The sequence below is a fragment of the Pseudomonas sp. FGI182 genome (genome assembly GCF_000511325.1).
Classification (GTDB): Bacteria; Pseudomonadota; Gammaproteobacteria; order Pseudomonadales; family Pseudomonadaceae; genus Aquipseudomonas; species Aquipseudomonas putida_Z.
Genome location: NZ_CP007012.1, coordinates 648,761 through 690,000 on the forward strand (window position 1 = coordinate 648,761; position 41,240 = coordinate 690,000).

The 41,240-nt window shown below is 64.6% G+C and carries 35 protein-coding genes, 1 rRNA gene and 1 pseudogene (2 of these 37 running past the window's edge); 15 read left to right on the forward strand and 22 right to left on the reverse strand.

The window, feature by feature from the left end; translation table 11 throughout:
* The 4 genes from C163_RS02895 to C163_RS02910 all read left to right on the forward strand — a co-directional run.
* Window positions 1–193 carry the 3' portion of an NUDIX hydrolase gene (locus C163_RS02895; protein WP_025337566.1) on the forward strand. Its footprint begins 344 nt before the window's first position, so only the last 193 of its 537 coding nucleotides appear in the window; its start codon lies off the left edge, out of view; the stop codon is at window positions 191–193.
* A gap of 297 nt (window positions 194–490) precedes the next feature.
* Entirely contained in the window at window positions 491–862 is a 372-nt protein-coding gene (locus C163_RS02900; RefSeq protein WP_003257057.1) for a translation initiation factor Sui1, read from the forward strand.
* Between the two features lie 152 nt (window positions 863–1,014).
* The gene (gene speA, locus C163_RS02905; RefSeq protein WP_025337567.1) at window positions 1,015–2,928 is read left to right on the forward strand and encodes an arginine decarboxylase; all 1,914 of its coding nucleotides are present in this window, start codon (window positions 1,015–1,017) and stop codon (window positions 2,926–2,928) included.
* Between the two features lie 280 nt (window positions 2,929–3,208).
* Window positions 3,209–3,664, forward strand: a complete 456-nt coding sequence (locus C163_RS02910; RefSeq protein ID WP_025337568.1) for a transposase — start codon at window positions 3,209–3,211, stop codon at window positions 3,662–3,664.
* 81 nt (window positions 3,665–3,745) lie between these two features.
* On the opposite strand, the gene C163_RS02915 is transcribed toward C163_RS02910, so the two are convergent.
* Window positions 3,746–5,083, reverse strand: coding sequence for an MATE family efflux transporter (locus tag C163_RS02915; protein ID WP_025337569.1), 1,338 nt, complete (start codon window positions 5,081–5,083; stop codon window positions 3,746–3,748).
* 249 nt (window positions 5,084–5,332) lie between these two features.
* On the opposite strand from C163_RS02915, the gene C163_RS02920 reads away from it, so the two are divergent.
* Window positions 5,333–10,234, forward strand: a complete 4,902-nt coding sequence (locus tag C163_RS02920; protein WP_025337570.1) for an alpha-2-macroglobulin — start codon at window positions 5,333–5,335, stop codon at window positions 10,232–10,234.
* Between the two features lie 164 nt (window positions 10,235–10,398).
* Here the strand turns inward: C163_RS02920 and C163_RS02925 are convergent, their stop codons facing one another.
* Complete coding sequence (locus tag C163_RS02925) at window positions 10,399–10,692, reverse strand: hypothetical protein (protein WP_025337571.1); 294 nt, start codon at window positions 10,690–10,692, stop codon at window positions 10,399–10,401.
* Window positions 10,693–10,769: 77 nt separating this feature from the next.
* Here C163_RS02925 and pbpC point away from each other — a divergent pair, with 77 nt between their 5' ends.
* Window positions 10,770–13,124 carry a peptidoglycan glycosyltransferase PbpC gene (gene pbpC, locus C163_RS02930; RefSeq protein WP_025337572.1) on the forward strand — a complete coding sequence of 785 codons (2,355 nt, stop codon included), beginning with the start codon at window positions 10,770–10,772 and terminating at the stop codon, window positions 13,122–13,124.
* A gap of 225 nt (window positions 13,125–13,349) precedes the next feature.
* Window positions 13,350–15,014, forward strand: a complete 1,665-nt coding sequence (locus C163_RS02935; RefSeq protein WP_025337573.1) for a ShlB/FhaC/HecB family hemolysin secretion/activation protein — start codon at window positions 13,350–13,352, stop codon at window positions 15,012–15,014.
* 135 nt (window positions 15,015–15,149) lie between these two features.
* Here the strand turns inward: C163_RS02935 and C163_RS02940 are convergent, their stop codons facing one another.
* The 8 genes from C163_RS02940 to C163_RS02975 all read right to left on the reverse strand — a co-directional run bounded on the left by C163_RS02940 (window position 15,150) and on the right by C163_RS02975 (window position 21,507).
* Window positions 15,150–15,926, reverse strand: a complete 777-nt coding sequence (locus C163_RS02940; protein ID WP_025337574.1) for a response regulator transcription factor — start codon at window positions 15,924–15,926, stop codon at window positions 15,150–15,152.
* A gap of 120 nt (window positions 15,927–16,046) precedes the next feature.
* Window positions 16,047–16,517: a prepilin peptidase gene (locus C163_RS02945; RefSeq protein ID WP_025337575.1), complete on the reverse strand. Its 471-nt coding sequence runs from the start codon at window positions 16,515–16,517 to the stop codon at window positions 16,047–16,049.
* Between the two features lie 295 nt (window positions 16,518–16,812).
* Complete coding sequence (locus tag C163_RS02950; RefSeq protein ID WP_025337576.1) at window positions 16,813–17,382, reverse strand: DUF4136 domain-containing protein; 570 nt, start codon at window positions 17,380–17,382, stop codon at window positions 16,813–16,815.
* Window positions 17,383–17,401: 19 nt separating this feature from the next.
* Complete coding sequence (locus C163_RS02955; RefSeq protein WP_025337577.1) at window positions 17,402–18,037, reverse strand: DUF4136 domain-containing protein; 636 nt, start codon at window positions 18,035–18,037, stop codon at window positions 17,402–17,404.
* A 21-nt stretch (window positions 18,038–18,058) separates the two neighbouring features.
* Complete coding sequence (locus C163_RS02960; RefSeq protein ID WP_015268825.1) at window positions 18,059–18,808, reverse strand: methyltransferase domain-containing protein; 750 nt, start codon at window positions 18,806–18,808, stop codon at window positions 18,059–18,061.
* The gene (locus C163_RS02965; protein ID WP_013970728.1) at window positions 18,805–19,110 is read right to left on the reverse strand and encodes a MazG-like family protein; all 306 of its coding nucleotides are present in this window, start codon (window positions 19,108–19,110) and stop codon (window positions 18,805–18,807) included. Before C163_RS02965 ends, C163_RS02960 begins: the two co-directional genes overlap by 4 nt.
* Window positions 19,111–19,300: 190 nt before the next feature.
* Window positions 19,301–20,152, reverse strand: a complete 852-nt coding sequence (locus C163_RS02970; RefSeq protein ID WP_025337578.1) for a MaoC/PaaZ C-terminal domain-containing protein — start codon at window positions 20,150–20,152, stop codon at window positions 19,301–19,303.
* A gap of 2 nt (window positions 20,153–20,154) precedes the next feature.
* Window positions 20,155–21,507, reverse strand: coding sequence for a 3-oxoacyl-ACP reductase (locus C163_RS02975; RefSeq protein ID WP_025337579.1), 1,353 nt, complete (start codon window positions 21,505–21,507; stop codon window positions 20,155–20,157).
* 118 nt (window positions 21,508–21,625) lie between these two features.
* On the opposite strand from C163_RS02975, the gene C163_RS02980 reads away from it, so the two are divergent.
* Window positions 21,626–22,903: an acetyl-CoA C-acetyltransferase gene (locus C163_RS02980; protein WP_025337580.1), complete on the forward strand. Its 1,278-nt coding sequence runs from the start codon at window positions 21,626–21,628 to the stop codon at window positions 22,901–22,903.
* Between the two features lie 195 nt (window positions 22,904–23,098).
* Window positions 23,099–23,878, forward strand: a complete 780-nt coding sequence (locus tag C163_RS02985; RefSeq protein WP_025337581.1) for a helix-turn-helix transcriptional regulator — start codon at window positions 23,099–23,101, stop codon at window positions 23,876–23,878.
* 126 nt (window positions 23,879–24,004) lie between these two features.
* Here the strand turns inward: C163_RS02985 and C163_RS27620 are convergent, their stop codons facing one another.
* The 5 genes and pseudogenes from C163_RS27620 to C163_RS03005 form a co-directional block, all read right to left on the reverse strand.
* Window positions 24,005–24,772, reverse strand: a complete 768-nt coding sequence (locus tag C163_RS27620) for a methyl-accepting chemotaxis protein (RefSeq protein ID WP_371033815.1) — start codon at window positions 24,770–24,772, stop codon at window positions 24,005–24,007.
* Window positions 24,773–24,862: 90 nt separating this feature from the next.
* Window positions 24,863–25,948 (reverse strand): annotated as a pseudogene (locus tag C163_RS27625) (cache domain-containing protein); the annotation flags it as partial.
* A gap of 168 nt (window positions 25,949–26,116) precedes the next feature.
* On the reverse strand, window positions 26,117–26,527 hold the full coding sequence (gene cueR / locus C163_RS02995) for a Cu(I)-responsive transcriptional regulator (RefSeq protein ID WP_025337583.1): 411 nt from the start codon (window positions 26,525–26,527) through the stop codon (window positions 26,117–26,119).
* Window positions 26,524–28,923 carry a heavy metal translocating P-type ATPase gene (locus tag C163_RS03000; RefSeq protein ID WP_025337584.1) on the reverse strand — a complete coding sequence of 800 codons (2,400 nt, stop codon included), beginning with the start codon at window positions 28,921–28,923 and terminating at the stop codon, window positions 26,524–26,526. Before C163_RS03000 ends, cueR begins: the two co-directional genes overlap by 4 nt.
* 52 nt (window positions 28,924–28,975) lie before the next feature.
* The gene (locus tag C163_RS03005; protein WP_025337585.1) at window positions 28,976–29,362 is read right to left on the reverse strand and encodes a hypothetical protein; all 387 of its coding nucleotides are present in this window, start codon (window positions 29,360–29,362) and stop codon (window positions 28,976–28,978) included.
* A 145-nt stretch (window positions 29,363–29,507) separates the two neighbouring features.
* Here C163_RS03005 and C163_RS03010 point away from each other — a divergent pair, with 145 nt between their 5' ends.
* Together C163_RS03010 and C163_RS03015 are read left to right on the forward strand one after the other, a co-directional pair.
* Window positions 29,508–29,705 carry a heavy-metal-associated domain-containing protein gene (locus tag C163_RS03010; RefSeq protein WP_015268835.1) on the forward strand — a complete coding sequence of 66 codons (198 nt, stop codon included), beginning with the start codon at window positions 29,508–29,510 and terminating at the stop codon, window positions 29,703–29,705.
* A 234-nt stretch (window positions 29,706–29,939) separates the two neighbouring features.
* Complete coding sequence (locus C163_RS03015; RefSeq protein ID WP_025337586.1) at window positions 29,940–31,121, forward strand: multidrug effflux MFS transporter; 1,182 nt, start codon at window positions 29,940–29,942, stop codon at window positions 31,119–31,121.
* Here C163_RS03015 and C163_RS27440 read toward each other — a convergent pair.
* The gene (locus C163_RS27440) at window positions 31,072–31,269 is read right to left on the reverse strand and encodes a hypothetical protein (RefSeq protein ID WP_081742221.1); all 198 of its coding nucleotides are present in this window, start codon (window positions 31,267–31,269) and stop codon (window positions 31,072–31,074) included. The genes C163_RS03015 and C163_RS27440 overlap by 50 nt on opposite strands.
* Before the next feature lie 486 nt (window positions 31,270–31,755).
* Here C163_RS27440 and C163_RS03020 point away from each other — a divergent pair, with 486 nt between their 5' ends.
* Entirely contained in the window at window positions 31,756–32,469 is a 714-nt protein-coding gene (locus tag C163_RS03020) for a helix-turn-helix transcriptional regulator (protein ID WP_013970739.1), read from the forward strand.
* 21 nt (window positions 32,470–32,490) lie between these two features.
* Here C163_RS03020 and C163_RS03025 read toward each other — a convergent pair whose 3' ends face one another.
* The 5 genes from C163_RS03025 to C163_RS03045 form a co-directional block, all read right to left on the reverse strand.
* On the reverse strand, window positions 32,491–33,438 hold the full coding sequence (locus C163_RS03025; protein ID WP_025337587.1) for an adenosine deaminase: 948 nt from the start codon (window positions 33,436–33,438) through the stop codon (window positions 32,491–32,493).
* A gap of 86 nt (window positions 33,439–33,524) precedes the next feature.
* Window positions 33,525–34,211 (reverse strand): SDR family oxidoreductase, encoded by a 687-nt coding sequence (locus C163_RS03030; RefSeq protein ID WP_025337588.1) that lies wholly within the window; start codon window positions 34,209–34,211, stop codon window positions 33,525–33,527.
* 369 nt (window positions 34,212–34,580) lie between these two features.
* A complete protein-coding gene (locus C163_RS03035; protein WP_016484768.1) occupies window positions 34,581–35,165 on the reverse strand; it encodes a YigZ family protein in 585 nt (194 codons plus the stop codon).
* Between the two features lie 9 nt (window positions 35,166–35,174).
* Window positions 35,175–35,837 (reverse strand): TetR/AcrR family transcriptional regulator, encoded by a 663-nt coding sequence (locus C163_RS03040; protein ID WP_003257076.1) that lies wholly within the window; start codon window positions 35,835–35,837, stop codon window positions 35,175–35,177.
* Between the two features lie 90 nt (window positions 35,838–35,927).
* A complete protein-coding gene (locus C163_RS03045) occupies window positions 35,928–36,845 on the reverse strand; it encodes a LysR family transcriptional regulator (protein WP_025337589.1) in 918 nt (305 codons plus the stop codon).
* A gap of 118 nt (window positions 36,846–36,963) precedes the next feature.
* Here C163_RS03045 and C163_RS03050 point away from each other — a divergent pair, with 118 nt between their 5' ends.
* Together C163_RS03050 and C163_RS03055 are read left to right on the forward strand one after the other, a co-directional pair.
* Window positions 36,964–38,310: an aspartate aminotransferase family protein gene (locus tag C163_RS03050; RefSeq protein WP_025337590.1), complete on the forward strand. Its 1,347-nt coding sequence runs from the start codon at window positions 36,964–36,966 to the stop codon at window positions 38,308–38,310.
* A 73-nt stretch (window positions 38,311–38,383) separates the two neighbouring features.
* Entirely contained in the window at window positions 38,384–39,877 is a 1,494-nt protein-coding gene (locus tag C163_RS03055) for a CoA-acylating methylmalonate-semialdehyde dehydrogenase (RefSeq protein WP_023662877.1), read from the forward strand.
* A gap of 140 nt (window positions 39,878–40,017) precedes the next feature.
* On the opposite strand, the gene C163_RS27000 is transcribed toward C163_RS03055, so the two are convergent.
* On the reverse strand, window positions 40,018–40,482 hold the full coding sequence (locus C163_RS27000; protein ID WP_155951602.1) for a hypothetical protein: 465 nt from the start codon (window positions 40,480–40,482) through the stop codon (window positions 40,018–40,020).
* 362 nt (window positions 40,483–40,844) lie between these two features.
* Here C163_RS27000 and C163_RS03060 point away from each other — a divergent pair.
* A 16S ribosomal RNA gene (locus tag C163_RS03060) occupies window positions 40,845–41,240 on the forward strand; it runs 1,143 nt beyond the window's last position.

The following is a 41,240-nucleotide window of genomic DNA, read 5'->3' on the forward strand; positions in this document are numbered from 1 at the left end:
TGACCAGCCGGATAACCACTTGTGGTGTGCGGTGTATTCGGCGGTGTCGGATGCGCCGTTGCGGTTACAGCCGGAAGAGGTGATCGAGGCACGCTTCATTGGCCTGGAGCAGGCTGAGCAAGAAAGCCTGACCAAGCCGTATTGCCCGGACTCGTTGGCGGCGTTGCAGCGCTATAAAGCCAGCCTGGGATAGTTGTCTTGGCAGTGCCGGCCCTTTCGCGGGCACGCCCGCTCCCACAGGGACAGTGCAGTGTTCTAGAGCGGCGCCGTACCTGTGGGAGCGGGCGTGCCCGCGAATAGTCGCAAAACATTCGCAAAATGCCGCATTCCAGTACTTAGCAACAGCCGGATTTATCGTTACACTGCGCGCCCTTTTCGGGCTGCCGCAGGTCTTGCGGCAGTAGCGCCGCCCCTGCCAGAGTGGGGCTTCGCGGTCGGGCTCAACCCCCTGGGGCCGACCAGTTTTTGTCCTCAGCACAGAGGAACAAAAGTGGCCAAGAAAGCTTCTTCCTTCGCCGCCCTTGGCGGTCTCGTTTACTCCACCGACACCGGTCGGCACTGCCCCGACTGTAGCCAGCCGGTGGATGCCTGTACCTGCAAGCAGCAGGTCATCCCCGAAGGCGATGGCATTGCCCGTGTGCGCCGCGAAAGCAAGGGCCGCGGCGGCAAGACCGTGACCACCGTCACCGGCGTGCCGCTGCCGCTCGATCAGCTCAAGGAGCTGGCCTCTACCCTCAAGCGCCGCTGCGGTACCGGTGGCGCTCTGAAGGATGGGGTCATCGAAATCCAGGGCGACCATGTCGAACTGCTGATCGGTGAGCTGACCAAGCAGGGCTTCAAGGCGAAAAAGTCCGGCGGCTGATGCGGCCACGCGATTTTTTGCCCAGTGCTTTCTAAACTCGTTGCCGTGACCAGGGTCTACCCCAGGGCACGGACGAATCGTCATTTTTGGCTTTTACACTGCGCCCGCCTCCTTGCGGGGCAGTGTCTTCGACTTATCTATAGGGGACTTGAATGTCCGTACGACGCACACGCAAAGACGATGGTAGCCAATGGACCGTGGCCGACAGCCGCAGTGTTTATGGTATCCGCCATTGGGGCGCTGGTTATTTCGCCATCAATGAGGCCGGGCGCGTCGAAGTACGCCCCAACGGCCCCAAAAGCGCACCGATCGACCTGTTCGAACAGGTCGACGAATTGCGCCAGAGCGGCCTGTCGCTGCCATTGCTGGTGCGCTTCCCCGACATTCTGCAGGACCGCGTACGCCAGCTGACCGGCGCCTTCGATGCCAACATCGCGCGCCTGGAATACCAGAGCAAGTACACCGCGCTGTACCCGATCAAGGTCAACCAGCAGGAAGCGGTGGTGGAAAACATCATCGCCACGCAGAACGTCTCCATTGGCCTGGAAGCCGGCTCCAAGCCCGAGCTGCTGGCAGTGCTGGCGTTGGCGCCGAAGGGCGGCACCATCGTCTGCAACGGCTACAAGGACCGCGAGTTCATCCGCCTGGCGCTGATGGGCCAGAAGCTCGGCCACAACGTGTTCATCGTCATCGAGAAAGAGTCGGAAGTGGCCTTGGTGATCGATGAGGCTGCCGAGCTCAAGGTCAAGCCGCAGGTCGGCCTGCGCGTGCGCCTGTCGTCGCTGGCCTCGAGCAAGTGGGCCGACACCGGTGGCGAGAAGTCCAAGTTCGGCTTGTCCGCCGCCCAGCTGATCTCGGTGGTGCAGCGCTTCCGCGATGCCGGCCTGGACCAGGGTATCCGCCTGCTGCACTTCCACATGGGTTCGCAGATCGCCAACCTGGCCGACTACCAGCACGGCTTCAAGGAAGCCATCCGTTACTACGGTGAGCTGCGTGCGCTGGGCCTGCCAGTCGACCATATCGACGTTGGCGGTGGTTTGGGCGTGGACTACGACGGTACCCACTCGCGCAATGCCAGCTCGATCAACTACGACATGGACGACTACGCCGGCGTGGTGGTGGGCATGCTCAAGGAGTTCTGTGACGCGCAGGGCTTGCCGCACCCGCACATCTTCTCCGAGAGCGGCCGTTCGCTGACCGCGCACCACGCCATGCTGGTGATCCAGGTGACCGACGTCGAGAAGCACAACGACGACGTGCCGACCATCGAGAACAAGGAAGCCCTGCCCGAGACGGTGCAGTGGCTGGTCGACCTGCTCGGCCCGACCGACATCGAGATGGTGACCGAGACCTACTGGCGCGCCACCCACTACATGGGTGACGTGGCTGCGCAGTATGCCGATGGCAAGATCAGCCTGGCCGAGAAGGCCCTGGCCGAGCAGTGCTACTTTGCCGTGTGCCGCCGCCTGCACAACTCGCTGAAAGCCCGCCAGCGCTCGCACCGCCAGGTGCTGGACGAGCTGAACGACAAGCTGGCCGACAAGTACATCTGCAACTTCTCGGTGTTCCAGAGCCTGCCGGACACCTGGGCCATCGGCCAGGTACTGCCGATCATCCCGCTGCACCGCCTGGACGAAGAGCCGATGCGCCGTGCCGTGCTGCAGGACCTGACCTGCGACTCCGACGGCAAGATCAACCAGTACGTCGACGAGCAGAGTATCGAGACCAGCATGCCGGTGCATGCGGTGAAGGAGGGCGAGGACTACCTTCTGGGTGTGTTCCTGGTCGGTGCCTACCAGGAAATCCTCGGTGACATGCACAACCTGTTCGGTGACACCGACTCGGTGAACATCTACCAGAACGCCGACGGTAGCGTGTACCACGCCGGTATCGAGACCCACGACACCATCGAAGACATGCTGCGCTATGTGCACCTGTCGCCGGAGGAGTTGATGACGCACTACCGTGACAAGGTGGCCAGCGCCAAGATCACTGCGCGGGAGCGGACCCAGTTCCTGGATGCGTTGCGCCTTGGTCTGACCCGGTCTTCGTACCTGTCGTCGTGATCCTCGGGGGCCGCTTTGCGGCCCATCGCGACACAAGGCCGCTCCTACAGGGGACCGCGAAACCACATGGAATTGCGGTATCACGGGAAATCGCGAAACCACATGTTGCGGTATCGCGGAAAATCGCGAAACCACATTGGGGCGCGAGCTGTTGTAGGAGCGGCCTTGTGTCGCGATCTGAGGGCGCAGCCCTCACCGCGTCATACTCGGTAATGATCCACCGGCGGTGCCTTTGATCGCCACGCCTATCCTGTGAATGCAATGTTCAAAGGAAGTCGACATGGATCGTCACGGCAACCATCGCTTGCGCCAAGGGCGCTTTTCAGAGCCAGGCCGGCTCTATCTGCTAACCACCATCACACGCCATCGCCTCCCCTTATTCGAGAACCTCTGGTTTGCGCGTTCGGCCATTCAGCAATTGCGGCTGAGTGATCGAGAGGGGAGTTGCCGTTCGCTAGCCTGGGTCTTGATGCCGGACCATTTGCATTGGCTTATCGAGCTCGGCCCGACCAGCCTGGGTAAACTCATGTGTGCCTTCAAGTCGCGAAGCAGTTGCGCGCTCTACCGTACAGGTGCCGAGCGACATCACATCTGGCAACCCGGCTTTTACGACCGGGCGCTGCGCAAGGAGGAGGATGTAAAGGCCGCTGCCCGCTACATCATCGCCAATCCCATTCGGGCTGGCCTGGTGCGGCGGGCTGGTGATTATCCACATTGGGATTGTGTGTGGCTGTGAATCCGCAGGTGATCGCGATACCAGGCCGTCTCCATGTAGGAGCGGCTTTGCGTCGCGATGGGCCGCAAAGCGGCCCCGGCATTACTGAATCCACTCACCTTTTTCCTGCAACCGCCACCCCACCCACCCCAACGTCACCGCCCGCAACCCCATGAACCCGAGAAACGCCAACCACAACCCATGGTTGCCAAACCCACCCATGAGCACTCCCAAGGGCAGCGCAATCAGCACCGACAGCAACATCGCATTGCGCATCTCCCGCGCCCGGGTCGCACCAATGAACAGCCCATCCAGCAAGTAACTCCACACCGCAATCAACGGCAGCAATGCCAGGTACGGCAGGTACGGATAGGCCGCTTCCCGCACACTCTCGATGTCGGTCTGCAAATCGATGAACACGTGCCCTCCCAGCAGGAATAACCCGGCAAACCCCAGGCTGGTGATCAGCGACCAGCCACAGGCCACCACCAGCGAGCGGCGCAATTTGTCGCGGTCGCGGGCGCCAATGGCATGGCCGCACAGGGCCTCCACCGCATGCGCCAACCCGTCGAGCGCATAGGCAGTCAGCAGCAGGCCGTTGAGCAGCAGGGCATTGGCCGCCACGGTAGCTTCGCCCAGGCGAGCGCCCTGCACGGTTATCAGCAGGAACACCAGTTGCAGCGCCAGGCTGCGCAGGAAGATGTCGCGGTTCACCGCCAGCAGCGGCCGCCAGGCCTGCCAGCGCTTGAGCGCCGCCCACACGATCTGCCCCGGGTAGGCGCGCAGGGCCGGGCGGGTCAGGGCCAGGCCGAGCAGGGCGGCGCTCCACTCGGCAATCACCGATGCCCGCGCCGAACCCAGCACGCCCCAGCCCAGGCCAAGCACGAACCACAGGTTCAAGGCGATGTTCAGCAGGTTGGTGGTCAGCAGGATGGCCAGCGGCGCCCGCGCGTTCTGGGTGCCGAGGAACCAGCCGACCAGGGCGTAGCTGGCCAGTGCCGCGGGCAGGCCGAGCAGGCGGGTATGGAAGAAGTCTTCGGTGGCTTGCTGCAGGGCCGCACTAGGTTGCATCGCCTGCAGCGCCAGCTGGCTGAAGGGCAGAGCCAGCAGGCCGATCAGCAGGGCGAAGCCGACCGCCAGCAGCAGCCCTTGTACCAGCACCTGGCGCAGCGCTGCACCGTCGCCACGGCCGGCGGCCTGGGCGGCGAAGCCGGTGGAGCCCATGCGCAGGAAGCCCATCAGGCCGACCATGAAGGTGAACAGCGTGGCGCCCACGGCTACGGCACCCAACTGGTGGGCGTGGGGGAGGTGGCCGATGACCGTGCTGTCGACCAGGGCTACCAGCGGCACGGAGATGTTGGACAGGATCATCGGCGCGGCCAGGGCCCAGACCTTGTGGTGGGTGGGGCGGTGCTGCCAGTCGGTGGTCAGTGAGGTCATCGGGTGTCCTGGGGAATCCTGGGGCTGCTGCGCAGCCCTTTCGCGACACAAGGCCGCTCCTACAGGAACCGCAAGGCCTTCCAGGTTGCCGCGGTCCCTGTAGGAGCGGCCTTGTGTCGCGAAAGGGGCGCAAAGCGCCCCCGCTTTTCTAAATTGCCAGCAGTGTACCGGCCATGCAGCCAATTCGCGCGACCATAGTTGCGCTATAGTTGCTGCCCTCACGTACACGCTGCCTAAGAGTTCTACTCCATGTTCAACAAAGGATTGTTGCTGGCCTGCGCGCTGGCTTTGCTCAGTGCCTGTGACTCTTCGACGCCGGACAAGCCGGCGCCATCCGAAAAGCCGGCGGCCACAGCGCCCGCCGCCACCCCGGCACCCCAACGCGAAGACCCGGCCGTACTCGCCAAACGCTACGAGGGCCGCGAGCTGACGGTGCTGGATGTTTCCGAAGTGCAGCTCGATGGCGCCGCGACGCTGTCGATCAGCTTCTCCGCGCCGCTGGATGCCAAGCAGGACTTCGCCAGCAAAGTGCACCTGGTCGACACCGTCAAAGGCAAGCTCGACGGCGCCTGGGAACTCTCCGACAACCAGATGGAGCTGCGCCTGCGCCACCTGGAGCCGCAGCGCAAGCTGGTGCTGACCGTCGACAAGGGCCTGCTGGCGGTCAATGGCAAGCAACTGGACAGCGAGTCGATCAGCCGCCTGGAAACCCGCGACATGCAGCCGACCATCGGCTTCGCCAGCCGCGGTTCGCTGCTGCCCACGCGCCTGGCCGAGGGCCTGCCGGTGATCGCCCTCAACGTCGACAAGGTCGATGTCGAGTTCTTCCGCGTGAAGCCGGACATGCTCTCGACCTTCCTGGTCAACTGGGGGCGCAACAGCAGCCTGTACTACTACCAGTCCAAGGAAACCCTGGACATGGCCGAGCTGGTCTACAGCGGCCGCTTCGACCTCAACCCCGCACGCAACACCCGCGAGACCGTGCTGCTGCCGATCGCCGGCATCAAGCCGCTGCAGGAGCCAGGCGTGTACCTGGCGGTGATGCGAGCCTCGGGCACCTACGACTACTCGCAACCAGCGACCCTGTTCACCCTCAGCGACATCGGTGTGTCCGCGCATCGCTACCGCGACCGCCTCGATGTGTTCGCCCAGGCCCTGGAAGGTGGCAAGGCGATGAACGGCGTCAACCTGGAAATCCATGACGACAAGGGCAAGCTGCTGGCCCAGGCCAGCACCGATAGCGATGGCCACGCCCAGCTGCCGATCACGCCCAAGGCCGACACCCTGATCGCCACCCAGGGTGTGCACACCACCCTGCTGCGCTTGAGCAGCGCGGCGCTGGACCTGGCCGAGTTCGACATCACCGGCCCGCAGGCCAACCCGCTGCAGTTCTTCATCTTCGGCCCGCGTGACCTGTATCGCCCCGGTGAAACGGTGTTGCTCAACGGCCTGCTGCGCGACCAGGACGGCAAGCCGGTCAAGGCGCAGCCAGTGAGCGTGGAAGTGCGTCGCCCGGATGAGCAGGTCAGCCGCAAGTTCGTCTGGGAAGCCGACGGCAATGGCCTGTACCAGTACCAGCTGCAGCTGGCCAGCGAGGCCCCGACCGGCCGCTGGCAACTGCTGCTCGACCTGGGCGGCGGGCGCAAGCAGGTGTATGAATTCCTCGTCGAAGACTTCCTGCCCGAGCGCCTGGCGCTGGAACTCAAGGGCAGCAGCAAACCGTTGTCTCCGGATCAGGATGCGCGCATCCAGGTCAATGGCCGTTACCTCTACGGCGCCCCGGCTGCCGGCAACCGCCTGAGCGGCCAGGCCTATGTTCGCCCGCTGCGCGAGGCGGTACCGGCGCTGCCTGGCTACCAGTTCGGCTCGGTCACCGAAACCGAGCTGAACCAGGACCTGGAGCTGGACGAAGTCACCCTCGACCAGGCCGGCAAGGCCGTGGTCGATATCGAAAGCCGCTGGGCCGAAGCCCGCTCGCCGCTGCAACTGACCGTGCAGGCCAGCCTGCAGGAGTCCGGTGGCCGGCCGATCACCCGGCGCCTGGAACAACCCATCTGGCCGGCCGAGCGCCTGCCAGGCCTGCGTGGCCTGTTCGACGGCGAGGAGACCGACAGTGACGGGCCGGTGGAGTTCGAGTTCCTGGTGGCCGACCGCAACGGCAAGAAGCTGGCGGCCAACGACCTCAAGGTGCGGCTGGTACGCGAGCGCCGCGACTACTACTGGAACTACTCGCAGAGCGATGGCTGGAGCTACGCCTACAACGAGAAATTCCTGACCCAGAGCGAAGAGACCGTCAGCGTCAAGGCCGGCTCCACCGCCAAGCTGAGCTTCCAGGTGGAATGGGGCCCCTACCGTGTCGAGGTGGAGGATCCGGAGACGGGCCTGGTGTCCAGCGCGCGCTTCTGGGCCGGCTACCGCGCCCAGGACAACGCCGAAGGCGGCGCGGTGCGACCGGACCAGGTCAAGCTGGCACTGGACAAACCGGCCTACGCCGACGGCGCTACCGCCAAGGTCACCGTCACCCCACCCGCAGCCGGCAGTGGCTACCTGATGATCGAGTCCAGCGATGGCCCGTTGTGGTGGCAGGAGATCGACGTGCCCGCCGAGGGCAAGACGTTCGATGTGCAGCTGGACAAGCAGTGGGCCCGCCACGACCTGTACATCAGCGCGCTGGTGATTCGCCCGGGTGAGCGCAAGGCCAATGCCACGCCGAAACGCGCGGTGGGCGTGCTGCACCTGCCGCTGAACCGCGCCGAGCGCAAGCTGGCGGTGAGCCTGCAGGCGCCGGAGAAAATGCGCCCGAAACAGCCGCTGACCGTGAAGGTCAAGGCTGCAAATGCCGATGGCAGCGTGCCTGAACAGGTGCATGTGCTGTTGTCGGCGGTGGACGTGGGCATTCTCAACATCACCGACTTCAAGACCCCCGACCCGTTCGCCAGCCTGTTCGGGCGCAAGGCTTACGGTGCTGACCAGCTGGATATCTACGGCCAGTTGATCGAAGCCGGCCAGGGTCGCCTGGCCAGCCTGGCATTTGGTGGTGACGCGGCGATGGCCAAGGGTGGCAAGCGCCCCAACACCACGGTGACCATCGTCGCCCAGCAGAGCCTGCCGGTGACCCTGGACGACAAGGGCGAGGGCCAGGCCACGGTCGATATCCCCGACTTCAATGGCGAACTGCGACTGATGGCCCAGGCCTGGACCGAGGAACAGTTCGGCATGGCCGAAGGCAAGACCGTGGTCGCCGCGCCGCTGATCGCCGAGCTCTCGGCACCGCGGTTCCTGGCCGGTGGCGACCGCACCAGCCTGGCGCTGGACCTGGCCAACCTGTCGGGCCGTGCCCAGCAGCTGAACGTTGAAATCAGCACCGAAGGGCAGCTGAGCCTGGCGGCCAACGCCGTGCAGAACGTTGCCCTGGCTGAAGGCCAGCGCTCGACGCTGATGATCCCGGTACAGGCCCAGGGTGGCCTGGGGCAGGGCAAGGTGCATGTGCGGGTCACTGGCCTGCAACTGCCGAACGAGCCGACCGGCGCGTTCGAACGCGAGTGGACGCTGGGCGTGCGCCCGGCCTACCCGGCGATGCTCAAGCACTACCGCGTGGCCTTGAAGGACCAGCCATGGACTCTGCCTGAAGCAGACCTGGCCGCCTTCGAACCCGCCGGGCTTGAAGCCAGCCTGGCCTTGTCGAGCCGGCCACCGCTGAACCTGGCCGAGCAGATCCGTGCCCTCGAAGCCTACCCCTACGGTTGCCTGGAGCAGACCACCAGCGGCCTGTACCCGTCGCTGTATGCCGATGCCGACAGCCTCAAGCGCCTGGGTATCAAGGGCGAGCCTGCCGATGTGCGCAAGCGCAAGATCGAGATGGGTATCGAGCACCTGCTGGGCATGCAGCGCTACAACGGCAGCTTCGGCCTGTGGAGCTCGGACAGCGAAGAAGAATACTGGCTGACCGCCTATGTCACCGACTTCCTGCTGCGCGCCCGTGACCAAGGCTATGGTGTGCCGGCCGAAGCGCTGAAGAAGGCCAGCGAGCGCCTGCTGCGCTACCTGCAGGAGCGCAACCTGATCGAAGTCGACTACAGCGAGAACGCCGAACACACCCGCTTCGCTGTGCAGGCCTATGCGGCATTGGTGCTGTCGCGCAGCCAGCAGGCGCCGCTGGGTGCCCTGCGTGGCCTGTTCGAACGCCGCGCCGACGCCCGCTCTGGCCTGCCACTGGTGCAACTGGCGGTGGCGCTGGACAAGATGGGCGACAAGCCGCGTGCCGAGCAGGCCCTGCAGGCAGGGCTGGGCATCAGTCGCGGTAAAGGCTGGATGGCCGACTATGGTAGCGCCCTGCGCGACCAGGCATTGATCCTGGCGCTGCTGCAGGAAAGCAACCTGGCCAGCCGCCAGGTCGACCAGCGCCTGTTCGCCCTGTCGGATGAACTGGCGGCCAACCGCTGGCTGTCGACCCAGGAGCGCAATGCGCTGTTCCTGGCCGGCCGAGGCCTGCTGGGCAAGCCGGAAGGCCAGTGGCAGGCGCGCCTGGACAGCGCGGGCGAAGTGCGCGAGTTCAACAATGCCGAGGCCGGCATGAAGCTCGAAGGCCCGTTGCTGGCTTCGCCATTGAGTGTGCAGAACCAAGGCAGCGAAACGCTGTACCAGCAACTGACCTTGTCGGGTTACCCACGCCAGGCGCCTGCGGCCGGTGGCAACGGCATGCAGATCCGCCGTGAGTACCTGGGCATGAATGGCCAGCCGTTGGACCTGCACAACCTGCGCAGCGGCGACCTGGTGCTGGTGCACCTGGCGCTCAAGGCTGAAGACCGGGTGCCGGATGCGCTGGTGGTGGACTTGCTGCCGGCAGGCCTGGAGCTGGAAAACCAGAACCTGGCGCAGAGTGCCGCCAGCCTGGACAACGCCAGCAGTGCGGTGAAGGAATGGCGCGAGTCGATGCAGAACGCCAGCGTGGTGCACCAGGAGTATCGCGATGACCGTTACGTCGCTGCGCTCAAGCTGGACAGCTACGGCACCACCCACCTGCTGTACCTGGCTCGGGCAGTGACCCCGGGCACCTACCGCGTGCCGCCGCCGCAGGTCGAATCGATGTACCGGCCAAACCTGCAGGCCGTGGGGGATGGGCAAGGGGAGATGACCGTAAAAGCCCGCTAAGGCGACGCGGTCTGTTGTAGGAGCGGCCTTGTGTCGCGATTGGGCCGCAAAGCGGCCCCAAAGCCTGAGCACGCGGAGCAAAAGGTCGACCGCGTCGCCAGCTTTTGCGGCCGCTGCGCGCCCGATCGCGACACAAGGCCGCTCCTACAGGAACGGTGCCGTACTTAGTGAATCACCCAGCTCATCACCCACAACCCCAACAGCAGCCAGATGATCCCGAGGATGATCGAGGCGCGCATGAACGCGCGGATTGCCGAGTACAGCAGCACCAGCCCGATGATCAGGGCGAGGATGCTGAGCAGCGAGGTCTCCATGCCCAAGGTGCGCGCCAGGCCATCGATGAAATTGCCACCGGCACTGGCCAGCAGGTTGAACAGCCCGCTCAATGCGTCGACGATGAAGCGGATCAACGACCCCAGCGCCTGGCCCAGCCACTCGAAAAAACCTTCTACATGCATAGTTGCTTCCTGATGAACGAATCGGCGATGTTGCCGTTCCCAAGCCTTTGGCCATCACCTGGCCAGGTCGGTTCCCGATGCCAAGCTTAACGCGGCCGCGTACCCGTGCGGGCAGGCTGTTGCGCGCCACGGTGATCGGCATGCTGGTGCTGTTCGGCCTGTTGTGGCTGGCCGACCGCCTCTGGCCGCTGCCCATGCCCGGCGACGACCTGGCCCGCGTGGTGCTGGCCGAGGACGGCACGCCGTTGTGGCGCTTTGCCGATGCCGATGGCGTTTGGCGCTACCCGGTCAGCCCCGACGAGGTTTCGCCGCTGTATCTGCAGGCGCTGCTGACCTACGAGGACCGCTGGTTCTACAGCCACCCCGGGGTCAACCCGTTGGCCCTGGCCCGCGCTGCCTGGCTGAACCTGCGTGGCGGGCGTGTGGTGTCGGGCGGTAGCACGCTGTCGATGCAGGTCGCGCGCCTGCTCGACCCGCATGAACGCACCCTGGCCGGCAAACTGCGCCAGCTGTGGCGCACGGCGCAGCTGGAGTGGCATTTGTCCAAGCGCGAAATCCTGCAGATCTACCTGGACCGCGCGCCTTTCGGCGGCACCCTGCAGGGCGTGGCGGCCGCCAGCTGGGCATACCTGGGCAAGTCACCCATGCACCTGACCCCGGCCGAAGCGGCGCTGCTGGCCGTGCTGCCCCAGGCGCCCAGCCGCCTGCGCCCGGACCGCCACCCTGAGCGTGCCCAGCGCGCCCGGGACAAGGTGCTGCAACGCCTGGCCGAATACCAGGTGTGGCCGGCCCAGCAAATCCGTGAGGCTGCCGAAGAACCGCTGCTGCTGGCGCCACGTCAGGAACCGGCCCTGGCGCCGCTGCTGGCCCGGCGCCTGAACAGCACCGACAGCCCGCCGCTGATCCGCACCACGCTCGACGCCGCACTGCAGCGGCGCCTCGAAGACCTGCTGCTGGGCTGGCGCGCACGGCTGCCGGAGCGCACCTCCGCCGCCATCCTGGTGGTCGATGCGCAAACCATGGCGGTGCGCGCCTACCTGGGCTCCATCGACCTGGCCGACGAGCGCCGCTTTGGGCATGTCGACATGGTGCGTTCGTTGCGCTCGCCGGGCTCCACCCTCAAGCCGTTTCTCTACGGCATGGCGCTGGATGATGGCCTGATCCATTCCGAGTCGTTGCTGCAGGATGTGCCGCGACGCTATGGCGACTATCGCCCCGGCAACTTCTCCATGGGCTTCAGCGGGCCGGTGTCGGCCAGTTCGGCGCTGGCGCTGTCGCTCAACCTGCCGGCGGTGCAGCTGCTGGAGGCCTACGGCCCGAAACGCTTTGCCGCGCAACTGCGCATGGCGGGCATGCCGCTGATACTGCCGCCCCTGGCCGAGCCCAACCTGTCGTTGATCCTGGGTGGCGCGGGCAGCCGCCTGGAGGACCTGGTGGGTGGCTACGCGGCTTTGGCGCGGGGTGGCAACAGTGCGCGGGTGCGCCTGCAACCGCAGGATCCGTTGCTGGAACGGCGCCTGCTGTCACCAGGGGCTGCGTGGATCATCCGGCGCATCCTCAGCGGCCAGGCGCGCCCCGACCGCGACCCGCATGCCGAGCTGGTGCAACGCCCGCAGCTGGCCTGGAAAACCGGCACCAGCTACGGCTTTCGCGATGCCTGGTCGATCGGCGTGGGCCCGCGCTACCTGATCGGCGTATGGATCGGCCGCCCCGACGGCACACCGGTACCCGGCCAATTCGGGCTTGCTTCGGCGGCGCCGCTGATGCTGCAGGTGCATGACCTGCTGAGCAACCGTGACAGCCAGCGTGGCATCGGCGTGCCGGTGGAGCGGGTGCCTGCCAATGTTGGCGTGGCGGCGATCTGTTGGCCGCTGGGCCAGCCGATGAACAAACAGGATCGCAACTGCCGGCGTCAGCGTTTCGCCTGGACCCTGGACGGCACTACGCCGCCAACCCTGCAGGCCGCCGACCAGCCACTCGGCCTGGGCCTGCGCGAAAGCGTATGGGTCAACGACCAGGGGCTGCGCGTCGATGGCAGTTGCCCGGGCGCCAAGGCCCGCGACATCGCCCTATGGCCCGCCCCGCTGGAGCCTTGGCTGCCACGTGTGGAGCGGCGTGCGGCGCGCTTGCCGACCATCGACCCGGCCTGCCCCCCGCAGGTGCCGGCCAGCGCGCCACCGCTTTCGATCGTGGGCGTGCGCCCGGGAGACAACCTGCGCCGCCCGGCCACCAGCAGCGAACCGTTGCAACTGTATGTGTCGGCGCTGGGCGGCGGCGGGCGGCGCTGGTGGTTCCTCAACGGCCAGCCATTGGGCGAAACCCAGGGCCAGGACAGCCTGCTGGTGCGCTTCCAACAGGTAGGCCAGGCGGAAATCAGCGCGCTGGATGAAAGCGGCGAGACGGCGCGCGTGGCGTTCCAGGTCAGCGAGTAGCCGTTCGACGAGGGCCGAGGCAGCACCTACGCTTGCAGGTAACGGGTGTGACCGGCTGGCGCCCCTGATGCCTGTCAGTCAAGCAATTTGGGGCCGCTTTGCGGCCCTTCGCGGGCACGCCCGCTCCCACAGGTTTGGTGCTGGGTTCAGGAAAGCGCGATCTCGGTGGGAGCGGGCGCGCCCGCGAAGGGCTGCAACGCAGCCCCAGGGAACATGGAGCGCCCTATGCGTCCTCTGGCCGTGCCCCTGTTGTTGCTGCCTTGGGCGCTTGCGGCCCATGCCGAACCTTTGCCGGGTTTTCTCGACAGCCATGAGTACGAACGTCGCCTGCCCGGCGCCAACCTGCCAATAGACGCCTACCGCCCGGTCAGCGCTCACCTGCAGCTGGCCGGGGCGGATGGCGACAGCCCCGCGTGGGCGCCTGCGGATACCCCGCTGGTGCTGCATAAAGTGCGCTTCGAAGGCGGCACGGTGTTCCCCTTGAGCGACCTGCGCGAACACTACCAACCGCTGATCGGGCACCAGACCACGTTGGGCGAGCTGCAGCAGTACACCGCGCGCCTGACCCAGCGCTATCGGCAGGAAGGCTACCTGTTGTCGTACGCCTACCTGCCGCCGCAGGAGGTGGCCGATGGCCGGGTCAATGTGGTGCTGGTCGAAGGCTATATCCGTGATTACCGCGTGGACGGCGATATTGGCCCGGCCAGCGCCTATCTGCACCAGCTGCTGGAGCGGCTTGCCACCGAGCGCCCGCTGACCCGGGAAACGCTGGAGCGCTACCTGGGCCTGGCCGAGCGCCTGCCGGGGGTGACGGTAGAGCCGCAGCTGGCTGTGGCGCAAACCGCTGATGGTGCTGCGCGGTTGACCGTGCATGCGCAGCGCAAGCCTTTCAGCGCTGCTGTTACCGTTGCTGATGGCAACCGCGACGATGCGCAGGCGCTGCTGACGGCAACCAGCCACGCCCAGACTCGCTTTGCCGAACAGATCGAGGCCAGCCTGTTACTGCCGCCGGGGGATGACCAGGTGCATTACCAGCGCCTGGCCTACAGCCAGTACCTGGACGCGGGCGGCAGCCAGCTGCTGCTGTCGGCTTCGCGCTACCGCAGCGAGCCCGGCACGCGGATTCGTCTGAACGATGGCCGTGACATCACCCGCAAGCGCGACAGCGATCGCTATGCGATCGGCCTGCGCCAGCCGGTGATCGTCAGGCCGGATGAATGGATGGTGGTGCAAGGGCAGGTGTATTCGGTCAGTGAGCACTTCGAGGACCGGGTGGATGGGTTGCCATCGGCACGGGACTACGACACCTACGTGCGTGCGCTGTCATTCGAGGGCGACTGGCGCAAGGTGGAAGAGGGCCGTTTGCGTATCGTCAGCGCCGGGGTCTATCAGGGCCTGGATTACCTGGGGGCGCGCAGCGATGCCGATTACGATCTGGATTTTCTGCGGTTTCGGCTTTCCGGTTTGCAGAGCGACACGTTGCTCGGTAACTGGCAGGGGGTGGTTTCCGGGGCGTTGTACTGGAGTGATGACCGCTTGCCCGACAGCGAGCGTGCGGGGTTTGGCGGGCAGAGTTTCGGCCGTGGCTACCCGCGCGACCAGGCGGACGGGGACAAGGGCTGGGGTGTGGCTTACGAGGTGAATTACAGCATGCACGCCAACTGGCTGGCGTTGGTGCAGCCCTATGCGGTGGTGGATACGGCGCAGGCCTGGCATAACCGGGGGCCTGTGGAAGATGCCCACCTGGCTTCGGCGGCGCTTGGTGTGCGGTTGGGCGATGGGCGCTTGTTCAATGTGGCGCTGGAGCTGGCCAAGCCTTTGGCGGATGTGGCATTGGACAGCCTGGACCGCGGGCCTCGGCTGACTTTGACGCTTGGCGTTCAAATGTAAGGGCGCGCGCTGCGCCCCAATCGCGACACAAGGCCGCTCCCACAAGTCCACCGCCATCCTGAAGGTTGTGAAGTCCCTGTAGGAGCGGCCTTGTGTCGCGATTGGGCTGCGAAGCAGCCCCCGGGAATCAATTACTCAATGGGTAGTAAACCGCTGATGCACCGGCGACGAGCTGGGTGTCAGTGCCAGGGCCAGCTGGGTGCGGTTGTGCATGTGGGTCAGGCGCAGCACCTGCGACACATACAGCTTCACGGTGTTCTCGGTAATGCCCAGCTCACAGGCGATCTGGTAGTTGGTCTTGCCCTTGCTCACCAGGCGGGCCACCTCCAGTTGGCGCGGCGACAGCTTCTCGAACGCCGCTGGCAGCTCGCTTTCACCTTCTTCCACATCCGTGGCACGCCGATGAGTACCTTGGCCCCGGGCTTTTTCCAAATCCTGGTAAAGCTCGTCAATCGACTCGGCCAGATCCTGCAGGCGTTGATTCAATCCGCCAAGGTCGCGGAAGTTACGCTGGCGTTCCAGCAACGCCTCTTCCTGCCGACGAATGCCTTCCAGCAGTTCATCGAGGTCCACCGGCTTCTGGTAGTAATCGGCAAAGCCTTCGCGCAGCGCCCGGATCACGTCCTGTTTCTCGGCACGCCCGGTCAACATGATGGCTTCGAACATGAGCTGGCTACCGTCGATCTGCTTCAGGGCGCGCATCAGTTCGATGCCGTCCCGTTCCGGCATGTGCAGGTCACAGATGAGCAGGCCGATGGCCGGGTCTGCCATATAACGCTCGATGGCTTCGTCAGTTGAATGGGCTGGTACGCAGACATAGCCCTTGGTCTCGAGGAATTCACAAAGTTGTTCGACAATGACCGGCTGGTCATCCACTACCAAAACCTTCAGTTCAGTCACTTGTCTGGACACGATCCACTCCCTGTTCGTATGCGGCCCTGCTCCCGGGGCCAGACGCTCTGGCAGCTTAAAAGTAGTCGCACCAAGCGTATATGTACAAGATTTGTACAAGGCATCGGACCACAGGCAAGCTCATTGGATCCATACAGCTGTCAAAAGAAAGCCGGCCAGCACATAGGGGACGAACGCCTGCTTGTCACCCATTTCCTCGGTCAGGGCCTGCAAACGCTTTTTCACCTTGGGGTTGAGCAAGGTCCACAGGCGCCGGCGGGTGAGCAGCCACAGCAGCACGCTGACACCGGCGCCGATGAAGGTGCCAAGCACGTATTGCGGGCTGGTGGCCAGGGCCAGTGCGCCCATCAGCTTGACGTCATCGGCGCCGAAACGGCCGAGCATGTAACCGGGCAGCGTCAGCAGCATGACGATGGCCAGCGCCCAGCCTGCATCGCTGGCATCGGCACCGATCCAGCTGTGGCCGGTGGCGAACAGCCAGGCCAGGGCGCAGGTAGCCACGCCAAGGGTGAGCATGTTGGATATCTGGCGTTGACGCACGTCCTGTTCGGAGCACAAGGCAAGCCACAGCAGGAGAACAATGCTTTGCATTGGCAGGTCGCCCTTCCCAAATGTTGAACACATCTACCCGGTCAGTCAGGTTTCCTTAAGTGAAGATAGACGGGAACCTGCGGACGAGTGGGGCGGGAAAGGCAAAAAGGCGTGGTCGGGATGGATTTTGTCGTAGCTGGCACAGGTACTTGCCGTTGAAATACTTGCGCGACCCCTGTGGGAGCGGGCGAGCCCGCGAACACGGGCGAAGCCCGTGCCATCCACCGCGGTGCCTGCTTCGCGGGCATGCCCGCTCCCACAGGTCCGCGGCGCCCATGGAGTTTGTGTTTGAGTGTTACTTCCTGCTCCCCGGCGGGTAGTTGGCCAACACCTTGGTCACGGTGTTCTGGATCGCGCTGTTGCGTTCCTCGGGGCTTGGCGGGTAGTTGTTCATGATCTGCTCGGCACTGCCGCGCCACACCAGCTTGCTGTCACGCCCATCGAAGAGGTCGATCTGGATGGTGGCGACCTTGTAGTCGACGCTGCGGGTTTCGTTGTACATCGGCCCACCCCAATAGCCGCCCCAGTAGCCCCCCCAGCCACCGCCGTAGTTGGTGGTGATCTGTTGCTGGCGCTGCTCGACGATCAGGTACGCGCGCACTGTCAGGTCTGGCCGCGCGCCACTTTGCACCGGTCGCAGGCCGCGCTGGTCGAGTTGGTTTGCGACTGCCTGGCGAATGCGCTGCTCGGTCAGGTCGCTCTTGATTCGTGGGTCGTCCGGGCGGTACTGCAGGCCCGGTTCCTGCCATGCCCAACTGCGGTAAGCGGCAAAGTCACGGCTGGCATCGAAATCCTGCTGGACGTTATTGCTGGAGCAGGCGGCGAGCAATAACGCGAATGACAGTAGAACGAGACGGCGCAACATGATGGTTCTCCGTTGGATATCAACTGGGAGGATAGCCGTTGAGCGCCTTGTGCACAGAATCGCGCAGGGCGCTTTCGCGTTCACGCGGCGAGTCCTTGTCGCTGCCGCTTTCGGCGCTGGCACTCCATACCGGCTGGCCGCTGCGGGCGTCGTACAGGTCGATACGCACCACCATCACCTGCACCTCGTAGGTGCGCACGATGGGCACGCTGGCATAGCCACCATAGCCATGGCGGTAGCCGCCATAACCGACACCACCGTAGGGGTACGGGCCGTAGTAAGGGTCATAGGCATCGTAGTCACGTACCTGGCGCAAGCGCTTTTCCAGGCGTATGTCGGCGCTGACCAGCAAGTCGCCGGGGCCGCCCCGGGCGGGACGCAGGCCATGCTGGTCCAGCGCGCCGCTGACGGCATCGGCCAGTTGCCCCGGGTCGGTATCGACCGAGCCACTGGGCAACTGGCCGTCGCGCCAACTCCAGCTACGGTAGTGCCCGTAATCTCGGGCCGGTGTCGGGTAGGCACTGGCATCGAAGGTGCTGGCCGCCTGGGCAGGCGCCGGTGGTAACGGGCGGCTGCTGGCCACATAGGGGTTGCTGCCCTGGCAGCCAGCCAGGGCAAGCGGCAGCACGGCCAGGCACAACAGACGGTACGGCATGTATTCCTCCCGGCGGGCAGGTCAGCGGGGGCGGCAGACCCAGTGCAGGTAGCGGCCGAGCCCGGCGAAGCTGGGGTGTCGACGGTAGGCCAGTTCCATTTCCAGCAGGTCGAGCAGCTCGGCCTTGCCTTGGAATTCCTTGGGCATGTAGTCGTGGAACACCCGCACGCCACTTTCGCTTTCAACCTGCCACATAGGATCAAGTTGCGCCCTGAGTTCGCGTGGATCAAGCGGTTTTTGCGGGGTCAGGCTCTGCTTTTCACCTTCCAGCCGGTTGCTGCGCAACTTGCGGAAATGGCCCTTGAGCAGGTTGCGATAGACCAGGGCGTCGCGGTTGTAGAAGGCCAGCGACAGCCACCCGGAAGGGGCCGTGAGCTGGTGCAGCACCGGCAGGATGCTTTCGGGCTCGGCCAGCCATTCGAGTACGGCGTGGCATAGCACCAGGTCGTAGGGTTCGGTCAGCTGGCCGAGCAGGTCTTGCCAGGGGGCCTGGATGAAGGTGGCCGGTTGGCCGGCTTCGGCAAAGCGCGCCCGTGCGCCGTCGAGCATCGGCGCGGCGGGTTCGGCCAGGGTCAGCTGGTGGCCGCGCTGGGCCAGCCACAAGGCCATGTGACCCAACCCGGCACCAATGTCGAGGATGCGCAGCGGGCGGTCGGGCAGTGCTTCGGCCAGGTCGGCCTGCAGCACGGCCAGGCGGATGGCGCCCTTGGCGCCGCCGTAGATCTTCTCGGCAAAGCGGGTGGCCAGCTCATCGAAATGACGGTCGTTCATCGGGCGAAGCGCCTCTCGCTGTCGGCCAGCTTGGCTCGCACCACCTGGTCCATGTCCAGGCCCAGTTCGCTGCACAGCAGCAACAGGTACAGCACCACATCGCCGATTTCCTGGCCGGCATGGGCCAGCTTGTCGGCTGGCAGCTGGCGCGATTGGTCTTCGCTCAGCCACTGGAAGATTTCCACCAGCTCGGCCATTTCGACGCTGGCGGCCATGGCCAGGTTCTTCGGGCTGTGGAAGCCACGCCAGTCGTTGTTGTCGCGGATCTGGTGCAGGCGTTGGGTGAGTTCTTGCAGGTTCATCGGGGGTCTCCTAATGCTGCATAGCTTCTGCGCAGGCCCGATGCAAAGCAAGCGTATACCGCCAAGACAGATATGGTCCCTGTAGGAGCGGCCTTGTGTCGCGATGGGGCGCGAAGCGGCCCCAAATTATCAGCTTCGCCGCTGGCATCGCCGGGGCCGCTTTGCGGCCCATCGCGACACAAGGCCGCTCCTACAGGGGGGCCCAGCGCCCGACCATATGCAGAACCCCTCCATGCCCATCCAGCCGCAGCTCTCCCGCAGCCCCCGCCTCACTGGCACCGAGCACCACCTCCGACGGTAACCGCACCGGTTTGCGGAAATCCACCTCGAAGGCATAGCCACTGTGCGGCAGGTGCCCGCGCAGTGCCGCCAGGGCCATGGCCTTGCTCCACATGCCATGGGCAATGGCCGCGGGGAAGCCGAACAGCCGCGCACTGGCTGCGCTGAGGTGGATCGGGTTGTAGTCCCCACAGACCTTGGCATAACGCCGGCCGATATCGCTGTCGGCGTACCAGCGGGTCGCCTCTGGCAACGCTTGCGGTTCGTCCTCGGCAGGCTCACCTGCCTCGCTTTCCAGCTTCAGCCCGCGCACCAGCATGCGGCTGGTCTCGCGCCAGAGCAGGCCGATGCCGTCTTCGGCTTCGGTGACCAGGTCGAAGGTGCCGCCCTTGGCATGCGCTTGCAGATTGCCTGCATGCACCGCAAAGCGCAGCCCTTCGATACCGCCCAGTGGGCGCAGCACCTCGATGCGGTTGTGCAGGTGCACCAGGCCAAGCAGCGGGAAGGGGAAGTTTGGCGCGGTCATCAACTGCAACTGCAGCGTGAACGCCATGACATGTGGATAAGTACCCGGCAGGCGGCCATCGTCGGTAAAGTGGCACAACCGTCGATAGGCGGCCAGGTTGCCCGGCTGGACGCGGATGAAGCAGCGCAGGCCGTCGTCCGGCAGCTGGTCGCCGCTGATGCTGCGCTTGCCGGCCGCGCGCAGGTACAGGCTGGCGCGCGAAGCCGGGCTGTGCAGGTCGTGCCAGTGTCGGCTCATGTTCAGGCCCCCATCAAGGCCTGGCCGCATACCCGCAGCACCTGGCCGTTGACTGCACCGGAGCCCGGCTGGCTGAGCCAGGCGATGGCTTCGGCGACATCCTGCGGGCGGCCGCCCTGGCCAAGCGAACTCAAGCGTCGCCCGGCCTCGCGCAGGCCCATGGGCATGGCGGCGGTCATGTGGGTTTCGATGAAACCGGGTGCCACGGCATTGATGCTGCCGCCGCGCTCGGCGAGCCGGGGCGCCCACGCCTGGGCCAGGCCGATCAGCCCGGCCTTGCTCGCGGCATAGTTGGCCTGCCCGCGGTTGCCGGCAATGCCGCTGACCGAGGCCAGCAGGGTGATGCGCGCGTTTTCACCCAGGGCGCCGTTGTCGTACAGCGCCTGGGTCAGCACCTGCGGTGCCTTGAGGTTGACCGCCAGCACCGCGTCCCAGTATTCCGGGGTCATGTTGGCCAGGGTCTTGTCGCGGGTGATACCGGCGTTGTGCACCACGATGTCGATGCCGTCGGGCAGGGCAGCAAGCAGTTGCGTTGCCGCGTCGCCGGCGCAGATGTCCAGGGGCAGCGCCTTGCCGCCCAGGCGCGCGGCCAGGGCGTCGAGGTCCTGGCTGGCTTGCGGCACATCCAGCAGCAGTACGTCGGCACCGTCCCGGGCCAGGGTTTCGGCAATGGCGGCACCGATGCCGCGCGCGGCACCGGTTACCAGGGCGCGGCGCCCAGCCAGCGGCCGGGTCCAGTCCTCGACCTGGCTGGCGCAGGCATGCAGGCGCAGCACCTGGCCGGAGATGAAGGCGCTTTTGGGCGAGAGGAAGAAGCGCAGGGCACCTTCCAGCTGGTCTTCCGCGCCGGGGCCGACATACAGCAACTGCGCGGTCGCACCGTTGCGCAGCTCCTTGGCCAGCGAGCGGCTGAAGCCTTCCAGGGCCCGTTGGGCAATGCTGGCCAACGGGTCGTCGAGGCTTTCTGGCGCGCGGCCCAGCACCACCACATGGGCGCACGGCGCCAGGCTGCGCAGCAGTGGCTGGAAAAATTCGCGCAACTGCTTCAACGCGTCGCTGTCGGACAGATGACTGGCATCGAATACCACGGCCTTGATCTTCGGCCCCAGGCCAGCCACCCACGCTTCGGCCTGGAGGTTGTCGGTATTGAAGCTGTAAAGCGTGTCGGTCAGGCGCGGGGCAATGGCTTCGACCTGGCTCGCCAGTGGCCCGCCACCCAGTACCAGGGCACCTTCGACCGGGCGCAGGCGGCCGGCCTGCCAGCGCTCCAGCGGCGCCGGGCGTGGCAGGCCAAGGGCATCCACAAGACGGCGGCCGAGGTTGGAGTTGGCAAAGCCGAGGTAGCGATCGCTCATGAGTGGGTCTCCCGGAAGGCAAGCTTGAAAGTGTGGACCAACTTTGTGGCAAGGTCGTTCGAATGCGGTAAAAACACCTAGGCTGTACGGATCAAATTGTTTCAGGAGGAACAAGCGCATGCGTTCACTTCGCCGGGTCGCGATCCTGGGCGGCAACCGAATTCCCTTCGCCCGTTCCAATGGCGCCTACGCCACGGCCAGCAACCAGGCGATGCTCACCGTCGCCCTCGAAGGGCTGATCGAACGCTACCGCTTGCATGGGTTGCGCATGGGGGAAGTGGTGGCCGGCGCGGTGCTCAAGCACTCGCGTGACATGAACCTGACCCGTGAGTGCGTGCTGGGCTCGCGGCTGCCGCCGCAGACGCCGGCCTACGACATCCAGCAAGCCTGCGGCACCGGGCTGGAGGCAGCGCTGCTGGTGGCCAACAAGATTGCCCTGGGGCAGATCGACTGCGGCATTGCCGGCGGCGTGGACACCACCTCCGATGCGCCGATTGCGGTAAACGAAGGCCTGCGCCACATCTTGCTGCAGGCCAACCGCGGCAAAAGCCTGGGCGTGCGGCTAAAGCCATTCCTCAAGCTGCGCCCTCACCACCTGAAACCCGAATTGCCGCGCAACGGCGAGCCGCGCACCGGGTTGTCGATGGGGGAGCATTGCGAACGCATGGCCCAGGCCTGGCGCATTGGCCGTGCCGAACAGGACGAGCTGGCGCTGCTCAGCCACCAGGCGCTGGCTGCCGCGTACGCCGAAGGTTGGCAGGATGACCTGCTGACGCCGTTTTTGTCGTTGACCCGTGATAACAACCTGCGCCCCGACCTGACCCTGGAGCAACTGGCCAGGCTCAAGCCGGCCTTCGATCGCAGCGGGCAGGGCACGCTGACGGCGGGCAATTCCACACCGCTGACCGATGGTGCTTCGCTGGTGTTGCTGGGCAGCGAGGAATGGGCCGAGCAGCAGGGGCTGTCGGTGCTGGCCTATCTGGTCGATGGCGAAACCGCTGCGGTGGATTTCGTCACTGGTCGCGAAGGCTTGCTGATGGCGCCGGTGTATGCGGTGCCGCGGCTGCTGGCGCGCAATGGCCTGACGCTGCAGGACTTTGACTATTACGAGATTCACGAAGCCTTTGCTGCCCAGGTGCTGTGCACGCTCAAGGCCTGGGAAGATGCCGATTATTGCCGTGAGCGGTTGGGGCTGGATGCGCCGCTTGGGGCGATCGACCGCAGCAAGCTCAACGTCAAGGGCAGTTCGCTGGCGGCCGGGCACCCGTTTGCCGCGACCGGGGGGCGGATATTGGCCAACCTGGCCAAGTTGCTGGCGAGGGCGGGGAAGGGGCGGGGGTTGATTTCGATCTGTGCGGCGGGTGGGCAGGGGGTGACCGTCATCGTCGAGCGCTGAAGCCACGCCTTGTGGGAGCGGCCTTGCGTCGCGAAAGGGGCGCGAAGCGGCCCCGGGGTTTCAGCGTCACAGCAAAAATTGTTGGGGCCGCTTTGCGGCCCTTTCGCGACACAAGGCCGCTCCCACAGAGACCGCGCCTGACTTGACCACGAATCAGCTGTTAGGCTTGTCTGGTCAGAACTACAAGAAACCGCCATGCCGATCATCGGACACCCCCGCGCCATCCCGGCGCTGGACCACCTGCCCAGGCCACTCTATGCCCGTGCCGAAAGCCTCGGCGCCGGCTCCTGGACCACCCGCCACCAGCACGACTGGGTGCAGTTCTCCTACGCCATCAGCGGCGTTCTCGGGGTGTATACCCACGAAGGCAGCTACTTCGCCCCGCCCCAATGGGGCGTGTGGATACCAGCCGATGCCGAACACGAAGTGGTCACTTCTATGCAGGCCGAAATGCGCAGCCTTTACGTGCGCCGGGATGCCTGCCCGTGGGCTCCGGAGCAATGCCGGGTACTGGAAGTGACCCCGCTGGCGCGCGAACTGATCAAGCAGTTCTGCCTGTTCCCGGCCGACTACCCGGAGGGTGACAGCGCCGAGGCGCGGCTGGTGGCAGTGCTGCTCGACCAGTTGCGCATGCTGCCCGAGGTCGGTTTTTCGCTGCCACTGCCACGGCACCCGGGGTTGCTGGCGCTGTGCAATGGTCTGATCGCTGCACCGGACCAGTCGCAGACCTTGCAGCAGTGGGCGCGAGAGCTGGGGTGCTCGGAGAAGACGCTGATGCGGCTGTTCCAGCGGGAGACGGGCTTGAGTTTTCGCAACTGGCGGCAGCGTATGCGGCTGTTGTCATCGCTGGCGCTGCTGGAGGCGGGGGAGAGTGTGACCGAGGCGGCGTTGGGGTGTGGGTATGACTCCACCTCGGCTTACATTGCGGCGTTCAAGCAATTGTTCGGCGCGACGCCGGGGGAATTGAGGCTTTAGTGATTGGTCGCCTGTGCCGGCCTCTTCGCGGGCGCGCCCGCTCCCACAGGATCCCACTGCACTCAGGACCTGTGCAGTACCTGTGGGAGCGGGTTCACCCGCGAAGAGGCCGGCGCAGGCAACACATCAGGTACGGAACCTGCGCACCAGCGCATCCAGCTCATTGGACAACCCGGCCAGGCTCTCCGAATCCATCCGCGCCGCCTGGGCCAGTTCGGCCACCAGTTGCGCATCGCCGTGAATCTGGCTGATGTGCCGGTTGATGTCCTCGGCCACCTGGTGCTGCTCTTCGGCCGCCGTGGCAATCTGGGTGTTCATGTCGCGGATCACATCCACCGACTCGCGGATCTGCCCGAAGCTGTCACGGGCCAGGCCGATGCGGCTCACCGACTGCTGCGAAACCTCCAGGCTGGCGTGCATCTGTGCGGCCACTTCGGCAGTGCGGCTGGCCAGGTTGCCCAGCAGGCCGTCGATCTCGGCGGTGGAGTCGGCAGTGCGCTTGGCCAGCGCCCGCACCTCGTCGGCAACCACGGCAAAGCCACGGCCCTGCTCGCCGGCACGGGCCGCTTCGATGGCGGCGTTGAGCGCCAGCAGGTTGGTCTGTTCGGCAATCGAGCGGATGGTGCCGAGGATCGACTGGATGGCGTTGCTGTCACGCTCCAGCTGCTGGATCGACTGCGCCGACTGCTCGATCTCCTGGCTCAGGCGGTCGACGCTATGTACCGCGGCATCGATCTGCTGCTGGCCTTCGCGGGCCTGTTGCTGGCCACTGTCGGCCGACTGCGCCGCCTGGCTGCAGGAACGTGCCACTTCGTTGGCAGTGGCGACCATTTCGTGGAAGGCGGTAGAGACCATGTCCACCGCTTCGCGCTGGCGGCCTGCGGCTTCGGCCATGTCGCTGGAGACGCGGGTCGAGCTGCTGGAGGTGCTGAGGATCTTGCTGGCGGCAGCACCGATGTGCTGGATCAGGCTGCGAATGGCACCGAGGAACTGGTTGAACCAGCTGGCCAGTTGCGCGGTTTCGTCGCGGCCACGGATTTCCAGGTTGCGGGTCAGGTCGCCCTCGCCCTGGGCGATATCTTCCAGGCCGCTGGTGACGCTGTTGATCGGGCGCACGATCAGCTTGGCGAAGGTGGCACCGACCAAGGCGAACAGCGCGGCCAGTACCAGGGCCACCACGCCGATCAACCAGGTCAGGCGGGTGGTGGTCTGCATCACTTCGCTTTGTTCGATCAGGCCGATCAAGGTCCAGCCCAGCTGTTCGTCCGGGTAGATGTTGGCCATGTAGCGCACGCCATTCAGCTCCACTTCGGCCAGCCCCTTGCCGTGCTTGGCCAGCTCGGCGTACCCGTCGCCAAAGCTCGCCAGTTGCTTGAAGTTATGCTTGGCGTCCCGAGGGTCGACCAGTACGTTGCCGTTGTTTTCCACCAGTAGCACGTAGCCGCTTTCGCCCAGCTTGATCTGCTGGACGATCTCGGTGAGGCCTTTGAGCGAGACGTCGACGTTGACCACGCCGCCAGGGTTGCCCAATTGGTTGGCGACGGTGCGCACGGTGCTGACCAGCACGGCGTCGTCGGCAGCCCAGTAGTAGGCGCCGGTACGCAGGGTCTTGCCAGGGTTGGCCATGGCCAATTGGTACCAGGGGCGGGTGCGCGGGTCGTAATTGACGAACTTCTGCCCGGCCGGCCAGCCGACGTAACCACCGTCATTCACCCCGTAGGACAGGTACGCATAGCTGGGATGCGTGGTGGCCAGGCGGGTCATGAACTCCAGCAGCTTGCTGGCCTGGTCGCCCAGTTCATAGGACGGGGTTGCGCTCATGTACTTGTTCAGTTCGCTACCCGTGGCGGCGACCATCGGCTGCGCAGCCAGGTACTCGACGTTCTGGTTGATGCCCTGGAAGAAGATGTTCATCGCGTTGCTGACCTGGCGGATTTCCCGGCTGCTGCCATCGAGGAATCCGTCGCGGGCTTCGCCACGCAGGTTGAGGACCACCAGGGTGGCCACAAGGACGATGGGCAAGCCGGCGATGACCGCGAATGCCCAGGTCAGTTTCTGTTTGATGCTCATCGACGCTCCCGGATTTTTTATTTTCGATACACGAGGCAGGTAACAATTGCATCGGCAGCATCCGGGTTTAATGTAGGGAAACGCCCGTATTTATTGGATAAAGTCGCAGTTGGTGACTATTCGGTCGTGTTTGGACGTATATGGCATACCAAAGGGGCGCGGGGTGGCTCAGTGACAGCAGCCGCCCGTAGCACCATTGGCCAGGTCCTTCAGGATCGGGCAGTCCGGGCGCTCGTCTCCCTGGCAGTGCGAGACCAGTTCGCCGAGGGTGTCGCGCAGGCTCACCAGCTCTTCGATGCGCCGGTTCAGTTCAGCGATGTGCTGCGTGGCCAGCGCTTTCACATCGGCGCTGGCGCGCTGGCGGTCCTGCCACAAGGTCAGCAGCTTGCCGACCTCTTCGAGGGAAAAGCCCAGGTCGCGGGAGCGCTTGATGAAGGCCAGGCTGTGCAAGTCTTCCGCCTGGTACAGGCGGTAGCCGCTGTCGCTGCGCGTGGCGGGCTTGAGCAGGCCAATGGACTCGTAGTAACGGATCATCTTGGTGCTGAGCCCGCTGCGGCGGGCGGCCTGGCCGATGTTCATGGAGCCTCCTGGGTGTTGCTGGTGGGTTTCCACGCCTTGAGCCATAGCGCGTTGCTCACCACGCTGACGCTGGACAGGGCCATGGCGGCGCCGGCCAGTACCGGGTTGAGGTAACCCAGCGCGGCCAGCGGGATGCCGATCAGGTTATAGATGAACGCCCAGAACAGGTTCTGGCGGATCTTCGCATAGGTCTTGCGGCTGATCTCCAGGGCGGCCGGTACCAGGCGTGGGTCGCCGCGCATCAGGGTGATGCCGGCGGCCTGCATGGCCACGTCGGTACCGCCCCCCATGGCAATGCCGATATCGGCGGCGGCCAGCGCCGGCGCATCATTGATGCCATCACCGACCATGGCGACCACGCCATCCTGCTTGAGTGCAGCCACGGTCGCGGCCTTGTCGGCCGGCAGCACTTCAGCATGCACGTCGTCGATGCCCAAGGCATCGGCCACCACTTTGGCGCTGCCGCGGTTGTCGCCGGTCAGCAGGTGGCTGCTGATGTGTTGCGCGTGCAGGGTATCGATCGCCTGCGCGGCACCGGGCTTGAGGCTGTCACCAAAGGCGAACAGGCCCAGCACCCGCGGCTGTGCGCCGCGTTCGATCAGCCATGACAGGGTGCGCCCCTCGGCTTCCCAGGCCTGGGCCTTGGCGGCCAGGTCGCCGGGTGGCAGGGCGCTTTCATCGAGCAGGCGGCGGTTGCCCAGGGCCAGCTCGCGGCCTTCCACGCGCCCGGCGATACCACGCCCGGTCAGCGACTGGCTGTCGGCAACGCCAGGCACGTCCAGGCCCTGTTCGGCGCAGGCATCCAGTACCGCCTTGGCCAGCGGGTGTTCGCTGCCGCGCTGCAGGGCACCGGCCAGGCGGTGCAGGTCGGCGCTGCTGCCCACCTGGGCCTGGCTGTGGACAACGCGCGGGCTGCCGGAGGTGAGGGTGCCGGTCTTGTCGAACACCACACGGTTGACCGCATGGGCGCGCTCCAGGGCTTCGGCGTCCTTGATCAGGATGCCATGGCGGGCGGCGACCCCGGTGCCGGCCATGATCGCAGCGGGCGTGGCCAGGCCAAGGGCGCAGGGGCAGGCGATGACCAGTACCGCGACGGCATTGATCAGCGCGGTTTCCAGTGGCGCGCCGACCAGCCACCAGCCGACCAGGGTGATCAGCGCCAGTACCAGCACGGCCGGGACGAATACCTGGCTGACCCGGTCGACCAGCTTCTGGATCGGTGCCTTGGCCGCCTGGGCGTCTTCCACCAGGCGGATGATGCGCGCCAGCACGGTTTCGGTGCCCAGTGCCTGGGTACGTACCAGCAGCCGGCCTTCGCCGTTGATGGCGCCACCGGTGACGCTGTCCCCTGGCTGCTTGGGCACCGGCAGGCTCTCGCCGCTGATCAAGGCTTCATCGGCATGGCTGCTGCCGTCTTCGACCACACCATCGACCGGGAAGCGCTCGCCGGGTTTGACCAGTACCAGGTCGCCGAGGCGCAGTTGGGCAATGGCCACGTCTTCTTCCCGGCCATCGACCAGGCGCACGGCCCGTTCCGGGCGCAGGGCTTCTAGGGCACGGATGGCGCTGGCGGTCTGGCGCTTGGCACGGCTTTCCAGGTACTTGCCCAGCAGCACCAGGGCAATCACCACGGCCGAGGCTTCGAAGTACAGGTGAGGGGCCATGCCGGCGGGGGCCTGCGCCCACTGGTACAGGCTCAGGCCGTAGCCGGCGCTGGTGCCCAGGGCCACCAGCAGGTCCATGTTGCCAGTCCCGGCGCGCACGGCTTTCCAGGCGGCCACGTAGAACCGCGCGCCGAGAATGAACTGCACCGGCGTGGCCAGCAGGAACTGCACCCACGCTGGCAACATCCAGTGCACGCCAAACGGCTGCACCAGCATTGGCACCACCAACGGCAGGGCGAGCAGCAACGCTGCGCCGACCGCCAGGCGTTCGTTACGCAGGCGGTGCTGGGCAGCGTGCTGGTCGTCCCTGGCGGTTTGCGGCAGGCTGGCGCTGTAGCCGGCCTTTTGCACGGCGTCGATCAGCAGGTTGTCGTCGAGGGCCGCAAGCACTTCGAGGTGCGCGCGTTCGCTGGCCAGGTTGACGCTGACCTGTTCAACCCCCGGCAGCTTGCCGAGGGCGCGCTCTACGCGGCCGACGCAACTGGCGCAGGTCATGCCGCCAATCTGCAGTTCGACGGTGCGAGTGGGCACGCCATAGCCGGCTTCGCGTACGGCGTCGACCAGCGCGGGCAAGCTGTTGGCCGGGGCCTGGACCCGGGCCTGTTCGGTGGCGAGGTTGACGCTGACCTGTTCAGCGCCGGTGACCTTGCGCAGGGCGCGCTCGACCCGGCCGGCACAGCTGGCGCAGGTCATGCCGGAGATCGGCAGGTCGTATGTGGTGGATGCGGGCATGGCTCTCCTCCTTGGACAGGCCTCCAGCATCAACCTTGCCATGCAGGTAAGGTCAATAGCCCAGGCCGGCTCGCTTCAACTCCAGCCCATATTGCCCCATGGCGATGCGGTATTTGTTGATCTGGCCCGCCTGCAGGTTCAGTCGTGTGCTGCGTTGGTCCTCGATACCCGCGGCGCAGCCGGGCATTTGCCCGGGCAGCAGGCGCAGGCGCACGTCCACCGGGCCGGGCGGCAGGTTGAACGAGGTGGACTGCTCCTGGAACACGCGCCCGGAGAGCTGGTCGTTGAGGTAGATACCGATTTCGCAACTGGTGGCCACTTCCAGGCGCTCCCGGGAAATGATCAGCACGCTGTAGTCCGAGTTGCCCTCGGCACTGGCCGGTGGCACTGCAGCCAGCGTGCTCAATAGCCCTACGACGCCCAATGCTGCCCTGAACATGAAGAATCTCCTGCTTGCGTGATCATCAAAGGCGCAGCTTGGCCGACGCGCGCGCGGATTTCCACCCCGGCTGTTGTCGGCAGATCTTGACCTTGCCCCGATGGCAAGCTTGAGACTCGTGGAAAACCTGAAGGAGGTAACCCCCATGCAAGTGTTCAATGTGCAAGGCATGACCTGCGGCCATTGCGTGAAAGCCGTGACCCGGGCGGTGCAGGAGCAGGATGCCGCGGCCAAGGTGGAGGTCGACCTGGCAGCCAGGCAGGTACGGGTGCAGAGCGAGTTGGCTCAGGAGCAGATCCTCACGGCCATTCGCGATGAAGGTTATCAGGCCGACGTAGCCTGATCAGGCCATGCGCTGAGCCCTGTAGGAGCGGCCTTGTGTCGCGATGGGCCGCAAAGCGGCCCCAGCAATTTATGCATCGATGCCAATATCCTGGGGCCGCTTTGCGGCCCATCGCGACACAAGGCCGCTCCTACAGGGGCCGCGCCAGGGCCTGTATTGTTGCAAATGTTTTCATGTCGATAGGGCCCACAGCAGGTAGAATCGAGCACTTGCTTAGCCTGCTATGGATTCCAGATGAACCTGCGAATGGTGCTCATCCTGGGCGCACTCAGTGCGTTCGGGCCCTTGGCGATCGACTTCTACCTGCCCGCCTTCCCGGCCATGGCGCAGGCGTTCGCCACCGATGAAAAACACGTCCAGGCCACCTTGGCCGCCTACTTCCTTGGCCTGTCCATCGGGCAACTGGCCTATGGGCCGGTGGCCGACCGCTTTGGCCGACGCAAGCCGCTGATGTTCGGGGTGACCCTGTTCACCCTGGCGTCACTGGCCTGTGCCTATGCCCCCAACCTCGACACCCTGGTGCTGGCGCGTTTCGTCCAGGCGTTGGGCGGTTGCGCCGGGATGGTGCTGTCGCGGGCCATCGTCAGTGACAAGTGCGACCCGGTGGCCTCGGCCAAGGTGTTCTCGCAGTTGATGCTGGTCATGGGCCTGGCGCCGATCCTGGCACCGATGCTGGGCGGGGTGCTGGTGAACGTGGCCGGCTGGCAATCGATCTTCCTCGCCCTGAGCCTGTTCAGCGCCGGCTGCCTGCTGGCGGTCAGCCTGGGCCTGCCGGAAAGCCTGCCCGAGCACATACCGCGGCAGCCGCTGTCTGGCGCCTTGCGCCAGTACTTGCGCCTGCTCGCTGACCGGGTGTTCGTCGGCCATGCCCTGACCGGTGGTATCGCCATCGCCGGCATGTTTGCCTACATCGCCGGTTCACCTTTCGTGTTCATCAAGCTCTACGGCGTGCCGGCCGAGCATTACGGCTGGTTGTTCGGCACCAATGCTGCCGGCTTTATCCTGGTGGCGCAGGTGAATGCACGCTTGCTGGCCAAGCGTGGGCCGGCGTTCCTGCTGGCACGTGCGGTGTGGTTGTACCTGGTTGCGGGCCTGGCGTTGCTGGGCGTGGCGGCACTGCGGCCAACACAGCTGTGGCCACTGCTGGTACCGCTGTTCGTCTGCATCTCCAGCCTCGGCTGCATCATCCCCAACGCCTCTGCCTGTGCCATGAGCGGGCAGGGCGCGCGGGCTGGCAGTGCCTCGGCGCTGATGGGCTGCCTGCAGTTCAGCGTCGCCGCCGGCGCAGCGGCGCTGGTCGGGCTGCTGCATGATGGCAGTGCGGTGCCGATGGCGCTGGTGATCAGCCTGTGCGGGGCACTGGTGGTCAGTGTCGCGCTGCTGACCCGGCGCTTGCCGGCCAAGGTTCCCGCATAAGCGGGTGAGGTGCCTGCAGGCGGGTTTCCAACGTGGCGACGAAGGCACGCGCCTCGGCCTCGCTGCGGAAACTGACCACGTGTTGATCGAGCTGGACCTGCCAAGGGCAGGCGGGGTTTCGGCTCGACGCACTGACGACAATTTTCATCGCGGCATACCTCCAAAGGGGGAGAGCGGATGAAGTGTAGCGCTGCACCTTGTGCCTGCCATGACCTGAATCAGTGTCCTGACTGACGGTCGGCAAGAACGTTTTCTACATGTTTTTTCCTGCTGGGGTGCAATGCTCGCAAACACGTGGAACCTTCGCTTTGGCTTGCGCTACTTGTGGAAATTGGTTGTCGGCCGCGTCCGAAGTTGCATCCGGTGTTTTTTCCGCCTGTGGTTCCCTTGCTCCCGCCATGTGGGCCGGGCTGCTTGCCCGCGCGGCCCGGGCAGCTTTCACGTACTGTTTCACTGCTTGCCATGGGTAGGCATACCCAGTGGTTTTTTGCCGGTGGTGCCACTGCGCAGCGCTGCCTGAATGGCGTTTTTTGCGGCTTATACTGGCGAACCAGGCCAGTGCCAGCGAGAGGCGCTTCCCTGCCAGGGGTGGCCATCGCATCCACACAGTGAACTTGCAGGGAGTTACAGGGACATGAACGCAGCCAGCAGTATCAGCCAGATTGCCAGCCTGATGGCTGACCCCAAGCGCAGTGCCATGTTGTGGGCATTGATCGACGGCACGCCGCGGCTGGCCAACGAGCTCGCGGTAATGACAGGCCTGACCTCGTCATCGGCCTGCGCTCACCTTTCGTTGTTGTCATCGGCCGGTTTGCTCCGGCACGAAGCGCGGGGGCGCAAGCGCTACTTCCGGCTGGCCACCCCGCAAGTCGGGGCAGCGGTGGAGGCGCTGGCCAGTGTCCAGTTGGAGAGCGCCAGGGGGGAGCGGGCCAAGGCGCCGGTATCACCGCTGCCCATGTCGATACGCAGGGCGCGTCGCTGTGGCGATCACCTGGGCGGGGAACTGGCCGGTGAGCTGTATCACCGTCTGGTGGTGGCCGGCTGGCTGGAGGGTAGTGGTCGACAGCTGATGGTAAGCGAGGAGGGGCGGACGCAGTTGGCTTTGGTCGGGGTCTACATCGATGCCTTGGCGCCGCATCAGCAACGTGGCTGTGTGATCTGCCGCTGCACCGAGTGGAACGACCAGGGGCCGCACCTGGGTGGCGTGCTGGGGCAGGCCTTGTTCCGGCTGTTCCTGCAATCTGGCTGGATGCGCGAGGCCGAGGACTCGCGGGCATTGCATATTTCTGCGTTGGGTATCCAGCAGATCAATCGCATTGCCCGCGTGCCGACGTTGCAGGTCGGTTGACCGCGATCGCGGTCAGATCACTCAGGCCAGCCGGGCATCCAGGCTGTTCTGGGCCAGGCGACGGGCCTGGTCTTCGGTCATGCCCAGGTGGGTGTGCAGGGCGTGGAAGTTTTCGGTGACATAGCCACCGAAGTAGGCCGGGTCGTCAGAGTTGACCGTGACCTTCACACCGCGCTCGAGCATGTCGAGGATGTTGTGCTGGCTCATGTGGTCGAACACGCACAGCTTGGTGTTCGACAGCGGGCACACCGTGAGCGGGATCTGCTCGTCGATGATGCGCTGCATCAGGCGCTCGTCCTCGATGGCGCGCACGCCGTGGTCGATACGCTTGACCTTCAGCAGGTCCAGGGCTTCCCAGATGTACTCGGGCGGGCCTTCCTCGCCGGCATGGGCAACGGCGACCAGGCCTTCGCTGCGGGCGCGGTCGAACACGCGCTGGAACTTGCTCGGTGGGTGGCCCATTTCCGAACTGTCCAGGCCAACGGCGATGAACGCATCGCGGAACGGCAGGGCCTGGTCGAGGGTTTTCTGTGCCTCATCTTCGCTGAGGTGGCGCAGGAAGCTGAGGATCAGACCGCTGCTGATGCCCAGTTGCTGGCGACCGTCCTTGAGCGCCTGGTCGATGCCGTTGAGCACCACTTCGAAGGGGATGCCGCGGTCGGTGTGTGTCTGTGGGTCGAAGAACGGTTCGGTGTGGATCACGTTCTGCGCCTTGCAGCGTTGCAGGTAGGCCCAGGTCAGGTCGTAGAAGTCCTGCTCGGTACGCAGCACGTCGGCGCCCTGGTAATACAGGTCGAGGAACTCCTGCAGGTTGTTGAAGGCATAGGCACCGCGCAAGGTCTCCACATCGGCCCAGGGCAGGGCGATCTTGTTGCGCTCGGCCAGGGCGAACAGCAGCTCGGGCTCCAGCGAGCCTTCCAGGTGCAGGTGCAGTTCGGCCTTGGGCAGGGCGTTCAACCAGTCATACATGGTGGGTCATCTCGATCAGGTACGGTTGCCGCCATTCTACAGAGCCTGGCCGGGCATTGCGCCCGGCCAGGCTGCGACCTGGTGAATCACCAGACCAAGGGTTCGCCCTTGTAGTTGATGAAGCGCAGGCCGCCGTTGCCGCTTTGCGCCTTGATCTGTTCAAGCATGCCGCGGGTACTGGTCAACACGTCGATCTCGGCGTTTTCGCCGCCCATGTCGGTTTTCACCCAGCCCGGGTGCATGGCCAGCACGCACAGGTCGGGGCGTTGTTGCTCGACGACGAAGCTGTTGATCATCGAGTTCAGGGCCGCCTTGCTGGCCTTGTACAGGCAGATTTCGCCGCCATCGGGGATGGTCACGCTGCCCAGGATCGAGCTCATGAAGGCCAGCACGCCGCTGCCTTCGCGTACCTGGCCGACCAGGCGCCGGGCCACGCGGATCGGCGCCACGGCGTTGGTCATGAACAGGTCGCCGATGTCCTTGTTCTGTACCGCCTCCAGGTCCTGCGGCAGGGGGCCCATGACCCCGGCGTTGACGAATATCAAGTCGAACACTTGGCCTTGCAGGCGTTGCTTCAGGCCATCGAGCTGGGCCGTGTCGTTCATTTCCAGCTGTTCGATGCGCACGCCGGATACATCCGCCAGCGCGCCGGGTTGCTGCGGGTTGCGCACGGTGGCGGTGATGTTCCAGCCGTCTTCGTGCAGGCGTTGCACCAGGCCCAGGCCCAGCCCGCGCGAGGCCCCGATGATAAGTGCGGTTTTTGCGTTAGCCATGTCGATGCGCTCCGTGATCGGTTCGAAGAAGGGTATTGAGGATAATGCACTGTGGCGCCGGGCGCCTTGTCGTAGGTTGTGCGAAAAATCACCAGTTGCCTTAGGCCCTTGTGCGGCGTGGTCTTCGGCTTGTTGGCGCACGGGTTATCCACAAGCTGGTCCACAGTTATTGTGTGCAAGCGCAGATGGCTGTGCAGGGCTACGCAGGCTGTGGGCCTGGGGATAACGTCAGGAGCATCAACGGTTTGCGGCTGTCATCAAATGGTGATCAAAATATGATCAATGCTCTGCAGCCCTTGAGTAATGCCGCCTGCAAGCGAGTGCCCCAAGCTTATCCACAGGCCGGCCCACAGTTGTTGTGGGCAATGTTCAGCGTGCTTCGAGCAGAATGCGCCCGCGGCTTAAGTCGGCCAACTGCTGCTGCAGTGGCGCCAGGTGGGCGTCACCCAGTGCAATCAACAGGTCCACGCCATTGGCGGTGAACTGCTCATCCAGGACCAGGCCGTCAACCTCGGCCAAGCGCAGCTTCACAAGCGCCAGTTCGCTGAAACTGCAACTGCAGGTGAATTCGCTGCGCTGCACCAGCAGCCGCTTGGGTGCCTGTTGCAGGCACTTGTTGGCACCGCCGCCATAGGCCCTGGCCAAGCCGCCGGTGCCCAGCTGGATACCGCCATACCAGCGGATCACCAGCACCACCACCTGGTCGCAGTCCTGTGCTTCGATGGCTGCGAGGATTGGCCGCCCCGCGGTACCACCAGGTTCGCCGTCATCGCTGCTGCGGTACTGGGCGCCAAGCTTCCAGGCCCAGCAGTTGTGGGTGGCGGCCAGGTCGCTGTGGCGTTCGATGAAACTCATCGCGTCGGCGGCACTGCTGATCGGCCCGGCGAGGGTGATGAAGCGGCTTTTGCGGATTTCCTCGCGGTATTCGCAGAGGTCGAGCAGGGTAGAAGGCATAAATGACGATCAGGCAGCCGGCTTGATGCCGCAGCCCTTCAGAATGATGTGGATAAGATTGTTGCTCGCGTCTTCCATGTCCTGCTTGGTCAGGCGGCTGCGGCCGGTTACCTGGCAGATCTGGGTGGCAAAGTCGGCGTAGTGCTGGGTGCTGCCCCACAGCAGGAAGATCAGGTGCACCGGGTCGACCGGGTCCATCTTGCCTGCTTCGATCCAGGCCTGGAACACCGCGGCGCGGCCGCGGAACCACTCGCGGTAGTCGGCACTGAAGTACTCGCTCAGGCAGGTGCCGCCGCTGATCACCTCCATGGCGAAAATCCGCGAGGCTTGCGGGTTGCGCCGGGAGAATTCCATCTTGGTGCGGATGTACTGGCTCAGCGCTTCACCCGGGTCGTCGTCGACGCTCAAGGCGTTGAAGGTGCTGTCCCACAACTCGATGATGTTGCTGAGCACGGCAATGTACAGGCCCAGCTTGTTGGTGAAGTAGTAATGCAGGTTGGCCTTGGGCAACCCTGCCTTGAGGGCGATGGTGTTCATGCTGGTGCCCTTGAAACCATGGCGGGCAAACTCGTCTTCGGCGGCCTGGATAATGGCCTGTTCGTTCTTCTGGCGGATGCGGCCCGCGGGCTTGCCCGAGGCGGAGAGGCGATGCGCAGGGACTTCTAGGGTCATGGACGATTCCGTACGGGTCAGTGGCTGCGGCTGTCGGACAAGATTACCTGCCTGTGCCGAAGTGACAAGCGTTTGCGGCACAGACTGGCATCAGCGTGTCGCAGCCAGGCTTTCGAGGAAGCTTTCCAGCACCAGGTTCGGCCGCCGTCCCTTGCGCGTTACCCAGCTGAGGCTCAGGTCATAGAAGCGTTGCCGGGGCTTGAGGGCACGCAAGCGGCCTTGCTGCACCCAGAACGTGGCGTAGTGGTCTGGCAGGTAGCCGATGTAGCGACCGGTAAGGATGAGAAACGCCATGCCTTCGCGGTCCGAAGCACTGGCCGTGCAGTTCAGCGCCTGGTAATGCGCCTGGATTTCGGCCGGCAGGCGGAAGGTGGGGGTGATGGCTTCCTGGCTGTTGAGGCGGTCGTCGTCGATCTGCTGGTCATCGGCATAGAACAGTGGGTGGCCGACCGCGCAGTACAGCAGCGAGCGCTCGCTGTACAACGGCTGGTACTCGAGGCCCGACAGCGGGCTGGTCTGTGGCACCACGCCGACATGCAGGCTGCCATCGAGCACGCCGTGCTCGACCTGGCTGGGCGCGATCATGCGGATCTGGATGCGCACATCGGGGCCGCGGTCCTTGAGCTCGGCCAAGGCATGGGTAATGCGCATGTGCGGCAAGGTCACCAGGTTGTCGGTCAGGCCAATGTTCAGCTCGCCACGCAAATGCTGGTGCAGGCCGTTGACCTCGGTGCGGAAGCTTTCCAGGGCGCTGAGCAGCTGCAGCGCCGAATGGTAGACCTCGCGGCCTTCCTCGGTCAGCGAAAACCCGGCGCGGCCGCGCTGGCACAGGCGCAGGCCCAGGCGTTGCTCGAGGTCGTTCATCTGCTGGCTGATGGCCGAACGGCCAATGCCCAGCACGTTTTCCGCGGCCGAGAAGCCACCGCACTCGACGACACTGCGGTAGATCTTCAACAGGCGGATGTCGAAATCGCTAACTTGGGCGAGTGGATCGGGGCGTCGGCTCATTAGTTTAGTCGGGGCCTGTCTGAAGATTAGAAATGTTGGCTTTTTCAGACTTTATCGCCGTGCCAATTTAGCTGCAACAACATCCATCGTTGCCTAATCGTCTTCCGAGGAACCGCCGATGAACATGCCCGAAACCGCTACCGCCGGTATCGCCAGCCAGCTCAAGCTGGATGCCCACTGGATGCCCTACACCGCCAACCGCAACTTCCAGCGCGACCCACGCCTGATCGTGGCGGCCGAAGGCAACTATCTGGTCGACGACCAGGGGCGCAAGATTTTCGATGCCCTGTCCGGCTTGTGGACCTGCGGCGCCGGGCACACCCGCAAGGAAATCACCGAGGCGGTGGCTCGCCAGATCGGCACCCTGGACTACTCCCCGGCCTTCCAGTTCGGCCACCCGCTGTCGTTCCAGCTGGCCGAGAAGATCACCGAGCTGACCCCGGGCGACCTGAACCATGTGTTCTATACCAACTCCGGTTCCGAGTGTGCCGACACCGCGCTGAAGATGGTGCGTGCCTACTGGCGCCTGAAAGGCCAGGCGACCAAGACCAAGATCATCGGCCGTGCCCGTGGCTACCACGGCGTGAACATCGCCGGTACCAGCCTCGGTGGCGTCAACGGCAACCGCAAGCTGTTCGGTCAGCTGCTGGATGTCGACCACCTGCCTCACACCGTGCTGCCGGTGAACGCCTTCTCCAAAGGCATGCCGGAAGAGGGCGGTATCGCCCTGGCTGACGAGATGCTCAAGCTGATCGAGCTGCACGACGCCTCCAACATCGCTGCCGTGATCGTCGAGCCGCTGGCAGGTTCGGCTGGTGTACTGCCGCCGCCGAAGGGTTACCTGAAGCGCCTGCGTGAAATCTGCACCCAGCACAACATCCTGCTGATCTTCGACGAAGTGATCACCGGCTTCGGCCGCATGGGCGCGATGACCGGCTCCGAAGCCTTCGGCGTGACCCCGGACCTGATGTGCATCGCCAAGCAGGTGACCAACGGCGCCATCCCGATGGGCGCGGTGATCGCCAGCAGCGAGATCTATCAGACCTTCATGAACCAGCCGACCCCGGATTACGCCGTGGAATTCCCGCACGGCTACACCTACTCGGCCCACCCGGTAGCCTGCGCCGCCGGCATCGCCGCGCTGGACCTGCTGCAGAAGGAAAACCTGGTGCAGGCCGCCGCCGAGCTGGCGCCGCACTTCGAGAAGCTGCTGCATGGCGTGAAGGGCACCAAGAACATCGTCGATATCCGCAACTACGGCCTGGCCGGCGCGATCCAGATCGCTGCCCGCGACGGTGATGCCATCGTGCGTCCGTACGAAGCGGCGATGAAACTGTGGAAGGCAGGCTTCTATGTACGCTTCGGTGGCGACACCCTGCAGTTCGGCCCAACCTTCAACACCACGCCGCAGGAACTGGACCGCCTGTTCGACGCAGTGGGCGAAACCCTGAACCTGATCGACTGATCTTTCCGATTCTGATGCCAGGCGCGTGAACACATCGCGCGCCTGCCTCAACCTTCTTTATCTGGAGTTTTGCATGAGCATTGTTCAGCACCTGATCCACGGCGAACTGGTTACCAAGGGTGAGCGCACCGCCGATGTCTTCAACCCGTCCACCGGCCAGGCCGTGCGCAAGGTCGAGCTGGCCAGCCGCGCGACCGTGCAGGAAGCGATCGACTCGGCCAAGGCTGCCTTCCCGGCCTGGCGCAACACACCACCGGCCAAGCGCGCCCAGGTGATGTTCCGCTTCAAGCAACTGCTGGAGCAGAACGAAGCGCGTATCTCGCAGATGATCAGCGAAGAGCACGGCAAGACCCTAGAGGATGCTGCCGGTGAACTGAAGCGTGGTATCGAGAACGTCGAGTTCGCCTGCGCCGCGCCGGAAGTACTGAAAGGCGAGTACAGCCGCAACGTCGGCCCGAATATCGATGCCTGGTCCGACTTCCAGCCGCTGGGCGTGGTTGCCGGTATTACCCCGTTCAACTTCCCGGCCATGGTGCCACTGTGGATGTACCCACTGGCCATCGCCTGCGGCAACGCCTTCATCCTCAAGCCTTCCGAGCGCGACCCGAGCTCGACCCTGTTCATCGCCCAGCTGCTGCTGGAAGCCGGCCTGCCGAAGGGCATCCTCAACGTGGTGCACGGCGACAAGGAAGCGGTGGATGCGCTGATCGAAGCGCCGGAAGTGAAGGCCCTGAGCTTCGTCGGTTCGACTCCGATCGCCGAGTACATCTACGCCGAAGGCACCAAGCGCGGCAAGCGTGTGCAGGCCCTGGGTGGTGCGAAGAACCACGCGGTGCTGATGCCGGATGCCGACCTGGACAATGCCGTGAGCGCACTGATGGGGGCTGCCTATGGTTCGTGCGGCGAGCGCTGCATGGCCATTTCGGTGGCGGTGTGCGTGGGTGACCAGGTGGCGGACGCCCTGATTGCCAAGCTGGAACCGCAGATCAAGGCCCTGAAGATTGGTGCCGGCACCTCGTGCGGCCTGGACATGGGCCCGCTGGTGACGGCTGCTGCCCGTGACAAGGTGGTGGGTTACATCGATGACGGTGTTGCTGCTGGCGCCAAGCTGGTGGTGGATGGCCGTGGCTTCCGTGTGGCCGGTAATGAGGATGGCTATTTCGTCGGTGGCACCCTGTTCGACAAGGTGACCCCGGAGATGCGCATCTATAAGGAAGAGATCTTCGGCCCGGTGCTGTGCGTAGTGCGTGTGAACAGCCTGGAGCAGGCCATGCAACTGATCAACGATCACGAGTATGGCAACGGCACCTGCATCTTCACCCGTGACGGTGAAGCGGCGCGCCTGTTCTGCGACGAGATCGAAGTGGGCATGGTCGGTGTGAACGTACCGCTGCCGGTGCCGGTGGCCTACCACAGCTTCGGTGGCTGGAAGCGCTCGCTGTTCGGTGATCTGCATGCCTATGGCCCCGACGGTGTGCGCTTCTATACCCGTCGCAAGGCGATCACCCAGCGCTGGCCGCAGCGTGCCAGCCATGAGGCTTCGCAGTTTGCCTTCCCTAGTTTGTAAGGGATGAGCAGAAGCGGGGAGGCCGACAGGCCTCCCCGCTTTGTTTTTGGGGTTTGGTTGTTGGGTGCGTCAGGGCGGCTAGGGGCCTGTCTTGAGACGGTATTGGCTTTGAGAGGTGCCTGCCTTGTGTTTTCTGGCGCCTACAAGATCGAGCGCCGCCCGCGCGGCGCTTCGCAGCACAAGGCTGCTCCTACATCTGTTTCGGGCCAGTCTCTCCTGTGCCGGGCGCGCGCGACCGCCTTGTCTGTTCCATTCAATATTGAAGGTTGCGCCTGCTGCTCCTCATCAATCTCCTGCCATGCACCCAGGGTGCGCGCGCCAATGGAGCAGGAATAATTGGCCCGAAACAGATGTAGGAGCAGCCTTGTGCTGCGAAGCGCCGCGCGGGCGGCGCTCGATCTCATAGGCGCAGAAGGTGTTGTGGCGAACACCTGGTGGCCTTGATGTGGTCTTTTCCCCTGATATTTCAATTTCTTGAAATTAAAGGTTGACGCCCCTTCGAATCCCCTTATAATGCGCCCCACTTCCAGTGACATCGGAACGACAAACTTCTTGAAATTCAATAAGTTAGGTTGTTCGGAAAGAGCTGAAAGGGCTACGATCAAATGATCGGCAGCGGTTGAGATGATGGTTGACAGCGCTTCTAAACGCTGTATGATTCGCCTCCCGCTACGAGAGATCGCAGCGAGTCAAGTGTTTGAAGCTAAACGAGTTTCTCGCAAAAAACTTCAAAATAAACGCTTGACAGAAAATGAGGAAAGCGTAGAATGCGCGCCTCGGTTGAGATGAAAAGCTCTTAACCAAACGCTCTTTAACAAATCGAATCAAGCAATTCGTGTGGGTGCTTGTGAGTATGGACTGATAGTCACAAAGATTATCAGCATCACAAGTGGCCATGCGAGAAATCACATAGTCATTTGAGATTGCTGAGCCAAGTTTAGGGTTTCTTAAAAACCCAAGCAGTATTGAACTGAAGAGTTTGATCATGGCTCAGATTGAACGCTGGCGGCAGGCCTAACACATGCAAGTCGAGCGGATGACGGGAGCTTGCTCCTTGATTCAGCGGCGGACGGGTGAGTAATGCCTAGGAATCTGCCTGGTAGTGGGGGACAACGTTTCGAAAGGAACGCTAATACCGCATACGTCCTACGGGAGAAAGCAGGGGACCTTCGGGCCTTGCGCTATCAGATGAGCCTAGGTCGGATTAGCTAGTTGGTGGGGTAATGGCTCACCAAGGCGACGATCCGTAACTGGTCTGAGAGGATGATCAGTCACACTGGAACTGAGACACGGTCCAGACTCCTACGGGAGGCAGCAGTGGGGAATATTGGACAATGGGCGAAAGCCTGATCCAGCCATGCCG

Bases quoted from the DNA above. Each gene is read 5' to 3' on its own strand.
- speA (WP_025337567.1), top strand. From the start codon at position 1,015: ATGTCCGTACGACGCACACGCAAAGACGATGGTAGCCAATGGACCGTG.
- C163_RS02910 (WP_025337568.1), top strand. From the start codon at position 3,209: ATGGATCGTCACGGCAACCATCGCTTGCGCCAAGGGCGCTTTTCAGAG.
- C163_RS02915 (WP_025337569.1), bottom strand. From the start codon at position 5,083: ATGACCTCACTGACCACCGACTGGCAGCACCGCCCCACCCACCACAAG.
- C163_RS02920 (WP_025337570.1), top strand. From the start codon at position 5,333: ATGTTCAACAAAGGATTGTTGCTGGCCTGCGCGCTGGCTTTGCTCAGT.
- C163_RS02925 (WP_025337571.1), bottom strand. From the start codon at position 10,692: ATGCATGTAGAAGGTTTTTTCGAGTGGCTGGGCCAGGCGCTGGGGTCG.
- pbpC (WP_025337572.1), top strand. From the start codon at position 10,770: ATGCCAAGCTTAACGCGGCCGCGTACCCGTGCGGGCAGGCTGTTGCGC.
- C163_RS02935 (WP_025337573.1), top strand. From the start codon at position 13,350: ATGCGTCCTCTGGCCGTGCCCCTGTTGTTGCTGCCTTGGGCGCTTGCG.
- C163_RS02945 (WP_025337575.1), bottom strand. From the start codon at position 16,517: ATGCAAAGCATTGTTCTCCTGCTGTGGCTTGCCTTGTGCTCCGAACAG.
- C163_RS02950 (WP_025337576.1), bottom strand. From the start codon at position 17,382: ATGTTGCGCCGTCTCGTTCTACTGTCATTCGCGTTATTGCTCGCCGCC.
- C163_RS02955 (WP_025337577.1), bottom strand. From the start codon at position 18,037: ATGCCGTACCGTCTGTTGTGCCTGGCCGTGCTGCCGCTTGCCCTGGCT.
- C163_RS02960 (WP_015268825.1), bottom strand. From the start codon at position 18,808: ATGAACGACCGTCATTTCGATGAGCTGGCCACCCGCTTTGCCGAGAAG.
- C163_RS02965 (WP_013970728.1), bottom strand. From the start codon at position 19,110: ATGAACCTGCAAGAACTCACCCAACGCCTGCACCAGATCCGCGACAAC.
- C163_RS02970 (WP_025337578.1), bottom strand. From the start codon at position 20,152: ATGAGCCGACACTGGCACGACCTGCACAGCCCGGCTTCGCGCGCCAGC.
- C163_RS02975 (WP_025337579.1), bottom strand. From the start codon at position 21,507: ATGAGCGATCGCTACCTCGGCTTTGCCAACTCCAACCTCGGCCGCCGT.
- C163_RS02980 (WP_025337580.1), top strand. From the start codon at position 21,626: ATGCGTTCACTTCGCCGGGTCGCGATCCTGGGCGGCAACCGAATTCCC.
- C163_RS02985 (WP_025337581.1), top strand. From the start codon at position 23,099: ATGCCGATCATCGGACACCCCCGCGCCATCCCGGCGCTGGACCACCTG.
- C163_RS27620 (WP_371033815.1), bottom strand. From the start codon at position 24,772: ATGGCCGAAGCCGCAGGCCGCCAGCGCGAAGCGGTGGACATGGTCTCT.
- cueR (WP_025337583.1), bottom strand. From the start codon at position 26,527: ATGAACATCGGCCAGGCCGCCCGCCGCAGCGGGCTCAGCACCAAGATG.
- C163_RS03000 (WP_025337584.1), bottom strand. From the start codon at position 28,923: ATGCCCGCATCCACCACATACGACCTGCCGATCTCCGGCATGACCTGC.
- C163_RS03005 (WP_025337585.1), bottom strand. From the start codon at position 29,362: ATGTTCAGGGCAGCATTGGGCGTCGTAGGGCTATTGAGCACGCTGGCT.
- C163_RS03010 (WP_015268835.1), top strand. From the start codon at position 29,508: ATGCAAGTGTTCAATGTGCAAGGCATGACCTGCGGCCATTGCGTGAAA.
- C163_RS03015 (WP_025337586.1), top strand. From the start codon at position 29,940: ATGAACCTGCGAATGGTGCTCATCCTGGGCGCACTCAGTGCGTTCGGG.
- C163_RS27440 (WP_081742221.1), bottom strand. From the start codon at position 31,269: ATGAAAATTGTCGTCAGTGCGTCGAGCCGAAACCCCGCCTGCCCTTGG.
- C163_RS03020 (WP_013970739.1), top strand. From the start codon at position 31,756: ATGAACGCAGCCAGCAGTATCAGCCAGATTGCCAGCCTGATGGCTGAC.
- C163_RS03025 (WP_025337587.1), bottom strand. From the start codon at position 33,438: ATGTATGACTGGTTGAACGCCCTGCCCAAGGCCGAACTGCACCTGCAC.
- C163_RS03030 (WP_025337588.1), bottom strand. From the start codon at position 34,211: ATGGCTAACGCAAAAACCGCACTTATCATCGGGGCCTCGCGCGGGCTG.
- C163_RS03035 (WP_016484768.1), bottom strand. From the start codon at position 35,165: ATGCCTTCTACCCTGCTCGACCTCTGCGAATACCGCGAGGAAATCCGC.
- C163_RS03040 (WP_003257076.1), bottom strand. From the start codon at position 35,837: ATGACCCTAGAAGTCCCTGCGCATCGCCTCTCCGCCTCGGGCAAGCCC.
- C163_RS03045 (WP_025337589.1), bottom strand. From the start codon at position 36,845: ATGAGCCGACGCCCCGATCCACTCGCCCAAGTTAGCGATTTCGACATC.
- C163_RS03050 (WP_025337590.1), top strand. From the start codon at position 36,964: ATGAACATGCCCGAAACCGCTACCGCCGGTATCGCCAGCCAGCTCAAG.
- C163_RS03055 (WP_023662877.1), top strand. From the start codon at position 38,384: ATGAGCATTGTTCAGCACCTGATCCACGGCGAACTGGTTACCAAGGGT.